Annotated in this window: 56 protein-coding genes and 2 pseudogenes; 29 read left to right on the forward strand and 29 right to left on the reverse strand. The window is 43.8% G+C overall.

Annotated features, from left to right (window positions below; translation table 11 throughout):
- Window positions 1–51: 51 nt before the first annotated feature.
- Together AC3A14_RS08115 and AC3A14_RS08120 are read right to left on the reverse strand one after the other, a co-directional pair.
- Complete coding sequence (locus AC3A14_RS08115) at window positions 52–813, reverse strand: hypothetical protein (protein ID WP_318732435.1); 762 nt, start codon at window positions 811–813, stop codon at window positions 52–54.
- On the reverse strand, window positions 806–1951 hold the full coding sequence (locus AC3A14_RS08120) for an AAA family ATPase (RefSeq protein ID WP_318701901.1): 1146 nt from the start codon (window positions 1949–1951) through the stop codon (window positions 806–808). Before AC3A14_RS08120 ends, AC3A14_RS08115 begins: the two co-directional genes overlap by 8 nt.
- A 206-nt stretch (window positions 1952–2157) precedes the next feature.
- Here AC3A14_RS08120 and AC3A14_RS08125 point away from each other — a divergent pair, with 206 nt between their 5' ends.
- From AC3A14_RS08125 to AC3A14_RS08135, 3 genes are all read left to right on the forward strand, one after another.
- The gene (locus AC3A14_RS08125) at window positions 2158–2373 is read left to right on the forward strand and encodes a hypothetical protein (RefSeq protein WP_318732434.1); all 216 of its coding nucleotides are present in this window, start codon (window positions 2158–2160) and stop codon (window positions 2371–2373) included.
- Window positions 2351–2632: a type II toxin-antitoxin system RelE/ParE family toxin gene (locus tag AC3A14_RS08130; RefSeq protein WP_413038619.1), complete on the forward strand. Its 282-nt coding sequence runs from the start codon at window positions 2351–2353 to the stop codon at window positions 2630–2632. Before AC3A14_RS08125 ends, AC3A14_RS08130 begins: the two co-directional genes overlap by 23 nt.
- Before the next feature lie 405 nt (window positions 2633–3037).
- Entirely contained in the window at window positions 3038–4126 is a 1089-nt protein-coding gene (locus AC3A14_RS08135) for a COG3415 family protein (RefSeq protein WP_318701898.1), read from the forward strand.
- 36 nt (window positions 4127–4162) lie between these two features.
- Here AC3A14_RS08135 and murJ read toward each other — a convergent pair whose 3' ends face one another.
- The 5 genes from murJ to AC3A14_RS08160 form a co-directional block, all read right to left on the reverse strand.
- Window positions 4163–5776, reverse strand: a complete 1614-nt coding sequence (gene murJ / locus AC3A14_RS08140; protein ID WP_318732433.1) for a murein biosynthesis integral membrane protein MurJ — start codon at window positions 5774–5776, stop codon at window positions 4163–4165.
- A gap of 135 nt (window positions 5777–5911) precedes the next feature.
- On the reverse strand, window positions 5912–6859 hold the full coding sequence (locus tag AC3A14_RS08145) for an RpnC/YadD family protein (RefSeq protein WP_318732432.1): 948 nt from the start codon (window positions 6857–6859) through the stop codon (window positions 5912–5914).
- A 346-nt stretch (window positions 6860–7205) separates the two neighbouring features.
- Complete coding sequence (locus AC3A14_RS08150) at window positions 7206–11666, reverse strand: pentapeptide repeat-containing protein (RefSeq protein ID WP_318732431.1); 4461 nt, start codon at window positions 11664–11666, stop codon at window positions 7206–7208.
- 170 nt (window positions 11667–11836) lie between these two features.
- On the reverse strand, window positions 11837–12385 hold the full coding sequence (locus tag AC3A14_RS08155; RefSeq protein ID WP_318732430.1) for an FKBP-type peptidyl-prolyl cis-trans isomerase: 549 nt from the start codon (window positions 12383–12385) through the stop codon (window positions 11837–11839).
- 40 nt (window positions 12386–12425) lie between these two features.
- Window positions 12426–12749, reverse strand: a complete 324-nt coding sequence (locus tag AC3A14_RS08160) for a phasin family protein (protein WP_318701893.1) — start codon at window positions 12747–12749, stop codon at window positions 12426–12428.
- Window positions 12750–12938: 189 nt separating this feature from the next.
- Here AC3A14_RS08160 and AC3A14_RS08165 point away from each other — a divergent pair, with 189 nt between their 5' ends.
- Window positions 12939–13445: a GNAT family N-acetyltransferase gene (locus tag AC3A14_RS08165; protein WP_318701892.1), complete on the forward strand. Its 507-nt coding sequence runs from the start codon at window positions 12939–12941 to the stop codon at window positions 13443–13445.
- Here AC3A14_RS08165 and AC3A14_RS08170 read toward each other — a convergent pair.
- Window positions 13329–14891, reverse strand: a complete 1563-nt coding sequence (locus AC3A14_RS08170; RefSeq protein ID WP_318732428.1) for a TM0106 family RecB-like putative nuclease — start codon at window positions 14889–14891, stop codon at window positions 13329–13331. The two genes, AC3A14_RS08165 and AC3A14_RS08170, sit on opposite strands and share 117 nt — an antisense overlap.
- A gap of 153 nt (window positions 14892–15044) precedes the next feature.
- Between AC3A14_RS08170 and AC3A14_RS08175 the strand changes: the two genes are divergently transcribed.
- The 4 genes from AC3A14_RS08175 to AC3A14_RS08190 all read left to right on the forward strand — a co-directional run bounded on the left by AC3A14_RS08175 (window position 15045) and on the right by AC3A14_RS08190 (window position 21812).
- Entirely contained in the window at window positions 15045–17894 is a 2850-nt protein-coding gene (locus tag AC3A14_RS08175; RefSeq protein WP_318732426.1) for an ATP-binding protein, read from the forward strand.
- A gap of 16 nt (window positions 17895–17910) precedes the next feature.
- Complete coding sequence (locus AC3A14_RS08180) at window positions 17911–19560, forward strand: class I SAM-dependent methyltransferase (protein WP_318732425.1); 1650 nt, start codon at window positions 17911–17913, stop codon at window positions 19558–19560.
- Window positions 19561–19581: 21 nt separating this feature from the next.
- Window positions 19582–20751, forward strand: a complete 1170-nt coding sequence (locus AC3A14_RS08185) for an aminotransferase class V-fold PLP-dependent enzyme (protein WP_318732424.1) — start codon at window positions 19582–19584, stop codon at window positions 20749–20751.
- Window positions 20752–20828: 77 nt separating this feature from the next.
- Window positions 20829–21812 carry a glycosyltransferase family 2 protein gene (locus tag AC3A14_RS08190; RefSeq protein ID WP_318732423.1) on the forward strand — a complete coding sequence of 328 codons (984 nt, stop codon included), beginning with the start codon at window positions 20829–20831 and terminating at the stop codon, window positions 21810–21812.
- A gap of 84 nt (window positions 21813–21896) precedes the next feature.
- Here the strand turns inward: AC3A14_RS08190 and AC3A14_RS08195 are convergent, their stop codons facing one another.
- The gene (locus tag AC3A14_RS08195; protein WP_318732422.1) at window positions 21897–22880 is read right to left on the reverse strand and encodes a glycosyltransferase; all 984 of its coding nucleotides are present in this window, start codon (window positions 22878–22880) and stop codon (window positions 21897–21899) included.
- Between the two features lie 16 nt (window positions 22881–22896).
- Complete coding sequence (locus AC3A14_RS08200; RefSeq protein ID WP_318732421.1) at window positions 22897–23895, reverse strand: glycosyltransferase; 999 nt, start codon at window positions 23893–23895, stop codon at window positions 22897–22899.
- A gap of 72 nt (window positions 23896–23967) precedes the next feature.
- Here AC3A14_RS08200 and AC3A14_RS08205 point away from each other — a divergent pair, with 72 nt between their 5' ends.
- Entirely contained in the window at window positions 23968–26022 is a 2055-nt protein-coding gene (locus AC3A14_RS08205; RefSeq protein ID WP_318732420.1) for a DUF2264 domain-containing protein, read from the forward strand.
- Here the strand turns inward: AC3A14_RS08205 and AC3A14_RS08210 are convergent.
- Entirely contained in the window at window positions 26019–26927 is a 909-nt protein-coding gene (locus AC3A14_RS08210; protein WP_318732419.1) for a sulfotransferase family protein, read from the reverse strand. The two genes, AC3A14_RS08205 and AC3A14_RS08210, sit on opposite strands and share 4 nt — an antisense overlap.
- 52 nt (window positions 26928–26979) lie before the next feature.
- Entirely contained in the window at window positions 26980–27177 is a 198-nt protein-coding gene (locus AC3A14_RS08215; protein WP_318732418.1) for a hypothetical protein, read from the reverse strand.
- Window positions 27178–27503: 326 nt separating this feature from the next.
- On the opposite strand from AC3A14_RS08215, the gene AC3A14_RS08220 reads away from it, so the two are divergent.
- The 8 genes from AC3A14_RS08220 (at window position 27504) to AC3A14_RS08255 (ending at window position 32407) form a co-directional block, all read left to right on the forward strand.
- Entirely contained in the window at window positions 27504–27713 is a 210-nt protein-coding gene (locus AC3A14_RS08220; RefSeq protein ID WP_318700941.1) for a DUF3285 domain-containing protein, read from the forward strand.
- A gap of 25 nt (window positions 27714–27738) precedes the next feature.
- On the forward strand, window positions 27739–28245 hold the full coding sequence (gene ybeY / locus AC3A14_RS08225; protein WP_318700942.1) for an rRNA maturation RNase YbeY: 507 nt from the start codon (window positions 27739–27741) through the stop codon (window positions 28243–28245).
- A 129-nt stretch (window positions 28246–28374) separates the two neighbouring features.
- On the forward strand, window positions 28375–28818 hold the full coding sequence (locus tag AC3A14_RS08230) for a diacylglycerol kinase family protein (protein WP_318700943.1): 444 nt from the start codon (window positions 28375–28377) through the stop codon (window positions 28816–28818).
- An 8-nt stretch (window positions 28819–28826) separates the two neighbouring features.
- The gene (locus AC3A14_RS08235; protein WP_318732417.1) at window positions 28827–29420 is read left to right on the forward strand and encodes an anthranilate synthase component II; all 594 of its coding nucleotides are present in this window, start codon (window positions 28827–28829) and stop codon (window positions 29418–29420) included.
- Window positions 29421–29473: 53 nt separating this feature from the next.
- Window positions 29474–30238, forward strand: coding sequence for an MBL fold metallo-hydrolase (locus AC3A14_RS08240; protein ID WP_318732416.1), 765 nt, complete (start codon window positions 29474–29476; stop codon window positions 30236–30238).
- Between the two features lie 106 nt (window positions 30239–30344).
- Window positions 30345–30782, forward strand: a complete 438-nt coding sequence (locus tag AC3A14_RS08245) for a PIN domain-containing protein (RefSeq protein ID WP_318732415.1) — start codon at window positions 30345–30347, stop codon at window positions 30780–30782.
- Window positions 30779–30994: a hypothetical protein gene (locus AC3A14_RS08250; RefSeq protein WP_318732414.1), complete on the forward strand. Its 216-nt coding sequence runs from the start codon at window positions 30779–30781 to the stop codon at window positions 30992–30994. Before AC3A14_RS08245 ends, AC3A14_RS08250 begins: the two co-directional genes overlap by 4 nt.
- Window positions 30995–31093: 99 nt before the next feature.
- On the forward strand, window positions 31094–32407 hold the full coding sequence (locus AC3A14_RS08255) for an aminopeptidase P N-terminal domain-containing protein (protein WP_413039220.1): 1314 nt from the start codon (window positions 31094–31096) through the stop codon (window positions 32405–32407).
- Window positions 32408–32602: 195 nt separating this feature from the next.
- On the opposite strand, the gene AC3A14_RS08260 is transcribed toward AC3A14_RS08255, so the two are convergent.
- The 8 genes and pseudogenes from AC3A14_RS08260 to AC3A14_RS08295 all read right to left on the reverse strand — a co-directional run bounded on the left by AC3A14_RS08260 (window position 32603) and on the right by AC3A14_RS08295 (window position 37146).
- A complete protein-coding gene (locus tag AC3A14_RS08260) occupies window positions 32603–33154 on the reverse strand; it encodes a hypothetical protein (protein WP_318732412.1) in 552 nt (183 codons plus the stop codon).
- A gap of 105 nt (window positions 33155–33259) precedes the next feature.
- Window positions 33260–33607 carry a HepT-like ribonuclease domain-containing protein gene (locus AC3A14_RS08265; RefSeq protein ID WP_318732411.1) on the reverse strand — a complete coding sequence of 116 codons (348 nt, stop codon included), beginning with the start codon at window positions 33605–33607 and terminating at the stop codon, window positions 33260–33262.
- Entirely contained in the window at window positions 33604–33897 is a 294-nt protein-coding gene (locus tag AC3A14_RS08270) for a nucleotidyltransferase family protein (RefSeq protein ID WP_318732410.1), read from the reverse strand. Before AC3A14_RS08270 ends, AC3A14_RS08265 begins: the two co-directional genes overlap by 4 nt.
- A gap of 13 nt (window positions 33898–33910) precedes the next feature.
- Complete coding sequence (locus tag AC3A14_RS08275; RefSeq protein ID WP_318732409.1) at window positions 33911–34264, reverse strand: HepT-like ribonuclease domain-containing protein; 354 nt, start codon at window positions 34262–34264, stop codon at window positions 33911–33913.
- Window positions 34261–34554: a nucleotidyltransferase family protein gene (locus AC3A14_RS08280; protein ID WP_318700954.1), complete on the reverse strand. Its 294-nt coding sequence runs from the start codon at window positions 34552–34554 to the stop codon at window positions 34261–34263. The genes AC3A14_RS08275 and AC3A14_RS08280 overlap by 4 nt, the downstream gene beginning before the upstream one ends.
- Window positions 34555–34750: 196 nt before the next feature.
- Window positions 34751–36460 carry an urease subunit alpha gene (gene ureC / locus AC3A14_RS08285; protein ID WP_318732408.1) on the reverse strand — a complete coding sequence of 570 codons (1710 nt, stop codon included), beginning with the start codon at window positions 36458–36460 and terminating at the stop codon, window positions 34751–34753.
- 36 nt (window positions 36461–36496) lie between these two features.
- Window positions 36497–36901: pseudogene (locus AC3A14_RS08290) on the reverse strand (type II toxin-antitoxin system death-on-curing family toxin).
- Entirely contained in the window at window positions 36886–37146 is a 261-nt protein-coding gene (locus AC3A14_RS08295) for a hypothetical protein (RefSeq protein WP_318732406.1), read from the reverse strand. Before AC3A14_RS08295 ends, AC3A14_RS08290 begins: the two are co-directional and overlap by 16 nt.
- A gap of 80 nt (window positions 37147–37226) precedes the next feature.
- Between AC3A14_RS08295 and AC3A14_RS08300 the strand changes: the two genes are divergently transcribed.
- Together AC3A14_RS08300 and AC3A14_RS08305 are read left to right on the forward strand one after the other, a co-directional pair.
- Window positions 37227–37472, forward strand: coding sequence for a type II toxin-antitoxin system RelN family antitoxin (locus AC3A14_RS08300; RefSeq protein ID WP_318732405.1), 246 nt, complete (start codon window positions 37227–37229; stop codon window positions 37470–37472).
- A complete protein-coding gene (locus tag AC3A14_RS08305) occupies window positions 37462–37824 on the forward strand; it encodes a type II toxin-antitoxin system RelE/ParE family toxin (RefSeq protein ID WP_318732404.1) in 363 nt (120 codons plus the stop codon). The genes AC3A14_RS08300 and AC3A14_RS08305 overlap by 11 nt, the downstream gene beginning before the upstream one ends.
- Before the next feature lie 37 nt (window positions 37825–37861).
- Here AC3A14_RS08305 and AC3A14_RS08310 read toward each other — a convergent pair whose 3' ends face one another.
- Both AC3A14_RS08310 and AC3A14_RS08315 read right to left on the reverse strand, forming a co-directional pair.
- Window positions 37862–38401: a serine hydrolase gene (locus AC3A14_RS08310; RefSeq protein ID WP_318732436.1), complete on the reverse strand. Its 540-nt coding sequence runs from the start codon at window positions 38399–38401 to the stop codon at window positions 37862–37864.
- Window positions 38402–38632: 231 nt separating this feature from the next.
- A complete protein-coding gene (locus tag AC3A14_RS08315) occupies window positions 38633–38935 on the reverse strand; it encodes an ARC6/PARC6 family protein (RefSeq protein ID WP_318732403.1) in 303 nt (100 codons plus the stop codon).
- Between the two features lie 877 nt (window positions 38936–39812).
- On the opposite strand from AC3A14_RS08315, the gene AC3A14_RS08320 reads away from it, so the two are divergent.
- A complete protein-coding gene (locus tag AC3A14_RS08320) occupies window positions 39813–40244 on the forward strand; it encodes a hypothetical protein (RefSeq protein WP_318734261.1) in 432 nt (143 codons plus the stop codon).
- A 500-nt stretch (window positions 40245–40744) separates the two neighbouring features.
- On the opposite strand, the gene AC3A14_RS08325 is transcribed toward AC3A14_RS08320, so the two are convergent.
- Window positions 40745–41665, reverse strand: coding sequence for a histone deacetylase family protein (locus AC3A14_RS08325; RefSeq protein WP_318734257.1), 921 nt, complete (start codon window positions 41663–41665; stop codon window positions 40745–40747).
- Window positions 41666–41816: 151 nt separating this feature from the next.
- Between AC3A14_RS08325 and AC3A14_RS08330 the strand changes: the two genes are divergently transcribed.
- The 5 genes from AC3A14_RS08330 to AC3A14_RS08350 all read left to right on the forward strand — a co-directional run bounded on the left by AC3A14_RS08330 (window position 41817) and on the right by AC3A14_RS08350 (window position 45847).
- Window positions 41817–42680 carry a hypothetical protein gene (locus AC3A14_RS08330; RefSeq protein ID WP_318734253.1) on the forward strand — a complete coding sequence of 288 codons (864 nt, stop codon included), beginning with the start codon at window positions 41817–41819 and terminating at the stop codon, window positions 42678–42680.
- Between the two features lie 52 nt (window positions 42681–42732).
- Window positions 42733–43725: a pentapeptide repeat-containing protein gene (locus tag AC3A14_RS08335; protein ID WP_318734251.1), complete on the forward strand. Its 993-nt coding sequence runs from the start codon at window positions 42733–42735 to the stop codon at window positions 43723–43725.
- Between the two features lie 109 nt (window positions 43726–43834).
- The gene (locus AC3A14_RS08340; RefSeq protein ID WP_318734248.1) at window positions 43835–45154 is read left to right on the forward strand and encodes an anthranilate synthase component I family protein; all 1320 of its coding nucleotides are present in this window, start codon (window positions 43835–43837) and stop codon (window positions 45152–45154) included.
- A gap of 51 nt (window positions 45155–45205) precedes the next feature.
- Complete coding sequence (locus AC3A14_RS08345; protein WP_271936672.1) at window positions 45206–45508, forward strand: DUF433 domain-containing protein; 303 nt, start codon at window positions 45206–45208, stop codon at window positions 45506–45508.
- A 3-nt stretch (window positions 45509–45511) separates the two neighbouring features.
- Window positions 45512–45847, forward strand: coding sequence for a DUF5615 family PIN-like protein (locus AC3A14_RS08350; protein WP_271936673.1), 336 nt, complete (start codon window positions 45512–45514; stop codon window positions 45845–45847).
- 178 nt (window positions 45848–46025) lie between these two features.
- Here AC3A14_RS08350 and ilvD read toward each other — a convergent pair whose 3' ends face one another.
- Entirely contained in the window at window positions 46026–47705 is a 1680-nt protein-coding gene (ilvD, locus tag AC3A14_RS08355) for a dihydroxy-acid dehydratase (protein WP_318734245.1), read from the reverse strand.
- A 332-nt stretch (window positions 47706–48037) separates the two neighbouring features.
- On the opposite strand from ilvD, the gene AC3A14_RS08360 reads away from it, so the two are divergent.
- On the forward strand, window positions 48038–48877 hold the full coding sequence (locus tag AC3A14_RS08360) for a pentapeptide repeat-containing protein (protein ID WP_271936676.1): 840 nt from the start codon (window positions 48038–48040) through the stop codon (window positions 48875–48877).
- Between the two features lie 9 nt (window positions 48878–48886).
- Here AC3A14_RS08360 and AC3A14_RS08365 read toward each other — a convergent pair whose 3' ends face one another.
- The 4 genes from AC3A14_RS08365 to AC3A14_RS08380 form a co-directional block, all read right to left on the reverse strand.
- Window positions 48887–50410: a CHAT domain-containing protein gene (locus tag AC3A14_RS08365; RefSeq protein ID WP_318734242.1), complete on the reverse strand. Its 1524-nt coding sequence runs from the start codon at window positions 50408–50410 to the stop codon at window positions 48887–48889.
- 44 nt (window positions 50411–50454) lie between these two features.
- A complete protein-coding gene (locus AC3A14_RS08370) occupies window positions 50455–51747 on the reverse strand; it encodes a hypothetical protein (protein ID WP_318734240.1) in 1293 nt (430 codons plus the stop codon).
- A gap of 150 nt (window positions 51748–51897) precedes the next feature.
- The gene (locus AC3A14_RS08375) at window positions 51898–52146 is read right to left on the reverse strand and encodes a ferredoxin-thioredoxin reductase variable chain (RefSeq protein ID WP_318734237.1); all 249 of its coding nucleotides are present in this window, start codon (window positions 52144–52146) and stop codon (window positions 51898–51900) included.
- Between the two features lie 146 nt (window positions 52147–52292).
- On the reverse strand, window positions 52293–54116 hold the full coding sequence (locus AC3A14_RS08380; RefSeq protein WP_318734235.1) for a PP2C family protein-serine/threonine phosphatase: 1824 nt from the start codon (window positions 54114–54116) through the stop codon (window positions 52293–52295).
- A gap of 125 nt (window positions 54117–54241) precedes the next feature.
- On the opposite strand from AC3A14_RS08380, the gene AC3A14_RS08385 reads away from it, so the two are divergent.
- On the forward strand, window positions 54242–54679 hold the full coding sequence (locus AC3A14_RS08385) for an NfeD family protein (protein WP_318701009.1): 438 nt from the start codon (window positions 54242–54244) through the stop codon (window positions 54677–54679).
- A 33-nt stretch (window positions 54680–54712) separates the two neighbouring features.
- On the forward strand, window positions 54713–55750 hold the full coding sequence (locus AC3A14_RS08390; RefSeq protein WP_318701010.1) for an SPFH domain-containing protein: 1038 nt from the start codon (window positions 54713–54715) through the stop codon (window positions 55748–55750).
- Here the strand turns inward: AC3A14_RS08390 and AC3A14_RS08395 are convergent.
- Window positions 55739–56137: a Fur family transcriptional regulator gene (locus tag AC3A14_RS08395; protein WP_318701012.1), complete on the reverse strand. Its 399-nt coding sequence runs from the start codon at window positions 56135–56137 to the stop codon at window positions 55739–55741. The genes AC3A14_RS08390 and AC3A14_RS08395 overlap by 12 nt on opposite strands.
- 433 nt (window positions 56138–56570) lie before the next feature.
- Between AC3A14_RS08395 and AC3A14_RS08400 the strand changes: the two are divergent.
- A pseudogene (locus tag AC3A14_RS08400) lies at window positions 56571–56800 on the forward strand (IS630 family transposase); the annotation flags it as partial.

A 56800-nucleotide genomic window follows, 5' to 3' on the forward strand; every position in this document is an offset into this window, starting at 1 on the left:
ACCTAAATTGTGAGGTTTAGGAATCCCCGTGTCTTTAGACCGGGGAGGATGTCAACCCTCAAGAACAATGGGAATCAGCCCTGTTTCAATTTCACGAAGATAGGGTGTTAATCCTGTCTGCTCACCCCTTTCTCGCAGCACCTCTAGATCGGTTGCTTCCCAACATTGCTGTTCCCGTGAATAGTCATTCCCCGTGAGCTTTTCCAGAACAGACTTAGCATTTCTGAGTTCTTGGGGTTCAGGTGAACGCAATTTATGCGCTTCCAGACAAGGATCGAAACTCAGCTTTTGCGCCATATCCTCTAACACTTGTCTTTCTTGTTCATCGCCTGGTATAAATCCATTCAGCACCCAAGCTTCCCGATTGCGATCGGGTGTGCCAATAATAATCTCTAATTTGGGTTTCTTGCTAATCTCCTCTGAACGCACATCCTCAAGATGTTGTCTTCTCTCCGGTTGATGATCTAAATCGCGAATAAATAGAACGGCTTGAATATCTCGTTGTCGTTGCAGGAAACGCACTAAGTTCAAAACCTTCCTAGCTGCTGCACCATCGGTTTTCAACGTTCTTCCTTTCCCTCCTAGAAATCTGGGTGGCTTATAACCTAAATCTTGTTTAAAAAAATCGATAATAACTTTGAGATTTTTCCAGCAAGAAAACTCCGTATTCTCTTTTAATCCCCTCCATTGAAAATAGTAGGGAAGCTGATCTCTATCCAACCATTCAATCGTTTCTAAGATAACTCGCTCTGCTAATTTCGTCCCTATCTCTGCATCGGCTCTCGCTTCAACAATGACAATAAATTCAACCATGCATTTCTCCAGCCACTACCCAGTCTTCTCCTTCAGCATCCCAAAACTCTCCAGTGGTTAAAGTCTGCTGTGCCCATTCTACATTTGGATGTTCATCCAACCGTTTACAAGAAGAAAAACCAGAATTAATCTGACTTAACACATGCACTTGAGAAGGCTTTAATTCATCGACAATGTAAGGAGAGTGAGTCGAGAAAATGATTTGCAAGTTAGGATTCTCTTTAAGAATTGTCTGCAATACTTTCACAAAGTCTCGTTGTGCCTTCGGATGCAAACCCTGATCGATATCATCCAGTAACACTAAGTTGGCTTGTTTCGGATACATGAGAACGGTGAGTAACCCCAAAGCCAACAAAGTTCCTTCACTAATGGCATGAGCGGGAATACGCTCCCCCGTATTCATATCTAAAACAACTTCTTTGCCTGCTCTATCTTGACTTTCATTATAGGAAATTGATTTGCCGTCAATGTTTATGACTCGCTGACGATTGACTATGACATTTTTACGTCTTAGTCCAACCTTTTGTACTCCTGGAACGACTTGTTTTAAGAGTTTTTGCAACCGTTCAAATTGATCCGGTGTTTCATCACGTAGATAATCTAAAATTAGAGCAAAATTGGAGCCATCAAATGCCATTTTTGGAGTAATATCATCACTATAGGCAGGTTTAGCTAAATTAGCAGCAACTAGCTTCAAATAAACCGGATAGTTGAAAACTTGTGGTATCGGAGAATCGGCTTCACTTAATGAGCTTGACCATTTCTCAATTTTGCCCTCTTGCCCTTCATCTATCTTCCATAACGCCATCGGTAACCAACGATTTTCAGGATTTTCCACCTTTTTCCATTGATAGGAAACTGTCCAGTCTTGTCGTCGATCTTGATCTCCCCAAAAACCACTAGCTGTAACTGACATTTGAGTTGCGCCAATAGTCGTTATAAACTGAGGAGATTGTTCATATTCAAAAATTTGTGCAAAGGAGGAAGTTCCCAGCCGAACAAGATACTGTAAGGCTTGTAAGATCGAAGTTTTACCTGAACTATTTTGACCTACCAGTGCATGAAGTCGAGAATGATCGAACTTCAATTCGGTGGAGCGATGGCTTTTAAAATTACAGAGCTTAACCGTTTCTAGCATTTAATGATGATGATTCTCCTTTGTCTTTAGTTAAATTTCTGATTTTACTCAAAATTCTACCAAATCTATCGATTTAACGCCATGTTCTTTATTATCTTAACTTTTGTGACTTGATGATTGACTTGATGATTGACTTGAAGATGAGGTAGATTAATGCTTAGAGCGCCACTACGAATATTTGCGTTAAATCCATTAAATTACAAGAATTGATTGATTCAATCGAACAATTTTCCATTGAAGATCAAGATTATTTATTTGACTTAATCCGCAAGCGGAGAATTGAACAGCGACACTTAGAAATTGCGGCTCATGCTGAAACGCTGAAGCAAGAATTTCAGCAAGGAACCGCTAAACGAGGAACGGTGGACGATCTGATTGCTGATTTACTTGAGGATGATGATGGAGATCGTCTGGAGCAGTAGCTTTAAGAGAGTGTTTAAGAAATTGGCCAAGAAACAACCTCAATTACAAGCAAAGGCGATTGAGGTATTAAAAATTATCGCTACCGATCCCTTTACTCCTTCCTTAAAATCTCATAAGTTAACGGTCAGCTTAAACGGATTATCGTCATGTTCCGTGGCTTATGATTGCCGGATTATTTTTGCTATTTCTGATGAAGAAGATGGAGATGAAGAAGTTATTTTCCTGATTGATATTGGCAGTCATGACGAAGTTTATTAGTTAAGTAAAACTGACTCTGATTTGAGGAAATTTGATTAACCGATGAGCATAGACATTCACCTCAATAGTTCCGAAGCCACCCGGACGAGGAACTGCGGCATCAGAATTTCCGTACATTTAGACGATTGCATCCACAGTCATATCTTGTAGCGGCTTTCCGGCTGGAAAGCTCTTACACCATGTCTGTCTCTTATTTGGCATCACTATAAACCCTGTATCCCTTGCTCTGTAATGTTTTGAGAGCTTCTTACTGGGCAATAGGAACAACCTGTACCCAATGTTTTTTCAGGAATGCAGCTACTTTACAGCAATAGCGACACTTAATCTGCCACTCTCAAAAAAATATTGACGAATAATCTGGAATATTATAGACTGAAGATCAAATCCACTTAGGAAGATGAAAGTATGGAAGAACATATGAGTAGAGAGGATATATATTCTCTGATCTATGACCAATTGTCCAATGAGGAAAAGCTTCGGCTAGAGGTGGTTCAGTCTTTGTCTGAGCCTTGCGATGATCGCAAGACATACAAGCAAAAGCTGGAGGAAGCTGCTCAGAAGCTCAGTAAATCCAAGCGAACTGTGCAGCGATTGATGAAGGACTGGAAAGAAAATGGAGTTTCAGCCCTCTTTCCCACCACTAGAGCTGATAAAACTAAGCATCGAATTTCTCAAGAGTGGCAAGCATTTATTCAGGATACTTACATGGAGGAACTGATCAAAGGAAGATGGATAAGTATAAAAGAGATTGCCTTAAAAGTACAAGAAAGGGCTACAAAGCTAGGAGAAGTCGATCCTCCTAGCGAACGAACCATTCGACGAGTACTTAAAAATAAGTACGATGTACCAGAACATATTTACAGTGAGGAAGGGAAAAGAGAGATGTACAGGGTTAGTATTCCAATTAAAGGATATGTAAGAATGCATTTCCTTACAGATTCTGCTGAAGAAAGTATAGCTCAAGCGCTTAAGACCTGGGATTACCCCAATATCCACAATTGTCAGATAGATGGATCTATTTCATCAATAAAAATAGATCCCAGCATTGATGATTTAGATACTCCAAGAGAACCTATAGTAAGAAAATTAGTACCTAAACAAAGCTTGGTAAGACAAATGGAAAAATGCCATCAAGTTAGAGAAGAGAACGTGGAAGATTATCTCAAATACGAAGAGGACTTAGTTTGGCTTCAAGATATTAATGAGTTTCCCTGGGTACGTTGCTGGGAGGCTGAACCAATGCCATGGCGAGCAGGATTATCTCGTGACATCTCCTGTGTTAAAAGAGACGATATGATTATTGTAGGTTATTCAGAGGTAAAGGTTGGCGCTCCTTTTTTGGACTGGGAAGGGGAAGAATATTACTACAGGCGAGTCTTTCTTATTAATAAAGATGACTACAAAAATTATTCTCCTGGTCGTTATCCTACAGAGGCTAAACTCACTAAAAGCTTAAAGCCAGGATTCCGAGGAATTCATCCGAAGAATAGATAACGGTACATATCCCTCGTCTGTCACTCTACCCAAATATTACCGTCCTAATTTTTGTCTGATCCGAGCGATAAATGCTTCGGTTTCCGGTAATTTTAGGGGGAGGCAGAGGAGGGCGAAAATGCCTAAACCGATGGAGCCGGAAATGGAGAGTTGCAGGAGATGGAAGAGGAAACTGGGGGTTGTCCAGAGTTGTTCTAAGGTGTCGTTGATGAACCACGCGATCGCAGAGGCGATCGCACTCACCACCGTCAAACTCAGTATCGGAATCATCCATCCTTGCCAGCGTAAACCCTGAATTTTCCGATCTAGCAAAATAATCATCGTCACCATGGAAAAAAGGTTAACGCCAACTGTGGCTAAGACTAAACCGGGTGCGCCAAAGGACTGAATTAATACATAATCTAAAACCCCATTCAACACGATACTGATCGTGCTAATCCGAAATGGAGTTTGACCATCTCCGAGGGCATAAAAGACACGCACCAACACATCTCGACCTAAGTAAACAAACATGCCGATGCCATAGGCAACCAGTAAACTAGAGACAAACTGAGAAGCTTGCGGGTTAAAGGCTCCGCGCTCGTAAACCACCCGCACGATCGCATCACTGAGGGCAATCATTAACCCCCCCAACGGTAACATCGTCAGCGCTGTAAGTATCATCCCTTGGCGGATGCGCTGTTTCAGTTCCGGCCAATTTTCCGGTTCCGTAAGCCGGGAAAATACGGGTAGCAAGGGAACCAAGAGCATATTCGAGAGAATACCCAGAGGCGTTTGCACCAATAATCCCGCATATCCCAACGCTGAGGCGGTTTGCGGGATGAAGGAGGCAAAAAACAGGTCAGTGTAAACGTTAATTTGCATCATGCCAGAAGACAGGGTTGCCGGGCCGAGAACCCGCAACACTTGACCGACTCCCGGTTGGCGAAACTCAAACCTGAGCCGCAGGGTTCCCAACCCCGATCGCCATTGCACTACCAGTTGCGCGAACCATTGGATCGCCGCACCTCCGAGAGTTCCCCAAGCCAGGAATTGACCGCCGATGCGAGCATATTCAGGATTGATGATATCAGAGCCTAATTGCAGGAATAGAGCGCCTAAACTGGCTAAAATGGTCAAACTGGAAAACAGGGGACTAATGGAGGGGAGAAAATACCGATCGCCCGCATTCAATGTGCCAAACCCAATGCCAATCCAACCGGCAAGGAGAGCCAGGGGAGCCATGATTCGCAGTTGTTCCACGGCGATCGCATGAATCTCCAGTCCTTCAGGCGTTTGCAACAGTCCCGGAGCCACCAAATGGATCAGGGGATCGGCTGCCACCATCAGAAATAGGGTCACGGGCAGTAAAATTAGGCTAATTAATGTAGTAATCGTTTCCACCAACGGCGCAGCCTCTTCCGGTTTGCGCTTGGCTAAAGCACTGACAATGGCACTATGAAACGGGCCATTAATCCCCCCTAGGAGGATGAGCAGAAAACCGGGAATCACATAGGCATAAGTATAAGCATCTACTGCCGGTCCCACGCCAAAAGCCGCCGCGATCGCCTGTTGGCGGACTAAACCGGCGACTTTACTGACTAAGGTGGCGATCGCCACTAACCCCGCAATTCCCGCTAAAGAGCGAGATGATTTAGAAGAATTGGACACAATCTAATAATTAACAATTAACAATTGAGGTAATGGGTAATAGGGAATAGGGAATAGGGAATAGGGAACAGGCGATCTCCCCATCTCCCATTCCCCTATCCCCCATCTCCCCATCTCCCCATTCCCCCATCTCCCCTATTCCCCTTCACCTTGCTGACTAAACCGTGCCAACAACTGCTCGCGGGAATTTTGCATACTCACCGAAACCGCCTCTTCTGGAGATAATTCCAGCAAGCGATCTACAATTGCAGTTAACTCCTCATCTAAAGAACCAAACCGATTCCTGAGCAACGTTTCCATCATTAAACGTTGAGTTTGCCGCAACTGCTCCAGTCCCTGTTGAATTCCTTGCTCAATTCCTTGCTCAATTCCGAGTTGAATCGTGTCTTCGCGCCATTTTATGTAAGCTGGTGATAATTCCATAATTAACTCCCGATCTTCTGGATTTAAGTCTATTCTAGTTTCTACATTAATCTGCCAAATCCCAATCAGTTCCAAAATATTGCGCTGGTGAGGATGATCTGGGGGCAATTCAACCACCTCTTGAATGGCTCTTTTCTGAGTTCCCCCTTTTCCCAACAGTCTCAACCATAGCGTTTCTGGGGTTTCTGGCAGTTGGTTGATGGCAATTATCCCCGTTTTGGTTAGCTCAGGTAGTAAATAGACTCCAGAACACCACTGTTCTAAGTTAGAGCGAGCGCCGCAGAATTCGATGACTCGTTCAGAAAGGGTTGGCGTTAGTATCCAGAGTTTCGGTAATTCACTGTCCTGAAGAGTTTGCTTTTGGCGTTTGGCTTGTCGTTGCAGTTCTCCATGCACATAGAACAATTTGAGAATACAGTTCCGAATTTCTGGGTTAGTTGGACAATTGCGATAAGGTTCTAATAAACAAGTTGTAGAAGCGAGTTGAGAGAGTAAACCCAATGCTGGAGGGTTATTTGGTGGTTCAGATGCTGGCTCAAAAATCAGGTCAATCCAGAGAGTTTCCCCCGGAATTTCCCGACTAATATTGACTTCTCCCAGGGGTTCTAGGAGTTCTTTGAGGTATTGTTTAGCAAATTGATCGTGGGGTTGGCGCGTCATATCCAGTCCGATTCAAAGATTGTAATTGCCAACCTTCGTAGGTTGGGCAGGAGGAGTGGGTTATTGATTCACCTGCAATAACTCATTACCCAATGGTAATATCAAATCCGAATAATCAGTTACACTATGTCATTGCGAATGGAGCGAAGCGGAATGAAGCAATCTCGCCAATCTGGTCAATCTCGGAAGTCTCGGCAATTGCTTACCTTCGGTCGCAATGACAACTGTTTAACCCGACTTGATATAATAAGTTAAAGCAATATTCATTTTGTCAAGCCCTAAATATAGGGTAAAGAAAAGTTGGAAACGGTTTTTTCCTATTCCCTATTCCCTATTACCTCGTCCCTTAATTAGAATTCATGCGATTCCAGAGCGCCATAAATCGATCGTCAGTTTGAGTCTTTTTATCAATTTTGGTTCGAGTTAAATTAATGTTATTTCCACAAACCCCTAACTTAGCCCCCCGCAAGTCCGCATCCATCAGATTTGGAGAACCTAAACTTCCAGAATTCATCTGCATTTTGCGTAAATCTGCCCCCGTCAGATCGGCAGTGCTAAACCGACTCATATACAATCGAGCCGATGTGAAATTCGCATTTCGCATCATGCTATTGTGAAAGTTAACATTCTGGATTAATGCCTTAGAAAAATTGGCATTGGTAAAGTTTGCTTCCGAAATTTTGGTGATATTTTGCAATGAAGCATCCTGGAAATTAGTACGGGTAACATTGGCGCGATCGAGATTGGTTCGGCTTAAAAATGCTCCGGTTAAATCCGCATCCGTCAAGTCTGACTGACTGAGATTAGTATCACTTAAATTTGCTTGAATCAATTTTGCCCTCCGCAAGTCAAAACCGGATAAATTGATATTGTTTAATTGCAGTCTGCTCAAATCTTGTCCGGCTAAATCGGTTTTTGGATTCAAACCCGCTAATTTCAACTGTTCTAATAAATCGGGCGATCGCGCTTCTCGGACAGTTTGGATGATTTGTTCAATGGAAGCAGAGGTGCGATCGCCAAAATTGGCATCTCGCGTTTTCGCAGAACTCAAATTTGCCCCTTCCAACTGCGCCCCCAATAACTGCGCCTGGGTTAAATTCGCCTGGGTTAAATTGGTATTTCGTAAATCCGCACCATTCAAGTTCGCTTGCGTCAAATTTGCTTGTACGAAATGCGCCCGATTCAAGTTTGCATTCTCTAAATTAGCACCTTCCAAATTGGCATGATGTAACATCGCCCCCGCCAAATTAGTCGATTGTAAATTAACACTGTGCCAATCCACCCCCACCAAATATGCACCTGCCAAATCTTGTCCTTGTAAGTCAACCCGACGGTTTTGATTGACAATTTCCCAAATCACCTGCCATTTTTCGTCCCACTGAGTCGAATCATCAATCTGGCACTCTTTAAAATTGGCTCCCTGTAAATTAGCCTCTCGTAAATCAACGCCGCTGAGATTGACACCTTGCAAAATCATTCGATATAAATTTAATCCCTGGAAGTTGGCATTCTGCAAATTGGCATCACGCAATTCCACCTCAACAAACTGCGCCACTTTTGACAAATCTGCACCCTGTAAATTCGCCTCTTGAAGCTGCACATTTTCTAAGTTTGCACCTGTCCAATTGATATTGTGTAGATTGGCATTACTCAAATAACAACCCAATAAATTTGCCCCTTCCAAATCGGCATTTTCTAAATCTGCGTATTCTAAATTCGTTCCATCATCACTCCAATCAAAAGTGACGTGACAGAGTGTCGCATCCCGCAGACAGGCTCGATGTAAATAGGCACCGTGAAACGTAGCATGACTGAGGTTTGCACCAGCTAAATTGGCTTCAGAAAAGCTGGCATCGTCAAATTCCGCATGACTCAGATTTGCACCGATAAAACTGGCACGGTTAAAGTTAGCATAGTTGCCTTGAAGCTGTTTTAAATTTGCGCCGTTTAGATTGACATTCTCTAGATTGGCTTCTTCTAAATTTGCCCCTTCCAGGTTCGTATTCTCTAAGTTTGCATTTTCCAGATTTGCGGCTGTCAGGTTGGCATAACTGAAATTGCACTCTCGCAAATCCATCCCAGCAAAATTGGCATTTTCCAAATTAGCATTTTGGTAATTCTTTCGATCCGAAGATGGGTTGGCAAGCTCCCACAGTTCTCGGACGCGATCGCTCACATTTAACGCTCCAGAAATCGCTGTTCCAATCAAATTTGCTTCTTCCAGGTTCGCGCCTTCTAAGTTGACATTGTCTAAATTCGCATGACTTAAATCGGCTTGTTCTAAATTCGCATTAGTGAAATTGACACCCGTTAAATTTGCACCGCTTAACTGACATCTTTCCAAGTATGCTTCGCTCAGATCGGCATCTGTCAATTCTGCTGCAAAATCTTCTTGATTGAGAAGTTGCCAAACCAACCACCATTTTGGATCGAGTTGGGTATTTTGATTGATTTCTGTTCTGGTTAAATTGGCTTGATTGAGATTGGAATCTCGTAGATCGGCATCATTCAGATTTCCTCCCGCTAAGTTGGCATCTGTGAGGTTTGCGTGGCTGAGATTTGCACCGGATAAATTCAACAAATTGAGATGTTGGAGATTAGCATGGCTGAGGTTTGCTTGCCGAAATGACAGAATCCGATCGCCCCTCATTTCCTCTAAATTGGCGTGGCTCAAATCTGCGCGATCGAAGTTGGTTTTAGATAGAGCCGTCCCTTTTAAGTTTGCCCCAACCAAGCTCGCTCCGGCAAAATTACAGTTGCTCAAATTGGCATTTTCTAAGTTAACTCCATCCCAGTTAACTCCTTGGAAATCCCGATCGCTCAAATCCATTCCTTGCAGATCTTGTCCTGAATACCCTTCGTTTTGCAATTCCCACAGAATCCGTCCTGTGCGATCGAATTGGGTTTGGTTATCGATCTCCACATTTTCGAGATTCGTTCCGCACAGATTCGCACCCCGAAGATCTACACCGCACAGACTTGAATGACCAAAATCCGAATGTGCTAAATCGGCATTTTGGAAATTAACACGGTTACAAATTGCCTCTCGAAAATTCCCTTTTGGGAGTTTGGCGCGATCGCAATTCGCACCCGACAGGTTGGCTTGGCTAAAGTTCGCATCTGGCAAATTGACGGCTTGGAAATTAGCATCTTGTAAGCTGATTTGATTCAAATTCACTTGAGTACAGGAGATGAGCGAAAAATTGGCGCGATCGCACGTCGTCCCCTCTAAAATTGCTCCCGAAATGACTGCCATTTCCAAATTAGCATCCTGTAAATTAGCCCCTGTGAGATTACTGCGATTCAGGTTAGCTTTGCTTAAATTAGCCCCCGATAAATCGGCGTGGCTCAAATTTGCCTCTCGAAAATTGGCTTGGCTGAGATTCTGATTTTGTAAATTTTGGCAACTGAGATTACCTTTACAAAGAGAGACTTTAATCCATGTTGCTCCCTGCAAGTTCAGGTTATGTAAATCTGCCTCGAACATCTTGGCATCGGTTAAGTTTGCCCCTGAAAAATTAATCGAATCAAATTTTGTCCCGGTGAAGTCTACTGATTCTAGATCGGCTTGACTAAAATCAATCCGAGTTAAAGTTGAGCTGTTAAAACTGCCATTTTTAAGATTAGCACCCTTGAAGTTAATATCGGTTAATTCGAGGGCAATCAATTTTAATCCCGGCAAATCTTGTCCCTGGATTTCCAAGTTTTGAGTGTCTTGATTCGCTAACTGCCAAAACAATTTCCCTTGCGGATTGAGTTGGGTATTTTCATCAATAATACTCAGTCGCAGATCGGCTCCCGTCAGGTTCGCGCCGAGAAAATTAGCGCCGCGCAAATCAGCACGGTTCAGGCTGACATTTTCGAGGTTTGCATCGCTGAAATTGCAATTTCTGAGATCGGTTTTTCCGAGTACGGCATGGCTGAAATTGTAGCCTCGAAAGTCGCGATCGCGAAGATCTCCCTTTTGGAACCACAATCCCTGCAAATTTCCGTCCGCATGGATGGGGTTAAAGAGTTTCCACAGCGCTAAATATCGCGCATCTAAACGGGTGCGATTGTCGATCGCAACCCCTTCCAAACAAGAATTGTCCAAACGAGTACGGCTCAAATTTGCACCCCGAAAGTCTGCTCCTTTCAAATTAGAACTTTCCAAGAATGCTTCGGACAGATCGGCATCTCGAAAGTTGGCCCCCGAAAAGTCACAGCGATCGCAATTGATCCGGTTTAATTTGGCTTGGTTAAAGTTAGACGATTTAAAATTTGCTTGTCTGCTAAAAACTTGAGTCAAATTGGCCGCCTGAAAGTTAGCTCCACTCAAATTTGAATCACTGAGGCGACATTGGGATAAATTTGCACTCGAAAAATTAATGCTTTGTAAATCGGATTCGTCTAAATTCGCGAAGGACAAATCAGTGTTGGAACAGTCCCGATTTTCATTCCTCAAATTCACCAATTCCCAAACCAATTTCCACTTTGGATCGAGGCGGGTATTTTCATTAATTTGACTGTCTTGGAGGTGTGTCCACTTGAGATCGGAACCGGTCAAATCGACATCTTCTAGGTTTGCTCCTCGCAAAACGGCAGAAGCCAAAGAAACACCTTGTAAATTCTTTCCTTTTAGGTTGCGATCGCTCAAAATCGCACTCGATAAATTTGCCCCCGGTTGCAGTTGGTCTTCGGTGACAGGTGGGCGACTGCTGCTAAACCTGCGATTCCGCTTCGGTTGAGTGTTCTGATTCTGTGGTTCCTGACTACTCCGGCGACGGCGGCGACGGCGTGGATTTTCAGTATTTTTCCGTTCCGACATGGCAGCTTTCTTCCCTTGGAATCTCCTCTTTTTATTTTAATCGATTTAGATTAGCAGCCAGTTGGGTGAGTAAGCCCAAGGAAGGTGGGGGAATGGGTGGATAGGGCAAGAGAAAAGGAAGCTGTTTCCTCAACTCACCTTGCCCTGAATAGAGTCCATAGGGACGGGAGTTATTTAACGTCCAAGAGTTCCACATCAAAAACTAAGGTCGCATTGGGGGGGATGACACCACCTGCCCCTCTTTCGCCATAGCCTAAATTTGGGGGAATGGTGAGTGTTCTGCGTCCGCCGACTTTCATGGACATTACGCCCTCATCCCAGCCTTTGATCACTTGGCCAACGCCAATGGTAAAGGTAAAGGGGCGATTACGATCGCGGGAACTATCGAATTTTTTCCCATTTTCTTCTAAGGTTCCCGTATAGTGAACCGTCACTTTATTGCCTTTTTCTGGGCTTTTTCCTTCTCCCACCACCAGATCAACATACTTGAGACCCGATGGGGTCATCGTTGCTTCTGCTGGGGCTAAATTTTCACTGCTATTTTCGGCACTAGCCATCAGTTGAGTTGCTCCTTGATTGGTCACTTGAGTGATTTCCGCAGGGGAAGCCTCTGATACCTTAGCAGCATTAGCCTCACTGGGCGAACCAAATAATTGTGCGGCGACCAAAATCACGGCACAGGTCACCATCACCCCAAAGGTAATCCAAATTTCTTTCACGTAACTTTTCCTCAATGCGATCGTCGATTCAATAGCGTCATTAACGCCACAGTTTATTTTCCAAGTCTCGCACTTGTCGCTCCAATCGGTCTAGCCTTCCACGCAACTCATCCATCTCGGACTGACGAGGAACTCCCCAATCCATCAATAAATTCCGCAGTTGGCGTTGCAAGTGTTCATCGAAGCTGCCTTGCTCGGTTTTGAGCTGATCTACCAAGTCATCCATCATGTCTTTGGCCTGATCTGGGTCGATCGTGCCGTTTTTCACCCATTCTTCACTGGCTTCTTTGAGCTTTTCAGCGACAATGGAGGTTGTTCCGACTCCAAGCATGAGCAATTGATTAATCAAATTATTGTTATCCATAGGGTTGGGTTGTTGGATTGAATGGTTTGACACGGGGGTCAGTTCCTAGATGTTGTCTGGATCTGACCCATGGGATTTAATTCTGTATTGATCTTAACCTTGAACTTCCCTCCATCGGTTATACTGCTCATTCCACTTGTCTTCAATCGTAGTAAACCTTTAAGGATTTCATATCAATTCTTGTTTGGCATGACCATCAGATATTCTCGTGAAGCCGATCTAACGAAAATAGTTGAAATTTATAATGCTTCTGTTCCTTGTCGTTTGGCTACGGCAGATCTGCGACCGATTTCCGTTGAAAGTCGTCTGCCTTGGTATCAAGACCATTCTCCTCACTCTCGACCCCTTTGGGTTAAGGAAATCAATGACCAGATCGTGGGGTGGCTGAGTTTGAATGATTTCTTAAATGGTCGTCCTGCCTATCAAGCTACAGCAGAAGTGAGTATTTATATCGATCCGGGGTTTCACCGTAAAGGGATTGGCCGGGAGTTGTTGACTCAGGCGATCGCCTCTGGACCGGGTTTGGGAGTAACGAGCTTAGTGGCCTTAATTTTCTCCCACAATGAACCCAGTATATCCCTATTCGAGAAACAGGGATTTAACTGTTGGGGTCATTTGCCCGAAATCGCCAATATGGACGGACTGAAGCGGGATTTGTTGATTTGGGGCCGGCATTTGTTGGAGGAAGGATACTAACCATTCTTTGACATGGTAGGTTGCTCGGCAGTCGTCTTCGTTATAGCAAATAATCCGGTCTAAGAAGCGGCGATCGCCACTTTTGAGCCATTGGTCATACCAATAGACGGTTTGCGCTCCGCTCGCATTCTCATCTCGCCATTCAAATGCCATCCATCGGGCAATGGTTTTGAGAGCATAACTTTCAATGGGTAGGGTGACAAAGCGGGTTACCCGTTCGTGGATATCCACAAACCGACGGATCAGGGGTTTTAATTCCGATGCGGGTGTACCAAAGCGTTGCCCTAAGGTGTTGACGGCTTTGATTTCATATTCGCAAAAATGGAAAATGGGCATCGGGTGATAGCGATTGACCAACTCCAGAAACGCTTGCCACATTTGTTCTTGGTCATCTGGCGATCGCGCTAAAAAGGGATAAAATCGGGAGCGTTGCGCCGTGCGATCGATAACCAACACCCCCAACAGATATTCTAGATTTAAGTCGGGTTCTGTTTCAATATCAAAATAGAGTTCAACGGGAGTAATGGGAAAATCTTCTGGAGTCCAGGGATGGAGAGCGATCGCCCGTTGTTCTAAACTCGATTGAGCTTGGCGAATAATTTGTACACTTACCTGCTGTCCAAATTCTGGTGCTAAATCGGGCAACTGTTCAGGGGTTAAGGATTCTAGAGACGTTAACCCCAATTCCTGGAGGCGTTCATAGCGTTTAGGCGTAATTCCCGGAATCAAAGAGAGATGGTTTTGTTGTTGAGCCACTTGATGACAACCAGTTAACCATTGACAGAGGCTGCATTTTTGCCGACTGATAAACACTTCCGGTTCATCCGACTCTAGGAGCATCGTCAGCATTTCGGTCAACAGACTTTGGAAGTCTGGCCAAAGACGCACTAAATCTACTGTATAGGGCGATCGCTCCCTTAACACCAATTCTCCTTTATCTGGCCATTCTCCTTGGATCTGACTTAAAATCCAAGCATGGAATACCGAGACCATTTGATATTCTCGCTTGGGACGTTTGCCCCATTTTATATCCACCGGAGTATATTTCCAGGGGCCAAATTTCGACTCTCCAGGGGTTTTTACCCATAAGGTCGGATGACTCAGACAAGAGAATTTTGCCCAATGCTGAGGCAGAAAGTGGGGCAGATCCAGAAACTCTAAATCCATTTCCCCAAGCCAAAGAACCCCATGATAGATAGTCTCTACCCCTTCTTGCATGAGGGCTAGAGTCGCTAAAGCACCTTCTTGCCAATTGCCGTGGGTATACTTTGGTTTATCATAGGAATGATGGGCAAGGATCGTTTTTTGGTAGGCGGAACTATCCTGTCTTAATTTCAACAGATAGTCACTCGGAGGGTCTCGTTGGCGATCGTCTCCGTACATATCCAGAAACGCTCGACGATGACAGCGTTGGTAATCTAGTAATAATTGGGCAGTCAGCAGCATGATGATTAGACTAACAAAAACCTGTCATATTGTGGGAAGGGGTGAAGATACGACTCAGTTGGATCGAGTTCTCCCATGGTAGAGTTCCTTTCTATTGTCCCTCGATCTTGAAAGATTGCCCTAGGTTAACCCTGAAATCTCTTGAATCCCAACATGGATGATTCTTCACGCTCGGAAATTTCTCGCCCTTCGATTCGGCGTTTAGCCATTCTCTCCTTAGCATCTTTGGGGATTGTGGCTCTATTGTCGATGTCCAGTCAAATCTTGATTCAGCGCACCCTCAAGCAACGGATTCGCTCTAGCCGGTTTTTGGAGTTAATGGAGAATTATCGTCGCTTAACGACAACGGTTACAGAAGAAGCAGTTGCTGTTACTCAGGAGTCTAGAGTTTCAGATCGAGTCCCTGAAGTGGAGGATTTAGTTCGGGTTCGTCAACAATGGAAAAGTCTTTACGAGAAACTCAGACAAGAACAGTTAGAGCTTGGGTTATCCATTAAGAGTTTACAGGCAAGCTGGGAAGGGATAGAGGAGTGTTATGGGAAGATGTGGAGCTTGACAGAAGGTCTGTTGAGTGTAGAAGCCACCTCTAATGTGTCTGAGGAACAGTTATGGCAGCAAGGGGAAAGTTGCGATCGCCAGATTCAGGCACTCTTCACCCAAGAATACGATCGCACTCCTATTTATTTACATACGGCTGGCCAAGTTCAACTCGCCCTATTTGGATTAACCTTAGTTGTTCTTTTCCTAGAAGGAGCCTTAATTTTTTATCCCGGACTTCACCAAATCCGAGATTATATTAAAGCACTCAAATTAGTCGAACAGGAAAAAACCCAGATTACCCATGAACTCAAGGCCAAAAATAAGGCCCTCGATATAGCATTGCAAGAAGCCCAATCCGCCACCCGGCTTAAATCTGACTTTTTAGCCGTTATGAGTCATGAAATCCGTACTCCGATGAATGGTGTATTAGGCATGAGCGGCTTGTTATTTGATACGGAACTTGATGAAGAACAATTAGAATATGTAGAAACTATCCGCAGTAGCGGTCAATCTTTATTGACGATTATTAATGATATTTTAGATTTCTCTAAAATTGAAGCGGGTAAACTCGAATTAGAAACTCAACCCTTTGACCTCTATGAATGTGTGGAAGAGTCCTTAGATTTATTAAGTGCCCATGCCTCTGAAAAAGGTCTGAATTTAGCCTATGAAATCGATGCCCAAACCCCCCATGGCTTGATTGGGGATATTACCCGGTTGCGGCAAATCCTGGTGAATTTAATTGGTAATGGAATTAAATTCACCAAAGAAGGGGAAGTTTCGGTAACGATCAAATCAACGCTTCTTGGAGGTTCTCTGAGTCCCCTTCCTCATCCGGAACAGGCCGTCTCTTATGAAGTTCAATTTACAGTTCAAGATACAGGCATTGGCATTCCCAAGCATTTGCAAAATAAGCTCTTTCAGTCTTTTTCCCAGGTGGATACCTCCACCACTCGTCGCTATGGAGGAACGGGTTTAGGATTATCGATTTGCAAGCGATTAAGTGAATTAATGGGCGGTAAAATGTGGGTGGAGAGTGAAGAGGGAGAAGGTGCAGCGTTTCATTTTACCATTGTCGCTGAAGGGGCGCGATCGCCGATTCCAATTCATTTACGCAATAGCCAGCCCCAGTTACGAGAAAAAAGGATTTTCATTGTCGATCGATCGGCTACGAATCGCAAAATTCTCAAAGATCACGCCCAAAGATGGGGGATGAATAGTTTAGAGTTGAGTACACCAGAAGAGGTTACCAACTGGATGAAACGCTCTATCCCCTTTGATGTGGGAATTATTGGAGCGCTACCTGGGGATGAATCCTTAGAGGATTTAGTCGATCGGATTCGCCAATACTGCGATCGCGACTCTCTACCTTTAATTTTACTCGCCTTTAGCGGCACGGTAAACAAGTCCTGCCAAGAAAAATTTGATTCCACCCTCTCTAAACCCATTAAACTCTCCCAACTCTACCGAATTTTAATGGGTCTTTGTGCTGGACGGACAGTGGAAACCCATTCACCAACAACAGAATGGATTCCCAATCCGCCGGATAGCCATCAGGCAGAGGATTCAGAAAATACTCATCAACCCCAATTGTCACCGTCTCCTGTGAGTGAATCGGAACTTTTAAGTATAGGTTCCCCACCTGCAAATCAAGAAAATCATCGTGAAGATTCCTCGATTTATTCTCTGCGTATTCTCCTGGCTGAAGATAATAGTGTCAATCAAAAAGTTGCGATTAAAATGTTAGACCGTTTGGGCTATCGAGTTGATGTGGTCAGTAATGGCTTAGAAGTGATTGAGGCATTGCAAAGACGAGTTTATCATATCATTTTAATGGATGTGCAAATGCCAGAAATGGATGGCTTAGAAGCCACTCGATATATCTGTCAAACTTGGCAGAGTTCTCAGCGCCCTCATATTATCGCGATGACTGCCGGAGCCGCCGATGGAAATCAGTGGCAATGTCTAGAAGCAGGGATGGATGATTATGTGAGTAAACCGGTGAAAGTAGAAGCACTGCAAGCTGCTCTAGAAAGGGCCAAAACTAAATTAAAAGAACTGCATACTGTATCGGCTCCAGTGAAGTTGAATTTATCAATTAACCCTGGAAGAGAAGAAAGTTTAGATTGGCAGATTTTTAATCGCCTACGGGATGAGTTAGAAAGTGATGACGATCCAGAATTTTTCACCGATTTAATCGATCAGTTCTTGGGAGATGTGCCAAAAATATTGGAAGAAATGAAGAGGTCTGCCGAAACCCAAGACACAGAAATATTAACCATTAAAGCTCATACGCTCAAGGGTAGCTCTCGAACATTTGGTGCGAATGCTTTGGCTAATTTATGTCGAGATTTAGAAGCAGAAGCTAAAACCGCGAGTTTGGTACAAATCGGTCAGAGAATTGCCCAAATTGAATTAGAATTTAATCAAGTTAAATCTGTGTTAGAACAACAGAAACAATAAGTCGAGTGTTGGATCAATGAACGATCAAACGATTGATGCATTTACCTATACTTTAGTTCGGGAATACTTGGCCGATGGATTACCGGGACGTTCGTCTCTGAATACTCGGATTCATCCCCAAGATGAGATGCTACTTTTTTTACTGGATGCACAGAGTTATCAAGGAAAAGAAGAGCAGGCAGTTTTAGCCTATTTTAAATCGGCACAGGAGATTGTGGATCGGGTAGATCGGGCGATCGCATGGCATCAGAAGAGTTGGACGAATATAGACCGTTTTTTAGAGTTTGCCTGTGGGTATGGGCGATTAACTCGATTCTGGGTGGAAAAACTTGCTCCTGATAAAGTTTGGGCTTCAGATATTTATACGAATGCAGTTGATTTTGTTAGCCAAGAATTAGGCGTTCACGGGATTGATTCTGTGGTCGATCCAAAGAGTTATCACTGTGACGAAAAATTTAATTGTATTTTGGTTTATTCTTTGTTTAGCCATTTGCCAGAAAATCGGTTTGGACAATGGTTAAGTCGCTTATATGATTTACTCCTACCCGGTGGGTTATTGCTCTTTAGTGTTCACGATCGAGCCGTCCAACCTCCAGGCTATACAATGCCAGAATCCGGGATTTTATTTGTGGAGCAAAGCGAGAGTCAATCTCTAGATCGGGCAGAATATGGTTCAAGTTGGGTAACGGAGGATTTTGTTAAAAGGGCGATCGCCACTTCTATGGGGAATGAAGTTTCTTATACTCGCTTTCCGAGAGCATTTACACTCCAGGATTTATATGTGGTGGTTAAAACCCCCAATTGCGATTTTTCTGATTTAAAAATTGACTTTACTCCTAAAGGCGCTCTAGAAGACTATTTTATGGATGATAGGGGGCGATTTTTTCTGCGGGGATGGAGTGCGATCGTACAACCGGATCATGGAGTAGCAGAAATTCAAGTCTGGTGTAAAGGGAAACAGGTTAACCGATTACTACAAAGATGTATTCCTTCCGCTCCTTCCCAGAAAGCAGCGCAAGTTTTGGGAATCGATCCCCAATGGACGGAAAAATCAGGCTGGTCGTGTGTGTTTAGTCTACCGGAAGAGGTGGATTTAGAAACAGCAGTGATTATGATTAAGGCGGTGAGCGATCGCCAGACAGAACGAATTATTGTCTTAAACTGGATGAAAACCTTATTACCAGAGGGAATCCCTACCCAATGTGTGGCCGAAACCTCTTGGAAACAGGTGATTCAATCTCAATCGAATTGGTGGCGCGCTAAAATCTTAGATAATATTTGGTCTAATAATATTCAAGCCAATCTCGACCGTGCCACCCTTAAACCGGCTCCCAATTCCAAAGGTGTGATTTTAGAATTGGAAGGATGGGTTGTTGTCTTGGATTCTGATATCACCATTGAAGAGATCCAAATTTTCCTCAATGGCACACTCAAACAGCGATGTTTACCCACTTGTGTGCGTCCCGATGTCGCCCAATATTGGGGAAAAACCAATTATATTTATAGTGGGTGGATTGCCGAATGTTATCAACAAGAAGAAATTCAACTAGAGCGCGATCGCCTCAGCAATGCAGAGCATTATCGGCTGCAAATTAAAATCATCGATTCTGAAGGAGAAATCCATACCGTTTGCGATCGGCTCCTGGCTACCCTATTATCAAAGTAGGCGCAGAAAATCAATTCATCTATGAATCTCACTCAACACCGGCAACAACTTACTGCTCTGAAGAATAAAATGTATTTTAATTATGGAGGTCAAGGGCCTCTCCCGGAATTAGCACTGCAAGCTATTTTCAATTCTTATCGCCACATTCAAAATCTAGGCCCCTTTTCCCAGAGTGCCAAGGATTGGGTGACTGAGGAATTGCAGCAAACACGGGAAGTTATTGCTGCTGAACTTAAGGTTTCTCCCAGCACGATTAGCCTCACCGAAAATGTGTCTGCGGGATGTAATATTGCCCTATGGGGAATTCCCTGGCAAGCTGGAGATGGACTCTTATTAACCGACTGCGAACATCCCAGTATTATTGCTACAGTACAGGAAATTAGTCGTCGGTTTGGCGTTCAGCTTTCTACTTGTCCGATTTTAGAAACTTTAAACGAAGGCAACCCGGTAGAGGCGATCGCCAGTCGAGTCCAACCCAACACTAAATTGGTGATTATCAGCCATATCCTCTGGAATACGGGTCAAGTTCTACGGCAAAAAGAAATTGTGGAGCAAGTGCGATCGCAAAACCCCAACACTCAAATCCTAGTCGATGCTGCCCAATCGGTCGGCTCTTTACCCCTCACCTTAACCGACGATGGCATTGACTTTTATGCTTTTACCGGTCATAAATGGTGGTGCGGTCCGGAAGGGTTAGGTGGCTTATACGTGCGTCCCGAAGCCTTAGAAACCTTGCATCCCACCTATATTGGTTGGCGTGGCATTCTGACGACCATGACCGGACAACCCAAAGGATGGAAACCCGATGGCCAGCGCTATGAAGTCGCCACCTCTGCCTATCCTTTACTTGCAGGACTGCGAGAAGCCATTTCCTTTCATCAATCTTGGGGAACGATTGAACAGCGATACGATCGCATCTGTAAACTCAGTGCTATACTTTGGGACAAGTTGGGAGACATCCCCCAAGTTCATCGACTGCAAGCAACTAAACCACAATCGGGTTTAGTTTCATTCCAACTCGAAAGCGGCAAACACGAGCAACTTGTCAATGCTTTAGAAGCGCAAAACCTTATGGTGAGAACCATCCGCCATCCCAACTGTATTCGTGCTTGTGTTCACTATTTTACCGAAGTTCGGGAAATCGAGCGACTGGTGGAGGCGATCGTCCACCGTTGTACATCCATCAGCTAAATTCACGCTTTCGACACCATAGCCCATCATGTTTCTGAGTCTTCTCAAATGCCATTTCAATCAAGATTTTAAGTGCCATGACACAGACTCCAAAAATTTCGGTTGTAATTCCAGTTTACAATGGCGAAGAAACCATCAAAGAGACCATTCAATCTATTCTCAATCAAACATTTGAAGATTTTGAAATTGTTGTAATTAATGATGGTTCTAATGATTCAACTTTGGAGATTATATCAACTTTTAAAGATCGGAGATTAAATGTTTTTTCCTCCGAAAATTCCGGACTGTCAGCGGCCAGAAACCGAGGAATTACTAATGCTAAGGGAGAATATATTTCTTTTATTGATGCCGATGATATGTGGACGGAGCATAAACTTGAAGAACAGTTAAAAGCCTTGCAAAGCAATTCTTGGGCTAGTGTGGCCTATAGCTGGACGAACTTCGTTAATGAAAATGGGAAGTTTTTGCGTTCTGGCTGTCGCATTAATGCTAATGGTGACGTATTTCTTCAGCTTCTTAGAATCAACTTTATCCAGAGTGGGTCTAACCTGTTAGTTAAAACTAAAGCACTGGCGAGAGTCGGAAATTTTGATGAGTCCCTTGATGCAGTAGAAGATTGGGATATGTGGTTACGGTTGGCTGAGAGTTATCAGTTTGTCTGCGTACCTTTACCTCAAATTTTATATCGAGTCTCTTCATCTTCCACTTCAATGTCTTCTCAGGTTTTGAAGATGGAACAATGTATCTTGCAAGTGATTGAAAAAACTTGTAATAATACTTCTAGACATTTAAGCAAGGATCTTAAATCGCAAGTTTTCGCAGAGCAATATAGATATCTAACAACCAAAGCATTAGATGGATATCCAGAGCCCAGAAAAGGCCAGGCAGCAGTGACTTTTTTTATCCAGGCTATCCGTTACGATCCCTCCTGGTTGCACAAGAGAAAAAAATTAATTTCAATTATTATATTTAAAATGATTATTTTTTCTGTTTTACCGACGAATTTTTCTCGCCCAATCATTAAAAGTTTGAAGAATAGATTTGGTCAGAAAACTCCATAGCTTTTAAGTGATGACCATTCTGATTAGCTAGTCAAAGTTATGCAGGTTTAATCTAGAGTAAATAAAAACAGTTTACTGCCAGATTTATGGCTCACTCCTGCAAGTTCCCATTAAAGTATAAACATTATTTAGTCGGTTGATTTTTGTGATTAGTTTTTGGGCCGATTGGTGAGGTAGAATAACTGAAATGGCAATCTTCAGGAAAACTTTCAATAAAACTCGCTTTCTTAAAAGAGAGTAATCATAATAAATTGCGAATAAAATAAACCTAGTAGCGATAAAACCTCTCGAGCGATCGGGTATTCCAAAAAGTGACTTATAGGTAAGATACTTGTAAGTATTAGCCAGAGTATCTCGTTTAAGATACTGTAGAGATTCTGGTGCTTGCTCAAATGCTCGCTCGATCACTTTCAAGGAAGAGGATTCCATTTTGGCAACATTAGAAGAACTTGAAGTAGCAGAGATGCGATATAAAATTTGTGGTTTAGCTACTGTGACAAAGTGATAGCGAGATGCTATTCTGAGCCATAAATCCCAATCTTCAGCAGGAGGTAAAGATTCATCAAAATTCCCTATCTCCAATAACGTTTCTCGACGAATTAAAGGATTAGAGCCATTTTCTAAAAAATCAGTTAGTAAAAGCCGTGGATAAGCATCACCATTTACTGTAATAGAGGCTCCCCGGTATAGAAATTTGCTAGATTCATCAATATAATTAGTCCAGCTATAAGCTAATACAGCTTCAGGATTTTGTTCTAAAGCTTGGAGCTGTTTCTCCAGTTTATCATGAGTCCACAAATCATCAGCATCTAAAAATGCAATATACTGTCCAGAAGCATGAGATAATCCACGATTACGACTAGCTCCTTGACCCCCATTAGGATAAGAAAATACATTTAATCGAAAATCCTGAATACTATTAATTACCTCTAAGGTTGTATCCTGGGAGCCATCATTAATAATAATTACTTCAAAGTCTTGAAACGTTTGATTGAGGACAGATTTAATAGTTTCTCTAATTGTTTTTTCGCCATTGTACACAGGAATTATAACTGAAATAAGGGGCATATTTAAATATTCTCCACTATGAGACGATCTTACTTGGGTCGTTGATAATATATTGAAGCAAACTATTGATGTTACAAAATCTCCCTATTTTGTCGAGTAAAGCCAAGGCTTTTTGGGGCGGAAGTAGACCTACAATAGCCATTCTTAATCCGATTTTCCAGAATAGTTTTTTCTGCATAAAACTGGGTTGATATCTGGCAAAGATAAAAGTAAATCTTAAGGCATTAAAGGCTTTCTTTCTATCCGGATAACCCGATAGGGCTTTATAAATTAGATAATTATACAAATTGCCCAGAGTATAGGGCTTTAAATATTGCAAAATATCTGGAGCTTGATTGAAAGCTTTAGTAATCACTTGCAAGCATCCTGATTCAAGTTTCACGACGTTCGAGGAGAGAGAATGACTTGAAACTCGATACGAAATCTGTGGACGCTCGACTGTAATGAAATGATATTGAGCCGCTAACCGTAAATATAAATCCCAATCCTGTCCAGCCGGTAGAGATTCGTCAAATGCTCCAACTTTATTTAAGGCTTCCCGTCGAATTAGAGGGTTAGAACCATTCTCTAAAATATCAACTAATAAAAGGTGGGGATATACATCACCATTGGCTGTGCAGTAACCTCCTCGAGAAAGAAATTTACTCGATTCATCAATGAGATTGCACCAACTATGAGCAACGGCAGCTTGAGGATTTTCTTGTAAGGCATTGAGTTGAGCTTCTAGTTTGTCTGGAGTCCACAAATCATCTGCATCTAGGAAGGCAATATATTCCCCAGAAGACTGTGCAAAACCACGATTCCGACTAGGGTTCGATCCAGCATTAGGATGGGAGAAAACTTTTAGTCTCGGATCTTGTATCCTCGATAACACTTCGAGAGTTCCATCTGTTGAGCCATCATTAATGACAATTAACTCAAAATCGGCAAAAGTTTGTTTGAGAACAGATTCAACAGTCTCAGCAATGGTCTTTTCACTATTGTAAGCTGGAATAATGACAGAAATAAGTGGCATATCTAGTCAATCAGTTAGAACCACACCCAATATTATATACTGAGTTCAGCCTTTCTACAAGTACCTCGAACTATGAAAAATTTCCAGTGGACAACTCCATGCGACTATCAAACGGCTTCCGTAACTGGATTAACTAGAGAACACTGGGAAGAAGTGATGGTAAGTTTACTTGAAGGAATTCTTGCTTATGCGTCTCCGGGAAAAGCAAGGATTAAACTTCCAGGAGTCAATAGCACTAATGGTTTAGTAGCTGATGAATTGGAAGGTTTTTCTCGGTCTTTGATTATGGCTGCGCCGTTGCTCAAAAGTCATCCGACTTTGAAACTTACTGTGGGCAATCAAACTCTGGATGTTGTCGATTTTTATCATAAAGGAATTTTGGCAGGCACAAATCCTCAACATCCTGAATATTGGGGACAGATAGGTGACTTTTCTCAGAATATTGTGGAATGCGGATCTCTGGCATGGTCTCTGTATCTTTCACAAGCTCAGATCTGGGATAAGTATTCGGATAGAGAAAAACAACAGGTGGCTGATTATTTGTTGCAATGCAATCGGGTTAAGGGCCATGCTAATAATTGGCTTTTATTTAAGGTTATTATTAATACCGTTTTAGAAAGGTTAGGGATGTCTTTTTCTAAAAAAGAGATCTTTAAAAATCTAGAGATTTGTAAAAAGATGTACCTTGGAGAGGGTTGGTATCGAGATGGAAAGACGAAGCAAATTGATTATTACAATGCCTGGGGATTCCATTACTATTTTTTGATGTGGGTTATTTTAGATGGCGATCGCCATCCAGAGATTGCCCAACTCCATCTCCAAAGGATGCGAGAGTATATGCATAGCTTCCGCTACTTCTTCTCTGGGGAAGGGAATGTGCCGTGTTTTGGGCGCTCTGTCACCTATCGATTTGCCTATCTTGCTCCCATTGCGTTGGGGTTATATTTGGATGGTTTAGAGCAAGATTTGGGGGAACTCAAGAGTATTTGTAATCGTTTGCTGCAATTCTTTTTGAACGGGGAAGTCTTGACAGAGGACAATCTTCTCACTCCTGGATATCTCCGTCACTCTCCTAGGCTGCTAGAATTTTACTCCTGTGCAGCTTCTCCCTACTGGTTAGGAAAAGCCTTTAACCTTCTCTTACTGCCAGAATCTCACCCTTTTTGGCAGGCTGAGGAGAAACCTTTAGCTATTGATAGAGACAGCTTTTCTATTTCCATTGAGTCAGCCGGTTATTTGCTTGTAGGCGATCGCGCATCAGGTCATGTTCAGCTCCTGAACCATAAATCTCATCATAGTTATCCCGAGCTGAGTAGCAAATATACCAATTTTGCCTATTCTTCTCTCTTCGGTTATGATATCGGCCCCATTAGAAAAAAATACGATAGTGACAGTTCTCTGTGTGACAATGCTCTAACCTTTTCTGATGGCGGTAGATATGTGCAGCGATCGCAGATTCAACCCCTCTATTGCAAACCCAACTTTATTGCGTCTAAATATCCATTGCGAATGGTCAAACGCGAGGCCACTAACTGGTTACCTCGAATCTATACTAACCTCGGTTGGGCATGGACTTACACTCTAGTTAAAGATGACTTTATGATTAATGTCCATTACATTAAAACTCGGAAATCCTTGAAATTCAAAGAAGGAGGATATCCATTAGGGTTTGATGAAGGTGTACCAGAGATTATCTCAACAGAAGGTGCAGAAGTCGCCTATAAAGACGGTAAAATCAGTTTTATTCGCAACTTGTATGGCTACGATCGCCAATTTCCAGCCCACGCTTTAATCTCTAAGGAGATTGAGAATAATATTAGATATAAATCAAGTGTGGTTCCCGCTTTAGGCTTTGAAAATCAAAACCAAAAGTCTTTTTATTTGGCCAATATGGTTTATGGAAAAATCGGCCATGAGAGCATCGATCAATTGATGCAACTCGTCCATACTTTTCAAATTGCTGACGACTTGATCAACTTCCACTTTTATGATGGCGAACAAGTCGTGATGCAATTCGGTAAAATCAAGCGCCTTAATCTTACCCTTAATGGAAAGACGATCGAGGGTAAAATCATTATGGCTAGAGTTTCGGGGGATGGAAAAACTTGTCAAATCGTTCAACACTAGACTAGCCAATGGGACAGATCGCGCCCAATCAAATCTTGTAGCTTTAAGATATCTGCTTCAAAGATGGGAATTAATTCTTGTCGCAGTTTTGGAGACAGTGGCTTCAGCCTCGCCAGATTTTTCCGGTAGGCTTTTGCCGCCATCGGCTGACGAATTTTTGCTGGAATCAAAGGTCGAATGAGGCTCTTGACAATATTCTGATTGCTAATAAAACTATGTAAAATCCTATTTTTGGGCACTTCTGATTTATTGTAGCGAACCGAAAAATCAGGTATGAAAGTATCATCCACTTCTAGAAAATGAAAAATATCTTTAATCATGTTTTGAGCATCTTTTTGCAGATCTTCATAAAGATAAACTTTAATTTGCTTGGGATCGAATTGCTCGAAATATCGTTGCAGTTGCAAACCATAGAAACCAAAATCTTGATAACGCCACACAGGAGACCAATGTTTTTTTCTACGCTGTTCTTCTTCCTTAAAAGCTTGATGGAAATCTTTAAGTGGCTCTCGTCCGTCTCGACGTAAGTGGGAATAAAAAGAATACGCTCGATCCACAGGATGGCGTAAAATAGCGATTAACTTTACCTCTGGAATATAGTGTTTAATCCGGGCTGCTGCTTCGGGAATATAAAGATAAAAAGTCGAGGCTTCTCCAATTGATTTTTCATCTTTGATATTCTTAAAAAGAGCTTGATACTCTTTTAAGTAGGGGACTGTTTTGACATTGGTTGTAGCTTCGGCATCTCCAGGGCCGCAGAAATCCGGTTGCCATCCTTCATAAGCAAAAAAATTGGGTTCTTTATTTTTGCTCATATAAATTTCAGGGTGTTCATAGAGATATCTGTAAACAGAGCTAGTCCCTGATTTAGCCGCACCGATAAGTAGAAAATTGGGCATAGTCATTGCTATTTCTCCATGACTTGATTAGGACGGTCGTTCGGATTTTAGCAGATTATCAATTTTGTAGGTTAATGAGGTTTTTTTGAGAGGCGATCGCGCACGGTTGTAAAACAGGTAAACAAATTCTCTGAGCAGACCTACGTTTTCCGGGTGTTATACCAGTATTCTTTACTACGGGTCGAATGGTACAACCAGTGAGCAATAATCGCAAACAGAACAGGATTAGAGCCAGGATAAATTGTTGGGACTTCATGGTACTTGCTTCCTCCAGACCATAGACTCTGCTGTCCTCTCCAGGTTATTCTATTGGATATAAAGAATCAGTAAGGATTACTGCAATTTACAACAAGATTCTGTAAAGCTTTGCTCAAAGCCCGACAAGGTCAGTCTGTAGATTTACAGAGAACCGAAATGACAACCCAAAACATTGAAATAAAAGTGTAACAGAAATGTTACACTTGCAAAAAGCAATTATAGCGATTCTCTGTTCTGGAGGAGTGCAGCTTGAAGGCTTAGACTCTAAGTAATTCAAGCTATTGTCTATTGCCTATTGCTAGAGTGCCTTTTGCCTAATGAATTATGACTGAATCTGAAACCTCTCCTATCCCTTCTGAACAGCCTGAAATGCCTGAAACGCCCCAAACGGCTTCACAAGAACCGCAAGCGAGTTACGTGAAACTAGCGATGAGGAACATGGTGCGTAAAGGGAGAAAATCCTTAATCCACTTTACCCTTACCGTTATTGGTCTTTTGGGGGTACTGGTGGGACTTTCCTACCTCACTCGATAACCTCACCTGATAGGAGATATTCACAATGGATGTTGAAGTCAATATTGAGATTAGCAAGTCTATTGCTCAACCTCCGGTAGCATCAGAACTATTGCATCAATGGTTTTGTGCTTGGTTAAAGAGTATCGATCTGCCTCCAGCTTCTGCCTATGAATTGAGCTTACGTTTAACAGATAACCAAGAGATTCAGAGCTTCAATGCCCAATATCGCCAACAAGACAGACCGACAGATGTTTTAGCCTTTGCTGCTCTAGAGACAGAAACCCCTCTTCTTCCAGGGACTGAAAACCCCTTATATTTAGGAGATCTAATTATCTCAGTGGAGATTGCTAGGGATCAAGCTAAAGAACAGGGTCATTCAGAAACTGTGGAACTGGCTTGGTTGAGTGCCCATGGTTTACTGCATTTGTTGGGTTGGGATCATCCCGATGAAGAGAGCTTACAGGCGATGTGGATCAAACAAGAATCTCTACTGGTGCAAGTGGGTTTAGAGTTGGGGACCTTGGAGGGGATGTCAGATCTTATGATATGAGTTACCCTCATGGTGAATTCAATTTCTGCTTATGGTCTGGGTTGCTCTACAGACAATGGAAGACGACGAACGCTCATATAAGCTCGTATAAATAGATCCCCACCTTTGCTCTCAATTATGGTGAACCTTATGTCTAGTAAACTTTCGATTTCAACTGTTGAATCAACCCATTCCTCAAGGGTTACTCATCGTAACTGCTCTTGGCAGGTAGCAGAGAATTTGCCTACCAGTTTTAAGTATGCTTGGGCTGGAGTAACTTATGCGTTTAGAACACAACGGAATTTTCGCATCCATGTGATTGCGGGAAGTTTGGTGATGATCGTTGGATCTCTGTTGCAGGTTAATGCGGTGGAAGCGGCGATTTTGGCGGTGATGATTTCTTTGGTTTTGGTGCTAGAGTTGCTGAATACGGCTTTAGAAGCTGTGGTGGATTTAACGGTAGAACAGAACTATCATGAATTGGCCAAAATTGCTAAAGATTGCGCGGCTGGAGCGGTGTTGATCTCGGCGATCGCCTCTATTATAGTAGGAATCATTCTGCTGTTGCCTAAGCTGGTTATCCTGTTCTCCTAACGGCTCCCATGATCATTGTTATTGATAACTACGATAGTTTTACTTACAATTTAGTTCAGTATTTGGCAGAATTAGGACAAGAGTTCCCCCAAGCCAAAGACATTCAGGTGTATCGAAACGATCGCATCTCCTGGCAAGAAATTCAAGAGCTTAAACCGGATGGAATCGTGATCTCTCCTGGACCGGGACGACCGGAAGAGTCCGGAGTCTCCCTAGAGGCGATCGCGAAGTTAGGGCCAAACTTGCCCATTCTGGGGGTTTGTCTGGGCCACCAAGGTATTGGTCAAGTGTTTGGTGGTAAAATTGTCTCTGCCTCTGTCCTGATGCATGGTAAAACTTCACCCATTCACCATAGCGGTGTGGGCATTTTTGCCGGTCTGGATAATCCTTTAAATGCGACTCGCTATCATAGTTTGGCCATTGACCGCAGCAGTTGTCCAGAAGAGTTGGAAATTACAGCTTGGGTTGAAGATGGGACAATTATGGGGGTTCGCCATCGCCAATATCCCCACATCCAAGGCGTTCAATTCCATCCCGAAAGTATTCTCACTAGCAAAGGCAAAGACCTCTTGCGGAACTTTCTGCGATCGCTCCCTTCTTGAGAAGCGAACCCCAACCCTGGATAATAAAGACTGAATCACCCAATAATTGAGCAATGAAACGGCGCAACTTTATCAGCACTACAGGGGCAATGGCGATCGCCACTATCGTCACGTCTGCCTATTCTGCAACAGCCCAAACCCCCAGTGGACTCACCATACAGAGCTTTGGTCATACCTGCTTCTTGTTTACTGGAGGCGGCCATCAAATTTTAGTCAACCCCTTTCGTCCCCTGGGTTGCACCGCCCAATACCCTGCCCCCAACGTGGAAGCCGATCTGGTATTAATCAGTTCTCAACTATTGGATGAAGGCTATGTAGAAGACCTTCCTGGCCAACCCAGACTTCTGTTTGAACCTGGAGATTATCAACTCAATGGTGGCTTGCAGGTGCGGGGAATGGTAGCCGAGCGGCTGGAGAAACGGCCAGGAAGCCGCTTTCCGAGTAATGTGTCTTGGGTTTGGAAACAAGCCGGAATAAAACTTTTGCACTTAGGGGGGATGGCTTCCCCCATTACGGTAGAACAGAAAATCCTCATCGGTAGACCGGATGTCGTCTTCATTCCCGTTGGAGGTGGACCCAAAGCCTATAGCCCCGAAGAGGCAAAAGCTGCTCTAGAAATACTAAAGGCTAAAATTGTCATTCCTACCCATTACCAGACCCAACAGGCCGATCCTCAAGTCTGTGATTTGGCTAGGGTTGATGAGTTTCTGGCCCTGATGAATGGTACTACTGTGCAAAGAATAGCTGGCGATCTCCTGACCCTTCAAGCCAATAGCCTGCCCAATGAAGGTTCACAAATTAAAGTGCTGTCACTCTAAGATTTTTGAATCAGTTTTCATAACAGAGATTGCTTTGATCGCCGGATGGGACTTGATATTATCCGCTCTATCTATAGCAAACCTTTAAGGATTTTATATAATAACCATGAAAGTTTACTTAGATAGTAGCGTTTTAAACCGCCCATTTGATGACCAAACCCAAGCCAGAATTATCTTAGAAACCCAAGCATTACGAACTATTTTACAACTCATCGAAAACAAGCAATTAATCCTTATAAGCTCATCAATTCTGGATTATGAAAACAACAAAAACAACAATATTATTAGGCAGGACTGGGTTAACCAATGCCTAGAACTTGCCATAGAAAACCAAATTATTCAACCCAACATTATTGAGAGAGGTGAAATTATAGAACAAACAGGAGTCAAACCTATTGATGCTCTTCATCTAGCATCAGTAGAACAAGCCTGTTGTGACGTTTTCCTTACCTGTGACGATCGACTGCTACGACGTTATCAAGGGCCAATCAAAGCCGTAAACCCAGTAAATTTTATCCTAGAACTAACGGAGTCCCCCGAATGAAAATCAGTCTACCTAACGAACAAGCGATTATCCAAGATGCGATCCAGATTCTTCATAAAGCGATGAAACCATCCCAGATGGTTGTTCTGATTGCTCGTTGGTGGTCAGATGGTGGCAATTATTTAGACCAGAAAAAAGGCTGGTTTGCTAACGAAAACATCGATAGCCTAGCTGAGAAAATCAAAGCCTTTGAGCAGTCCAAAACCAACTAGCCCATATCTGCCGAAAACATAGTATTAATATTTGATGTAATTATCAAAGGAGGTTCAATTAGCGTGGTTTCATCCCTCTCCAAGGCCGTTTCGGTACAACTGAAAGACGAATATCGCCAACGCCGGGAAAGATTAATGGCGAAAATGGCAAAAAGTACGGCGATTTTTCGTAGCGCTTCCTTAGCAGTTATGCACCATGATGTGGAGCATCCCTTTCGCCAGGATAGCGATTTTTTCTATCTGACAGGGTTTAATGAACCCGAAGCGGTGGCAGTGTTAGCACCTCACCATGAAGAACACCGGTTTATTTTGTTTGTGCAACCGAAGGAGTGGGAGAAGGAAGTTTGGAGTGGTTATCGGGTAGGGGTGGAAGATGCTAAGGCTATCTATGGTGCGGATGAGGCCTATCCTATTGCCGAGTTAGGGGAAAAATTACCTCAGTATTTGTCGAAGGCAGATCGCCTATATTATCACTTTGGTATCGATGAACCGTTTAATCAGACGATTTTGAAGCAGTGGCAGTCTCTGCTCAGACAATATGCAAAAAAAGGCTTTGGCCCTACGGCTCTGGAAGACCCGATGACTCTGTTACATCCGCTACGCTTGGTGAAGAGTGAGACGGAATTAGAGCTGATGCGTAAGGCGATCGCTATTTCTGTCGAAGCTCATCATTTAGCTTGGGATATGGCGAAACCCGGAATTTATGAGTACGAAATTCAAGCAGAAATGGAGTACCTTTTCCGTCGTCGGGGAGGGGTTGGCCCGGCTTATCCTTCGATTGTTGCTTCTGGTGCGAATGCCTGTGTTCTCCACTACATTGAGAACTCCCGCGCCTTAGAAGCGGGAGATTTATTACTCATTGATGCGGGGTGTTCCTATGGCTATTACAACGGTGATATTACTCGTACTTATCCGGTTGGTGGAAAGTATGGAATGGAACAACGGGTGATTTATGAGATTGTCCTCGAAGCCCAACGGCAGGCGATCGCCCAAATCAAACCCGGTAATCCCTTTAATGCTGTTCATGATACCGCTCTTCAAGTCCTCGTCGAAGGCATGATCGAATTAGGGTTCTTAGTCGGAGAACCAGACGAATTAATCAAAGAAGAGAAATATAAACCCTATTACATGCATCGCACCAGTCATTGGCTCGGTCTGGATGTTCATGATGTGGGAGCCTATAAACAAAATGAAGAAGAGTCTCAAGTACTACAACCAGGTCAAGTGTTAACTGTAGAACCGGGCATGTACATTGCTCCTTTGGTCAAACCCCCAGAGGAACAACCCGAAGTCCCTCCCCAATGGCGAGGCATTGGCATTCGGATTGAAGATGATGTTTTAGTTACCGAAAATGGTTATGAAGTACTGACAGCTGGCATTCCCAAAATGCCCGAAGAATTAGAAGGAAAATAGAGAGATAGGATAACCGGTTGTGATTATTGGTAAACACCGTCAATCAATTTCAATCCTTTTATCCTTTCGGATACAGCATTTTTCGCTTTTATTATGTACAGTGCATTTCCACTCCTACATTGTTCCGGGAGAACATTGCCTGTTGCCTGTTGCCCAACATGAAGCATCATCATAGCCAATTAACCGGACTTGATATTATTCCCACTCTGGGGTTAATTCTCGAAAGTTAAACGTTTGAGCGCTAGGATGACAAGAAACACATTGACTCAGCTCAATTCTCTCTTGAAACTCAACTTGTGGATGAAGGGCCTTAAAATAGCGAGAATTCCGTAGGCGATAGGGAGTTGATTCATCCTTAAGTAAGGGACGAGAAAAGACTTGAATATATTTCCAAACCAATAACCGACCGGGGTTGAGGATAGGGTCAATTGATATGCCATAATGCTGTTGATCTTGAATCAGTTGTCGCCAGGTTTCAGTCGGCATCACCGCAGGAGGAAGGGCGAGGTGACAACTGCCACAATTTTCTCGATAAAGTTCTTCTCCCAATTGATGTTGTTCGGGGACAAGATCGACTGATTTACGGGAAGACTGGGAAAAGGCGGGTTGATTGAGGGTGGATAATCCCCATCCTAATGTTACCGACCAAAGGAAAATGAGGGTAACGAGGATTAGGGGCGATCGCCGCTTTAGACTAGGGAATAGGGAATAGGGAATAGGGAATAGTTGGCGATACTTATATTTCATAAAGGTTGTGCCTCCGCTAAAATCCGATCCTTAATCAAAGCACTAATGCCATCTTCAGTAAGTACATCAACCCGTCGCCCTAACAAATCCTGTAAAGACATTCTTCTATTCTCCCTTCTCTGAAAAATCTTTAAGGATCAATTCTACATCCTTTGTCAAAATCAATAATTCTTCTTCAACGATGCGCCAAACGATATTCAAGTCAACCCGAAAATATTCATGTACAGTCAAGTTGCGAAAACCAATAATTTTCTGCCATTCAACACTGGGATATCGATCTCTCACATCTTGAGAGATCGATCGGGCTGCCTTACCTAAAATTTGCAAGTGGTATAAAATCCATGTTTGTATCAACTCATCTTCAAAGAAAGCATTCTTACCTCTGGCAGCATATCGCTCAATATTGGCAATACTTTCCTGCATATCCATTATACGTTCTAAGTTGCTTCTCATAGCTGAATACACTCTTGCAATACATGGTCTCGAATCCTAGGTTTTAAGCTACTTTCTGTGACCACATCTACCTTATGCTTTAACAAATCCTGTAAATCATGAATTAAACCTACAGGAAACCAAGATGAAATCCGCTCTAGGTCATAATCAATCAAAAAATAAATATCACTATTTTCTGTTTCCTCACCTCGCGCTACCGAACTAAACACGCGCACATTAAATGCGCCATATTTTTCTGCGATTTCTAATATTTGTTCTCGTTTTTCTTGTAATAAATTCTTTAGAGACATATCAATTCAAGAGTCAATCTTCTTCTTCAAAATCTTTTAACATTAGTTCCACTTGCCCCTTTAAAGCAGGCAAATTATTTTCAATAGCATCCCAAACCCGTTGTAAATTAATCCCACCCAAATAATCATGAACTAAAACATTCCTAAAACCAGCCAAAGCCCGCCAATCGACATTAGGTACTTGAGCTTTTAACTCATCACCAAGCCTCTGCGTAGATTCCGCCATAATCTGTAACCGACGCAATACGGCATCTTGCACCAAAGTATTAGTCAAAAAATCATTCTGTCCTTGAGTGGTGTATGTCTCGACTGCTTCGATACATTCCAAAATATGAGTCAAATAAATTATATCCCTATCACCACTCATAAAGGTTGTGCCTCCGCTAAAATCCGATCCTTAATCAAAGCACTAATGCCATCTTCAGTAAGTACATCAACCCGCCGCCCTAACAAATCCTGTAAATCCATCAACAATCCTCCCGGAAACCAAGCTGTAGTCCTGGTTGGGTCATAATCAATCAAAAAATCAATATCACTGCCTTCTGTCTCTTCTCCTCGTACTACCGAGCCAAACACCCGGACATTAAACGCGCCATGCTTGTCTGCAAGTTCTAATATCTGTTCTCGTTTTTCTTGTAATAAATCCTTTAGAGACATATCAATTCAAGAGTCAATTTTCTTCTTCCTAAAATATGAGTCATATCAAGTCCGTTGAATCAATTATAGTGGAAGGTAAGGTGGGCTGGAGTTTTTCCGAGGGGTATTTTTTGCAAGGTCGAGAAAATAAGAATGGTTTCATAATGCTTTATCAATTACCGATTACCGATTACCAATTACCAGGGCGTAGCGCTACTTAAAACAGGAAATACCGTTGGGCCATGGGTAAGACGGTGGCAGGTTCGCAGGTAAGCAACTCGCCGTCTGCACGAACTTCGTAGGTTTGGGGGTCAACTTCAATTTCAGGTAGGGCATCATTGAGTTTGAGATCCTGTTTGGTCAGTTGACGGGTATTGGCAACGGCTATGGTGGGTTTTTGCAAACCGAGTTGGCTGGCAATATCGCGCTCTAAGGCAGCTTTCGAGACAAAGGTTAATGAGGTTGCCGAGAGCGCAGACCCAAAGCTGGCAAACATGGGACGCATGTGTACGGGTTGGGGGGTGGGGATACTGGCGTTCGCATCTCCCATTTGAGCATAGGCGATCTCGCCCCCCTTAATGACAATTTCCGGTTTCACGCCGAAAAATGCCGCCTTCCACAGACATAAATCAGCTAATTTGCCGGCTTCCACTGACCCTACTTGCTCGGCAATACCATGGGTAATGGCGGGATTAATCGTATATTTGGCAACGTAGCGCTTGGCACGGGTATTATCATTACGGCTGCTATCTTCCGGTAAAGGGCCGCGCTGTACCTTCATTTTATGACCGGTTTGCCAGGTGCGGATAATGACCTCGCCGACTCGGCCCATGGCTTGGGAGTCGGAGGCGATCATGCTAAATGCGCCCAGATCGTGCAGAATATCCTCGGCAGCGATCGTTTCCCGACGGATACGGGACTCGGCAAAGGCTACATCTTCGGGAATGGAGCGGTCAAGGTGATGGCAAACCATGAGCATGTCGAGATGCTCTTCTAGGGTATTGAGAGTATAGGGTCGGGTGGGGTTGGTGGAGGAGGGGAGAACATTGGCGAGACCACAAACTCTGATAATATCGGGTGCATGTCCTCCCCCTGCACCTTCGGTGTGGTAGGTATGGATGGCACGATTTTTAAAGGCTTCGATGGTGGTTTCAACAAATCCTGCTTCATTCAGGGTATCGGTATGAATGGCGACTTGCACATCATACTGATCGGCAACGGATAAGCAGGTATCAATGGTCGCCGGAGTAGTGCCCCAATCTTCATGAAGTTTCAAACCCATGGCTCCTGCTTGTACCTGTTCTCGTAGTGCTTCAGGTTGGGAGCTATTGCCTTTACCTAAAAAGCCCAAGTTCATGGGGAACGCTTCAGCCGCTTGTAACATGCGGTACATATTCCAGGGGCCGGGGGTGCAGGTGGTGGCATTGGTTCCCGTTGCGGGGCCAGTTCCTCCGCCAATCATAGTGGTGATGCCGGAGGCGATCGCCGTTTCGATTTGCTGGGGACAGATAAAATGAATGTGGGAATCAATGCCTCCAGCCGTGAGAATCATCCCTTCTCCAGCCACTGCCTCCGTACCGGGGCCAATAATAATATCCACATTATTCTGAATATTGGGATTCCCGGCTTTCCCAATCTTGGCGATCTTGCCGTCTTTGATACCAATATCGGCTTTGACAATTCCCCACCAGTCTAAAATGAGGGCATTGGTAATCACCATATCTACCGCGCCATCAGCATTAGAAATGGGAGACTGGCCCATACCATCCCGGATGACTTTGCCGCCACCAAATTTTACCTCATCGCCGTAAGTGGTGTAATCCTGTTCCACTTCAATAATTAACTCTGTATCTGCCAAGCGCAGGCGATCGCCTACTGTGGGCCCGTAGGTTTGTGCATACGCACGGCGATCCATCCGATAACCCATAATCGTTTCCAGACTAGCTTACCCATACAGAGCCTATCATACTGTAGATATTGAATTTTTCTCTAACCATTGCGCTAAAGACTCTTGATTTTCTTCATATGTAGCTAAGTGTTCCATCATCTGTACCACTTCGCGATCTCGAACTTCCAGGAAATACCCATTTAATCCTAGAAAAGCATACATTACCATAAATGAAGTGCGTTTATTTCCATCAATAAACGGGTAATTTTTGGCTAACCCATAGCCATAAGCTGCTGCAAGTTCAAATAAACTTGCTTCAGTATAAGTAAATAAGTGTTGGGATCAAGCCAAACTTGCTGCTAGTAAATTTTTATCTCGAACTCCTAAACTTCCTCCATGCTGATTAATTTGATCCTCATGAATTGCTCGCACAACTTCCTCTGAAATCCATAGCGGTTTAGTCACTAAGCGAACTCCCATAATGCATTTTTATATTTTTGACTACCTTGCTGATAAATTTGCATAGCTTGTTCAAAGTCTGCCTCACCAGAGGGTCTGGCTTCATCCGGTTTAGGATATTTTGCTTGTGAACTGAGAGAGCGCAAAACCGCTAAAGCTTCCGATAATTGTTCATCCGGCAATTGGTTGACTAAGGTAATAATATCTTGGCGTATGGATTGAGTCATATCACTAGATTTGAGCAGGAATACTGTAGATACAATCATTATACTAACTCTTGCCCATTACTAGCACGAAGCTATATGATTTTGCTAAACTATATTGAACAGCAAATTGAGGTCAAGCCATGCAAGCGTTTGAAATGATGGCAAAAGTCGATCAAAATGGTCAACTTTTATTAGATGAACCCTTAGAGATCCGATCGGACAGTCGAGTTAAAGTCATTCTTCTGGTGTCCGATGAGGATGAAGTCGATCCCGATGATACTCCTATAGAAGAAATTAAGGCGAGTTTGAGACGGGCCTTACAAGAAGCCAAAGAAGGTAAAAGAATTCCTCTAGAAAAGATGTGGGAGGAAATTGATGCCGAATAATTCAGACCGGATGAATATTGATTTAACTCCTGAATATCGGAAGAATCTAAAAAAATTAGCTAAGAAATACCGAAATATTCGTTCAGATATTCAGTCAGCGATCGCAGAATTACAAAATGGCAATGTATTAGGCGATCGCCTGGCGGGTTTTGGCTCCCATCTTTATGTTTACAAGGTTAGGGTTAAAAATAGTGATATTCAAAAAGGCAAAAGCGCTGGATATCGGATTATCTATTTACTGGAGTCAGAAAGGAGTATTTTATTGTTAACGATCTATAGCAAGTCAGAACAAGAAGACATTACAGTGGAGCAACTTCAATCTATTTTAGATTATTTTTATGGTTCTGAATAAATCTGAGTTTAGACATAGACTGAGCGCATACCAGAAACTACAAACCAGGTTTGTCTGTATTGGCCTTTCTTTCTACCATACGATTAAACAAGAAAAGCGATATTTCTGGAAAGATTTCCCAATCTTCTGCATAGGCTGGATCATTGGCAAAAATGACTACAATGTATTTAGTTTTGCCATCTTTTGTACTAATAAATGCTACATCTTGGCGTGAACGAGAAGTCCAGCCAACCTTGGAAGCAAAATGAACCTCGGCAATCGGTAAAAATTCCCCTAAAAATCCTTCTATAGAATTGTATTGTTCTTGCATCCAAATTTCTGGGCGTAAATCTCTTGTGAGTAGCTGCTGCATTTTTTGACTATATTGTGGTGAAACGGCTTGTCCTGTAAAAATTTCATACATTAATCGAGCAGCTTGGTCTGTGGTCATTTTGTTGCGAATTGGATGATCTAAGTTTCCTCTCATTTGCAGTTCGCGACCTTGAGGGATATCTAGACTCAGATAAGGTATAGGAAAATTTTTCTGACTAATATTAATATCTTGATAACCAGCTTGTTCAAAAAAAGATTCAGAGATTCTCGTTTATTTAACCAAAGTCTATAACCTTATTAATATTAAAATTCACCTTGGATAACTCGATAAATAAATCTCTATTTATTATGTATGGAAGTGCTAGACCATTGCTGACAATTAAAAAAGCAACTGATGTCACAGTTACTGCAAATTTTATGTTAGATAATTGAATCATGACAAATATATAGACAAATTTATGTCTATTAACAATCCTTGAATACGCTATCTAAATTTTCAATTAACTTTCTGGTAATCTTCTATTTTCCATGTATTGTTAACCCGCTTCAAAGAATATCGAACTCGACGAGTAGAACGTCCACTTTGACTCCTATCTGGTTTACCATTGACATATAACCTAAGTTCTTCTGTTACAATCACTTCAATCGTTGCCCGATCGCCAGAGAAGCTCTCAATCAAAAGCTGCTTAGAGGCCAATACGGCAGCACGGACTGGGGACAGAGCCATGGCTTTTACTGGAAGCTCAACGATATCCCCATCTACGATAAAAGCCTCTGGTCTAGTGAGGACAAGAAGCATCTCCTTCGTGAGATGCCACAGGCATCTCACCCCTATCTAGGGAGATATCTAAGCAAGAAGCAACTGAGGGAAACTAGACATTTTACGGAAAAGGCAATCAGAAGCATTTATCCAGGGCGATTTGCCCAGGACAGCAAGGGATACTGGTGGCGTAGGGTTGACCCCGAAAGATGCTTGCGCAATAACCGGGGGCAAGTGATGGCAACCTACTGCGGGGTGTTTGATTCGTCAGACACCACCGACTACCCCCTTTGGCAAAGCCCATTTGACTGATGTGAAGGCTGATGTGAAGGCTAATGTGAAAGCTGAAACCCAGTCAGGACAAGGGAGTGAAAGCACTTTCCGAAACCTCCCCCTTTGATAGAATCAAAGGGGAACCCAATTGATGAGAGCGAGATATTGCTCAACCGATGTGCCTACAGAAATGAGGGTGGAACCTTTAATGGGGAGTCCTTAGCTGAGGCTATCAACGAAGTAGAGTTGGGGATAGAGGAGGAAATGGAATCCCCAAATTCCGTCCCAAGAGCTTGGAGTGACCATCCAGGGGGACTAAAGTACAGTGGAGCTTGCATAGTCAAGGCTTTACGAAGAAAAGAAGAGAAATCCAGCGAAACAACCTAACACCCCACTTGAGTAAAAAGAACGGACTAGGTTGTGCGCCTAGCCCGTCAAAAAAAATAATACAGCGCGAAGCGCTGTATTGTTCTCGAAAGGCTGAGGGGCAGCCACTCCTTGGGCTGTTTTTTTTGTATCACGACTATCACCACTACAGACGGTTTCTCTCTAAGAACGGACTCCTAGAGGCATCCCATGCCAAGCATAAAGAGTCACTCTCGGCGTTTCTTGATGCTTATCTTTATTAAGAGGGGAGGACTGCATGAGATATAAAAGCACAGCCTGTTACGTGACCGAAGCCGGGGAGATTATTGCGACTGATTCTCCTTTGCTGTTTGACGGCTGGATTCACTTTCACAGCCGGTTTGAAGCCCAAATCTACCTCCTGCTTAAGCAAGAGTTCCCTGCTGAAAAGGGCTGGCAAATTCGCCGCCAGTTCCCCGTTCGATTGTTTCGTTCAAATACTAAAGACTCTTGTTCTCTCATTTTCAATCCTGATAAAGCTGAATTTGTAACCTGGATTGAGGATGAAACGTACCTAGTTTTAATCACTAACTCTCGCCCCACGGAGCTAGCCAGTAGGTATGAAGACCATGACCTTTACGCCCTAGCCTTTAACAAGAAGGAGTACAAAGTAAAAAACTTTGAGACAAATGCTTGGGACAAGCGGTCGCCCACAGAGGTCGAGAAATAGATTATCGACCTCTACCAGAAGAACAAGGATGTCCAGCCCTCCAACCTTTGCGGCGTGTTGGGCATAGTAGAGATTAGCCGCAACGCCATTCGCAAGGCGCAGGTAACGAAAAACCCTGATAGTGTCATTTCTGTCGCTGAGGTTAACATTACTGAAGTCAAAGACCCAGCGTAACTTTTTAGTTTGGGTCTCATCCTGTTATGGTATACATCTTTAATAGCGTCGGGCTTGCTACTAGCTTTAGGATTACATTCAGGCATCGGGACATTGGCATCTTTGATTCCCAACAATTCAATCAAGTTAGGGTAATTCGGGTGAATCATAGGACGGGCAATTCGTTAAACCAATCACATGACCATTACCCCTTGAGGCACATCACACCAATTACAACCATTCTTGAGTTGCTACAAGATACAATCTAATATCTTCCTCTTGCTCTATAGTGGAGGTCAATCCGCCATCTGACATCTTCTAGTATCGGTAGTACAAGGGTTGTGAGATCAAACGTTAAGGCAAGCAGCGATCGTTGCCATTACTGACTCGGACAAATTCGATAAGTGATAACCTCCTTCCAAGCCAAACAGGATTTTCGAGGTAAGTTGTAAACAAGCTGCGGTAAATGTACCATAATCATCCGGAACTAAATTCATCCCTGCTAATGGATCATCTCTTGTGGCATCATAACCAGCACTGACAATTAACAAATCTGGGTTAAACTGCTGTAAAAATGGGATTGCTTGGCTTTCAAAGGCTGGCAAATACTCTGCCATTCCCGATCCGGAGGGTAAAGGAATATTTAAAACATTGTTATACTCTCCGCGCTCTGTTGCTCTACCCGTTCCAGGATAAAAGGGAAACTGATGGAGAGAACAATAGGCAATTTGGGGATGAGTTTGGACGATCGCCTGAGTACCATTGCCATGATGGACATCCCAGTCTAGAATAGCGACTCGCTCCACTCCCGGTTGAGCTAAAGCATAGTGAGCGGCGATCGCCGCATTAGAGAATAAACAAAACCCCATTCCCCGCTGTGCTTCCGCATGATGTCCTGGAGGACGCGCCAATACAAACGCTGGAGTTCCTGTTGCCAAAACCTTCTCTACACCATCGATCCAGCCATTGACTGCCAAGAGCGCTATGTCATAGCTCTGGGCAGAAACCGGGGTATCGCCATCGAGTAACCCACCGCCTCCTTCGGCAATTTCTCGTACTCGTTGGATATGTTCAGCCGTATGCACTTGTTCTATCCAGGGTAAGACTGGACGCACTTCTACTGGAGTCGGTGCTTGCCAATCGAGAGATGCAGCCCATAGACTAGATTGGAGAAGATTGGCGATCGCCTGAAGACGCTCCGCTCTCTCCGGATGCCGTCCCGTATCATGGAGCAGAAATTCCTCAGCATAAATAATCGGAAATACCATATAAGCGCCCCATCTCTCATCCGCTTAATTTGCCCTCTATTTTATAGCCCTATGGTATTAAAATAAAAGCCAACCCCTTTCTGGGGAATCACGGGATTTGCTCTACCCGCAATCACTTTCCCAAGCCCAAAGAACACGACCTCTGCTAATCATGCTTTCCATACCCTCCGCTCTACCACAAATCACCAACGAAATTGAACGTCATCCCGAAGCGCTTCGGATGAAGAAAATGTTAGTGTGTGCCTGGCAAGATATCTGGGAAAACGATGCCAAACGCTTACGAGCCATAGCTTTACCCGATCTACTCGAATCAGTCATTAAGAAATATACCACCTTAGAAGATCTCAGAGAAGCGCTCGAGCGGATTGCCAATACCCTCAACAAACGACAAGAATATCAGGCGATCGCCCACAGCATCCTCCTTATTTTAAGCAAAGTCTATCCTGATACTGAGGAAGCCACCCAAGTGTATGCTGCCCCCCCAACCCATATTACCCTGGCCTCTAATCAACCCCTACCCAGTTCTATCTCTGTGGTTGCCCCCCCTGTCAACACTCAAATTCGCACCGGTTATGACCCTTTCAATCTGCGGTTAGAACTGATGCGATACACCAATCCTCTTAGGGCTAAAATTGTCTTATTTTCAGCCTTACGTCAAAAATCCCGTTTAGAAGAACAGGATTGGGTGAATCTGAAAGCCGAAAACCTAGATGGCCTGCTTTACGGCATATATGAACGGTGTGAAACCTTAGCCAAATTAGAAGAGTGTCTTTGCACTACAGCTAATAATGCCGAAGATGAACCGAGTGAATGCAATCAAGCAGCCGGAGCGATTATCCAATGTATGGGGCGGTTTTATCAAGATTGGGAACCCGGAATGGAAGATGCAGTATATCAGGCAAAAGCTTCCCATAATTCTAGTGAATTGACCGGTATAATTGTCCAAAATTCCTCAGACTCTAACTCTATTAGTCAAGAACCCGAATCGACTCGTCGTGTATCGAATTCCCAGTAGCAAGATTGTTTTGTATTGGACAACTATCTATCAAAAGTGATGAAGAGGGAATATGAACGCTCAAGAACTGATTCAACGCTATGAAGCTGGAGAACAAAAATTTGCCGGTGCAAAGCTCAATCGAGTCAATTTGAGAGGAGCAGATTTGATTGGCATTGACTTGTATCAAGCCGATTTGCAAGGGGCCAATTTAAGGTTTGCTTATCTTAACCGAGCTAACTTGAATCGGGCCAATTTAATGGGGACTCAATTGGGAGGTGCGAATTTAACCCAAGCGAGTATGACTTCAGCGAAGTTACATGATGCGGATTTACACGGGACAACCCTGCATAAGGCAGATCTGCGGATGACAGATTTGACCTTGGCAAATTTAGTCGATGCTAATTTAGTGGAAGTCGATTTACGAGGGGCCGATTTAAGTGGCGCTAATTTAACGGGGGCTTGTTTGAGGGGAGCGAATTTACGGGAAGAGCGCCGCGCCTATATGTCTTTTTTACGGGGAACGACCTTGCATCGGGCGGATTTACGAGGAGTCAATTTGTCGGGGGCGGATTTGTCTAAAGTCGATCTTAGTGAAGCGAATTTAAGTGAAGCAACGTTGCGAGAGGCGGATTTAACGGGGGCGAATTTGCAAGGAGCGAATTTGCAGGGCGCTTTTTTGACAGAAGCTATGCTGAGTCAGTCCAATTTACGCTATGCCAATTTAACCGATGCGAAGATGGAACGGGTGAATTTGATTGATGCGGATTTAATGCGGGTGAATTTGCAGGGCGCTCTGTTAGCCGATGCAAAGATGAATCGAGTCAATCTGGATGAGTCGGATTTAACCATGGCGCGTTTGAATCGGGCGGATTTGAGTCGGGTAACGTTCCGCAATGCGATTTTGAAGAAAGCAGAATTTATTGATGCCTATTTGGGACGAGCGGATTTGAGTGGGGCAAGTTTAGCTGGGGCCAATTTGTTTAATGCGGAGTTGAGTAGTGCCAATTTGATGGGGGCAACGTTGCAAGGAGCAACATTGCCTGATGGTTCAATTAAGCGTTAACCACCAGAACCGGTTGAATTGAATTGACCAGAGTTGGCGATAGATGGGACAATCGAAAAGGCTTATCGCGGCACTGTTCCCTCTTACCCCTTGCTGTCTTTTACTAAACATGGGCAGAACCTGGATTTACAATGAAGTGTTACTCCCTGGTCAGAGGGAACCATTAGGTGTATTACAGACGTTAATTGAGTCTAGGCTCTTTTCTGAATACGGTGTGTATCAGAGTGAGCAAGAGATCCGTTTTGCGGGTAATCGGGCGATCGCCGTTTCTGTAGATCTCCAGCAAGTCACACTTCAAGGGCTGATTGGAGATCGCTATTTTCCGGTTGACGATCCGTTTAAGCAGGTAGAAAAGGCATTAGGGTCGATTCCTCTAGAACAATGGACAGCCTACGGTTATATTAGTTTTGATTTAGTCCGATATTATTATCCTTATCATAAGGCGATCGCGGGACCCCTGCTGTATTTTTTTGTGCCTGCGACAGAAGTGATTATTCGGCCCCATCAGATTCTGTTGCGTACTTTGGACTCTCCAGAACTCCTCTGTAGTCTATTGCGGGAGTCAGGAGCTTTAAGACCTCAGCATTGGACAACACCTGAATGGGTATTTACAGATCGAGATCATTATCAAACTCAGGTAGAGGCTTTGCAAGGAGCAATTCATCAGGGAGAGTTACATAAGGCAATTCTCTCTCGCTCTGTGAAACTGAAGGGCAATTTAGATATTTTAGGAACCTATATCCTGGGAAATCAACAGAATCAGGCGCTTCGTTCCTATGGTTTGCAACTTCCTGGCGTAAGGACGGTGGGGTTTAGTCCAGAAATTTTAATGCAATTATCCCACAATCCCTTAAAAGGACAAAACTTAATGACCAATCCCGTCGCAGGAACTCGTCCGAGGGGAGAGACTCCAGAAGCGGACGAACGGCTCAAACGCGAGTTATTTGCGGATGCGAAAGAGGTGAAAGAACATGCCCTTTCGATTTGGTTAGTCCAGGATGAAATGCAGAAGATCTGTACGCCAGGAACGGTGCAAGTGGTTGATTTTATGCAGGTGAAGCAATACCGATGGGTACAGCATTTATCCTCCCAAGTTCAAGGTCAATTGTGTGCCAATCAATCCCTCTGGGATGCCCTGAAGGTATTGTTTCCGGGGGTGACAGTTTCAGGAATTGATAAGGAGGTGGCGATCGCCTGGATCGATCGCTTAGAGACAGAACCACGGGGCATTTATGCAGGAGCGATCGGCTGGATTAACTCTCAAGAAGAGGCGGATTTAGCCATTCCCATTCGGTCAGCCTATCAATATGGAGAATGGATTTATCTCAATGCGGGCGCAGGGATTATGGCCGAATCCGTTGCCCACAATGAGTATATTGAATCGGTGAATAAAATGAATACCATGTTAACCAATTTAGTTTTGGAATAATCAAGGCTTCAAGGTTAAAATAGATGCCAATTAGATACGATCGAACCTCCTATGACTGCTGTTATTTCCGAACATATTGAAATCACCCCTGGAATATGTGGGGGTAGACCTCGTATTCTGGGCCGTCGGATTCGAGTTCAAGATATTGTCATTTGGCATGAATATATGGGAATGTCTCCAGATGAAATTACTTCACGCTATCCAACGCTTACTTTGTCTGATATTTACGCTGCCTTGGCTTATTATCATGACCATTTCTCAGAAATTAAGCAACATATTCGTGAGGATGAAGAGTTGGTTAAGCAGATGCAAGCCGAGATTCCTTCCAAGATGCCCAATCCCCGCTTGATATAAGATATGGAAGAATCAATTAAGTTTCATTTGGATGAAAACGTAGATGGCGCGATCGCTGAGGGATTGAGACGACGTGGACTTGATGTAACCGTAACGGCTCAAGTTGGGCTTTTGGGCGCTTCTGATGAAGAGCAAGTTGCTTTTGCTTTAGTACAGTCTCGTGTCGTCTTTACTCATGATGCCGATTTTCTTCGGCTTCATCGTCGAGGTGTAGAACATGCTGGAATTGTTTATTGTCAGCAAGGAAAACGCTCAATAGGAGAAATGATCTTGTCTCTTGTACAAATCTCACAATTCCAAACTCTAGAATCTATGTATAGGCATATTGAGTTTATTTAAGGCGATCGCCCCATTCTCCCATCTCCCTATTTTTAGCCGCGTTACCCACCTTGCAGGGTCAATTAAATCTAGCGATTCGGAAGTCAAAGTACATGGCTCTGGAGCGCTTGCCTTAATGCAATTGTAGCACGTAGGGTGGGTATTTACCCACCCTACCGTGAAATCAGAACCGATAGAGTTACAAATCGTCGGTAACTGCACCTCTGCTACTCGAGGCCACTAACTTGGCATACTTGGCTAACACACCTCTGGTATAAGCCGGTTCCTTGGGTTTCCATTGGGCGCGACGTTGGGCTAACTCTTCATCCGAAACCTGGAGTTCTAAACGGCGCTCTGGTGCGTCAATAATGATAGTATCGCCTTCTTGAACTAAGGCGATCGCGCCACCGACGGCTGCTTCGGGAGCCACATGACCGACGACCATGCCATAGGTTCCACCAGAAAAGCGACCATCCGTAATTAAACCCACAGAATCGCCCAATCCTGCACCGATAATCGCTGAGGTGGGAGCTAACATTTCCCGCATTCCGGGGCCACCTTTGGGGCCTTCATAGCGCACCACAATCACATCAGAAGGCTTAATTTTACCGGCGAGGATGGCAGCTAAACAGTCTTCCTCAGATTCAAACACCCGTGCTGGCCCCGTGATTTTGGGGTTTTTTACGCCAGAAATCTTGGCCACGCCGCCCTCAGTGGCTAAATTGCCCCGCAAAACGACTAAATGACCAGTGGTATACATAGGGTTATTCCAGGGACGGATTACATCTTGGTCTTCCCTGGGGGTTGAAGGGACATCGGCAAGAATTTCGGCGATAGTTTGACCGCTGACGGTGAGGCAATCCCCATGAAGTACGCCATTGTCGAGTAGAATCTTCATCACTTGAGGAATACCACCGGCTTGATGGAGATTGACGGTAACGTACCGACCCGAGGGTTTTAAGTCGCAGATCACGGGGACTTTGGCGCGGATCGTTTCAAAGTCATCCAGAGTTAACTCTACACCGGCTGCATGGGCGATCGCCAATAAATGCAAGACCGCATTCGTCGATCCTCCCACAGCCATGACCACGGCGATCGCATTCTCAAACGCCTTCCGGGTTAAAATTTGGCGAGGTAAGATGCGCTTACGAATGGCATCCACCAACACCTTAGCCGACTCCGCCGTACTATCGGCTTTTTCCTCATCTTCAGCCGCCATCGTCGAAGAATAGGGTAAACTCATGCCCATGGCTTCAAAGGCCGAGGACATCGTATTCGCCGTAAACATTCCCCCACACGATCCCGAGCCTGGGCAAGCATTGTCCTCAATACCCTTTAATTCCGTATCATCAATCTTACCCGCACTATGTTGCCCCACCGCCTCAAAGGCACTCACTACTGTTAGATCGCAGTCCTTATACCGACCGGGCTTAATCGTTCCTCCATAGACAAACACGGCTGGAATATTCATCCGAGCGATCGCAATCATCGCCCCAGGCATATTCTTATCGCAACCCCCAATCGCCAGAACCCCATCCATACTCTGACCATTACAGGCTGTTTCGATCGCATCAGCAATCACATCCCGAGAGACCAAGGAATACTTCATTCCCTCCGTCCCCATCGCAATCCCATCACTGACCGTAATCGTACCAAACAATTGGGGCATGGCCCCCGCGTCCTTGAGAGCGCTTTCCCCGCGCACAGCCAAATCATTCAAACCCACATTACAGGGCGTAATCGTACTATAGCCATTGGCAATACCGACAATCGGTTTCGTGAAATCCTCATCACTAAACCCCACTGCTCGCAACATCGCTCGGTTAGGCGCTCTTTGCACACCTTGAGTAACCACTTGACTTCTAAAATTATCAGCCATCCTGATATCCTTTGCTTACAACGAAATAGATTTACAGCATTTGGCAATCTTTTAAGGTATGCTTTAATCCCTCCCAACGCCCCTTAAAAAAGAAGGGCAGTAAAAGGCTTCCCTTTTCAAGAGGGAGATTTGGGAAGATTGAGATATACCGCATACCCAAAGAAACTGCTGTATACTCTTCCTTCCTATTGTCTCAAAAGAGATGACCCTTTGAATATACCTTATGAGTTAAACCGGTTCTTTGGTTAGAGCCAGTATGATACTCTAAAATTTTCCATAGGCTTCTTTTAACTTTTTCCCTTTCTCCAACAACTTAAGCCTAACGCTAACCCATGGATCTAGACGAACTCAAGCAATTATACACCGAAGGACAACGAGATTTTCGCCAAGTGGATCTGAGTCGCCAGCTTTTAGTTGGTATTGCTCTTAACGAAGCCAATCTACGAGAGTCGCAATTAACACAAGTCAATTTGAGTAAAGCCAAACTCAAGGGGGTTAATCTCAGAGAATCAGACTTACGAGGCGCAAATTTGAGCGGGATTGATTTACAAGAGGCTAATTTGATTAGTGCCAATCTTCAAGGGGCTAATTTAATGGGAGCAAATTTGAGTGGGGCAGGGATGCGAGGGGCTGATCTACATGAAGCCGATTTAACAGGAGCCAATTTAACCCAAGCCAATCTTAGTGAATCGATTTTGACAGAAATTCGTCTTTATGATGCTAATTTAAGTAAGGCCACCTTGACTCGATCCAAGTTAGATGAAGCCATTTTAACTAAGGCCAATTTAGAAGGGACAAATCTCACTTATACCTTACTGACTAAAGCTCATTTGGAAGAAGTTAATCTCACCAATGCGATGCTCAGTGGGGCGAATTTAGAGGAAGCGAATCTAACCAAGGCGGATTTGAGTTTTGCTAATGTTAGTGGGGCGAACTTAAGGTTGGCAATTTTATATCAAGCCAATCTTCGTCAGGCAAACTTAAGTTGGGCAACGTTGCGACAAGCAGATATGCGAGTGGCGAATTTGTTTCGGACTAACTTAAATTGGGCAAATTTGGGAGAAGCTAACCTAGCTCAAGCCATGATGATTGATGCTAAACTCAATCAAGCGAATTTGCGTAATACGGATATGACCAGTGCAATCATGCCCGATGGTTCCACCCATGAGTAGCGATCGCGATTAATTCCAGTTGCCGATCAAGGTATACGCTGACCAATAGTAGGGATGGTTAAAGGTTTGGGAGCTAGAAAATTGATCTTGTATATCAATCGTTAAATCTGAAGATAGATGAAGACGACTCTCACGGATATTAATCGAACCATTAATCATATTTAATTGGGTTTGTCTTAAGGCAGTAATTTTGACAGTTGAATCCTGAAGTTGATGATAAAATTCTGCCATTAATGCCAGTGAACCTTCATCGGAAGTATACCATAAACTGCCAAGAGACGTTTTAACTCCCGCTTGTAAAGCTAATCCAGAAAACCCTAATTCTGCCTCTTCACTTCCTAGGGCTGTGCGACAAGCACTGAGGGTTAAAAGTTCGACTCGAGGATTTTGATTCCATTGAGAATCTTGAGATAATTCACGTAGTTGATCTAAGCCCACATTGCGATCCCATAATTGAATGAAAGAGTTACTGATATCTCCGGGTCTAAATTCGGCATGAGTGGCAATATGCATCATCCGAGTATTTGGAGTTTTGCTATATTCCTGTAAATTTTCGACGGTGGCTTGTCGGTCTAAAAAAGTTTGACTTTGCCAAATTTTTTGCAGCCAAGAAAGTTCCAAAGGAACCGCAGGCAAGGGGGGTAATTCCTGATTTCGTCCTCCATCCGATACACCAAATCCTAATAACGTAGCTGATTGAACGGAACGATAGGCTGGATCGATGAGACTAAAGCTGGGAATTAAACCAATCTGATAGTCTTCGATCAGAAAATGTTGGTTATGGTAGAGTGCAGCAATGGGAAGAGAGCGAATTTTTTTGTCTAAACAAAAGATTAAAGTATCTATTTTTTGATCGGATAAGGAGACTTCTAGCGGTTGAATCAACCCTTGGTAGAGTTGACTGGCATAGGGTTCATAGCTGGTGGTTCTGACTTTTCGAGGATTGGTGATTTCTTGGCGGAATTGATTGATGGTTTCTTCTAGAGAGGAGCGGGGAATTTCTTGTATTTTGATTTGGGCAAATGGAGATAATTCTGCATTTTGTTTGTTTAATAACTGGGGAGAGGAACAAGCATCATTTTTAGGAAAAATGGCGAGTATATTCAATTCGTTTTGTAGGGAAACAATATAAATGATGGCCGATCGCTGTTGGGTGCTTTGGGCTAACCGATCGAGGACTTGTGCAATTTCACACAGGGTTGCAGTTCGGCCATAGAGTTTGAGATCGAAATATTTTGCATATTCGACGGCTTGAAATTCTTCAAACAGTTGAAGGGCTTGTTCAAAGTCGGATTGAAGAAACTGGCTTTCAAAAGCTTCTCGAGCGATTTCTACATCGTTGAATGAGGTATTATCATTACTGCCAGAAGAGTTATCGGATTCTGAAGGAGGAAAGGATAAAAGTTCTTGAAGATTAGGGCCAGTAACATCGGATTGATTGCCGGTTTGGGAGTAGGCGGTTTGTAGGGATGGATGGGTGAGAAGGATAAGAAAAATGCAGATTAACCCGACCCAAAAATGATGAATTTTCATAGCTTCTAGGGCTTTATGCAGGTAAAAGTGATGATTTTTAAGATTTAAAACGAGAAAACATAGCCAATTCCTAAGATGAAACGGCCGCCATCGCCAGCACTGCCGGTAATATCGGTCACAGCGGGGGTGATGACGAGGGGAAGTGTGGAGATGGGAGTGATGGATGCGCCAAGGGTTAGGTCTTGACCAGTCCATTCAACGATCGCATTTGCCGAAGGTGCAATCCTGGCGGCAACCCCCCCAAATACAGCTATCTCATCGTGTTGTTCCATAATATTGTCTTCTGAACGAAATTGCCCTCCACCCACTCCAGCAGAGACATACACACGACTAAAGGGAGCAGAGACATTTTCGCGCAGATCGAACCGTTTGCTAACCACTCCATAGACGCTCGAACCGCCATCTGTATCGCCCCATTGAATAGCATTATGGACTCCAACAGCGATCGCCCAATTTTGGGGGAGTTGGCGATGGAGTTTCAGGCTCACAGCTCCATCTTGGGCGGTATCTCCCACTAAATCAACAATACTCACCCCTACATCCACTCCGACTCCAGTTTGGGGATTGCCTAATCCAATCCCAATACCTAATCCCGCATCTGCCTCATCCGTATAGCGGGTACGGGATTGTACGCCTAACGCCACTCCCACTGTTGCCCACTGTTGACCATAGGCTGAGGGAATCATGACTGTAGTGGTTGGAGAAGCAGCAACTGGGGTTTGAGTCGGACGGGAGAGGGGAAGAGCTGAAGGTTGGAAGGGTTCCGGGTTTGCTGGAGTGGTATCGGGACTGAGGGAACCAGACGTAGGAGGGCTTTCCGATGCTTGAGCGATAGGGAGCGGAGCAGCGATCGCCCTTAGATACTCTTTATGATAGTCTTTATTCCCCCCTGCTTGTCCATCCCCGACCCGTTGATGGGGATTCTTTGCCGAGATTAAAGGGGTTGCCGAAATCGTGCGATGTTCAACTTGAGACGAATCTACACGACGATCGATCTCGGTCCGATCTGTAATCGTTGGGGGGAGTGAGCCAACCCACAATTGTTCATAATTGGCAATTAGTTCGGACTCAGGAGGTAATTGAATTGACCAGCGATCTGGGGGACTGGGTAACGTCAATACGGGGGATGGTTCGGTAAGTTCAGGCAGGGAATTTTCTGGAATAGGAGGAGGGCTATAATCCTCCTCAGAATTCAGGCTTACAGAAATAGGAGGAGGGAGAGAACGATGATTTTGAGAATTTTGGTAGATTACGAAACTTTCCTTAATCAGAATGCCACTCACGACACTCAACACCAAACCTCGGAGCAGAGATGATTTAACGATTACATCTGCCATAGACTTGCTACATTTACGCTAGGGTGCGATCGCAGGATACCCATTACTGTAACACTTGAGTCGGGAGTGGGGAGAATGGGGGAAGCAGGGACACGGGGATACGGGGACGCATAGATAAACCCTTACCTATTCCCCATTCCCGATTCCCCATTAAATGACTTCTAATTCATCTTCTTTCAAATGGGCTTTAAACCGCTTACCAATGTTTGGAAATTGAACAACGACAGGGAAATTCGCACTGATGCTCACTTCTTCTCCTTTCCAATTGTATGTAGAAGCTAAATTAATCACCTCCCCTTCCTCACCCTTGAGATCGAACGGTTCATTGCGATGTTGGGGATGATGATAAATAACTAAAGGTGTTTTGACCCGAACGCGATCGCCAACTTTTACACTCATATACTTTTGCTCCACAATAATATAAGCTCAACTTGCTTTTCAGTTAACGTTTTTGTTAATTGAGTACAATCTTTGATTCTCTCATAAAAGTGGAACTCAGTGTACGCAAGGACTCGATAGGCAACCTAGAGAAGAGGAAAACGAAATTAGTCCTTCTGTCTAGGTTGCGGAGCATTCAACCCAGGAATCTCAATTAACCCAGAATACCAGAGTCCAAACCCGGCTCCCAGGAGTAATAGTAAGAGCAATCCCCAAACGATTGCCCCAACTCGCTTGGATGGGTGTTTTTCCGGTTGAGGAGCCGCTAGTGCTGGCTCTGCTTCAGGTTCTGGAATCACTTGCTGAAAAACAAACTCTGGAGATTCGGGTAAAGATAACTCGGCATTAATCGTTCCTGTCGATAAGGATTTTGGCTCAGTTCCTGACTGGAGAACGGACGGTTCTCTCTCTTCTTGTGGAGAAACCTGACAATACATTAAGACCACCGATACATTATCGGGATTCTGGTCCGATCTTCCTAACTCTAACCAGCGATTAACGGCCTCTTCTAACGTAATCTGACCCGCAAAAATGGGGTGAATCTCTTGTTGCCAATATTGTTCTATAGTATGGCGATCGCTTAATCCATCGGAGCATAAGAGTAAAAGCCCATCTTCTTCGATAATTAACCGTTGCACATGGGGTACTAATTCATGGTTATCCGCATGTTGCACTCCCAAGGCCTGAATCAGTTGCATGGCATTATCCTGAGCGGCGGCTTGACGGTGGCAACACTCGCCTTTCGTCACTTGCCAATGGGCAAAATCATCATCCTGGGTTAATAATTGACAATAATCGGGCGTAATCCAATAGGCGCGGCTATCGCCGACATGGGCTAAATAGAGTTCGTGGGCGTTGGGAAAATCTAAACCAAAGGCTGTTTTTACGGTTTGGGCAATTTGCAGAGCCATCACTAGGGTAGTGGCCATTCTTTCCCGGCCAGAGCGCCCCTTCATATCATTTTGGGTCGCAATCAGATTATTAACAATGCGAATCACAGAGGTCATATGGTCAATCCAGATGGTTGGCTCGACCACTTCCGTTTGTTCTGCCAATTCTAAGAGTAATCCTTGTACTTGTAATTTGACGCTGCGCACGGCCAACTCGCTGGCGACTTCGCCCCCTTCATGACCATCGAGTCCGTCACAAACGATCGCCAATTCCCGAATCCGATCGAATTCTGGGGTAAGATTGCCATTTTGGGAAACCGCAATTGGATAACAGCTATCTTCATTATGCGATCGCACCGTGCCTGCGTCTGTCCCCCCAGAAGTCGTAATTTTTAAGGGTAATTCTGCCGCTAATTCTAATAACATCTGATTCAAGGAAGCTGAGATCGTGTCCCAACGTTTACCTTCCTCGATCTCCTGACATAGGGTACTCAGTCGTTCCTGGATATCGGAACTACAGCCCTCTATCCAGGTTTGCCAACAGCGAGAGAGGACGGCTACATTCGGGGGTGACGAAGTAAAAATCAATTCTCGTAGGTGAATTCGCCAGCCTTGCACTCGGATATTGTCTGCCGTTAGTAGACTTGCCCCAGCTTGAAAGGCGTTTAAGGGGTTCCAGAGTTGACTTAATTGCCATAACCAATAGACTTGACGCACAGGGGGAGTTTGGGGCCAAGTTTCGGTAATGGAGGGGTAGAGGGTTCCGTCTGGAGTGATAGGGATGCGATCGAGCAGTAGGATGAGGGGATGACCGGGGATTTCCACACTGCCGTAGAGTTGGGGTAGATGGAGAAGATAGGAAGCCAGATGTAAATAGGCTAATACTTTTGGATCGGAGAGATCGGGGATCGGGGGCAAGCTTTGAGGTTGAGTATCCTGCCAAATTTGGGGCCCAACCACCTGATATCGGTTAGCGACAATTTCCCCCACAGGAATTGACGATCCCTTGACTGCCCAGAGATAGCACTTGGATGTGTTCATACAAACCCTCCAACCCTAAAGATTAGGTTAATTATTCGACGCGATCGCTCTTTGCATAGATTAGGCTATTTTTAGGGATTCATCGATCCTCTTTTCTGACTCAACCCTGTGTTCGTAAAATCAGCATGGCTCTCAATCCTGTATTTATTTGGCTGATTGCTGGCTTTATCCTCTGCGCGATGGAACTGGTAACCCCCACTGCTTTTATCGAATTAATGATGGGACTTGGAGCTTTGGCGGTGGCTGGGGTTGCCTTCTTGTTTCCTCAATTAACGTTAGGGATACAAATTGGCCTTTGGATGGTGTTCTCTTTGGGGTTAGTCTTGGGATCTCGCAAACTCTTACCCAAGCGGACTGCCTATAGTATTCAAGATTCCAAAGAAGCACAAACCTTAACTCAAATTTTACCCGGTCAACCGGGACGAGTGTTATACGAAGGGAATTCTTGGCGGGCTATGTGCGATGACCCCCAAGGGGCGATCGCTCCTGATGAAATGGTTTACGTTCTCCGTCGAGAAGGAAATACTTTAATTGTAATTCCCCAAAAAATGCTCAATTCTTAAATCATTTGCATGTGATAATATGGAGGTTTTCTCATGGGTGAACTATTTGGATTACTCGTCGCTCTTTTTGTCGGTGGTAGTGCTTTGTCTTGCGTCAAAGTGGTTAAGCAAAGCGAACAGATGCTTGTGGAAAGTTGGGGTAAATATAATGGTAAGAAACTCGAACCGGGTTTAAATTATTTGATCCCTATAATGGAGTCTATTTCCTTCAAAGAAACCACTCGCGAAAAAGTTCTTGATGTACCCGCCCAACAATGTATTACCCGCGATAATGTATCGATTAGCGTCGATGCAGTCGTCTATTGGCGGATCATGGATTTAGAAAAAGCCTATTATAAGGTAGAAAATTTGCACGCGGCAATGACCAATCTCGTGCTAACTCAAATCCGCGCCGAAATGGGTAAATTAGAGTTAGACCAAACCTTTACCGCACGTTCGGAGGTTAATGAAGCTCTCTTGCGAGAATTGGATATTGCCACCGATCCTTGGGGGGTGAAAGTCACGCGGGTGGAATTGCGGGATATTGTGCCCTCTAAAGCCGTGCAAGATTCCATGGAACTACAAATGTCTGCCGAGCGCAAAAAACGGGCAGCCATTTTAACGTCGGAAGGGGAAAGAGATTCCGCCGTTAACAGTGCAAAAGGTCGGGCAGAAGCCCAAGTTTTAGATGCAGAAGCGCGGCAAAAAGCAGCGATTTTAGATGCAGAAGCGCAACAAAAAGCCACTGTTTTAAGGGCGCAAGCGGAACGGCAACAAGCGGTATTAAAAGCTCAAGGAACAGCCGAAGCCATGCAAATTGTGACGAAGATGCTGAAAACCGATCCAAGGGCAAAGGATGCACTGCAATTTTTAATTGCCCAAAACTACATGGAAATGGGTATGCAAATAGGCAGTAGCGAGAGCAGTAAGGTGATGTTTATGGACCCTCGGAGTATTCCGTCTGCCCTAGAAGGAATGCGCTCAATTGTCGGTGATGCAACGACTTCGTTAGACTCAGGAGCATTGAATACGATACCTTCTGAGTTAGACCAAGATTTACAAGCTTTGCGATCGCCCTCTTCAAAGCTCTGAAGTAGGTAACAATTGACATTGTTCACAGAGTCCAAAGAACTCCAGGGTATGATAAAAAATTTTGAACTCGTAGGATTGTTGTAGAGCGATTTCTAAGTCATGAACTGGACATTCAGGGAGCATAATTGATTGACCACATTTTAAACAGGTTAAATGGTGTCGATCCTGTTCAATAGAGGTATACACGGCTTCCCCATTAGTCAAGGTGCGAGATTGAATCGCACCTTTTTGTTTGAGTCCTTCTAGAGCGCGATAGATAGTGGCTAGTCCAGTCGTTTGACTGCGACTGCGCAGTTCAACGTAGATATCCTGAGCAGAGAGCGATCGCTGAATGTCTTTGAGAAGTGTAATAATTTTTTGTTGACTGCGAGTATACTTAGATGTCATGACCAACCCATGAGATAGGTTTTTCACCTCTCACTGATATAAGAAGCACGAGTAATTGTTTATGATAACGGGTTTGAGACTATTGTTCAATCGACGATCTGTATATGCTAATCTTAACCCAGATTATCAATTACGATAATTCTAGCATCAATTTATGTCTTATTCCTATCCTTTTTCTGACTAATGATAACTCGGAGAAAATAAAATGTTGAACTTACCGGACTATGAAGAAAGTTCTATAATTTACAGTGGACATCGTACCCTAGTCTATCAAGGGCTTGAACAAAGTAATAAGAGTTCAGTCATTATCAAAGTACTCCGCAATCCTAACCCTACATTTAACGAATTAGTTCGCTTTCGTAATCAATACAGCGCGTAGCGCTGTATTGAGGTACAATGTAAGGTGAAGAAATTTGAGGGATCTTAAGAGGAAATGAAAGCATATTCAGTAGATTTACGAGAAAAAATAGTCAAAGCTAATTTAATCGAAAAAAACTCAATTAGACAAGTATCTAGGAGGTTTTCGGTAAGCAAAAGCTTAGTGCAAAAATTAGTAAAACAACAAAAAAATGAGGGACATGTAGAGCCGAAACGTCCAGTAAAACCCCAGTTAAGTTATCTGAATAATGCTGAATCTCAACAACAAGTCAAAGAGTTGGTGGC

The sequence above is a fragment of the Roseofilum sp. genome (genome assembly GCF_982964205.1).

Excerpts from the sequence above, each read along its gene's own strand:
- AC3A14_RS08115 (WP_318732435.1), bottom strand. The coding sequence starts at position 813 with ATGGTTGAATTTATTGTCATTGTTGAAGCGAGAGCCGATGCAGAGATA.
- AC3A14_RS08120 (WP_318701901.1), bottom strand. The coding sequence starts at position 1,951 with ATGCTAGAAACGGTTAAGCTCTGTAATTTTAAAAGCCATCGCTCCACC.
- AC3A14_RS08130 (WP_413038619.1), top strand. The coding sequence starts at position 2,351 with ATGGAGATCGTCTGGAGCAGTAGCTTTAAGAGAGTGTTTAAGAAATTG.
- AC3A14_RS08135 (WP_318701898.1), top strand. The coding sequence starts at position 3,038 with ATGGAAGAACATATGAGTAGAGAGGATATATATTCTCTGATCTATGAC.
- AC3A14_RS08145 (WP_318732432.1), bottom strand. The coding sequence starts at position 6,859 with ATGACGCGCCAACCCCACGATCAATTTGCTAAACAATACCTCAAAGAA.
- AC3A14_RS08150 (WP_318732431.1), bottom strand. The coding sequence starts at position 11,666 with ATGTCGGAACGGAAAAATACTGAAAATCCACGCCGTCGCCGCCGTCGC.
- AC3A14_RS08160 (WP_318701893.1), bottom strand. The coding sequence starts at position 12,749 with ATGGATAACAATAATTTGATTAATCAATTGCTCATGCTTGGAGTCGGA.
- AC3A14_RS08165 (WP_318701892.1), top strand. The coding sequence starts at position 12,939 with ATGACCATCAGATATTCTCGTGAAGCCGATCTAACGAAAATAGTTGAA.
- AC3A14_RS08170 (WP_318732428.1), bottom strand. The coding sequence starts at position 14,891 with ATGCTGCTGACTGCCCAATTATTACTAGATTACCAACGCTGTCATCGT.
- AC3A14_RS08175 (WP_318732426.1), top strand. The coding sequence starts at position 15,045 with ATGGATGATTCTTCACGCTCGGAAATTTCTCGCCCTTCGATTCGGCGT.
- AC3A14_RS08180 (WP_318732425.1), top strand. The coding sequence starts at position 17,911 with ATGAACGATCAAACGATTGATGCATTTACCTATACTTTAGTTCGGGAA.
- AC3A14_RS08185 (WP_318732424.1), top strand. The coding sequence starts at position 19,582 with ATGAATCTCACTCAACACCGGCAACAACTTACTGCTCTGAAGAATAAA.
- AC3A14_RS08190 (WP_318732423.1), top strand. The coding sequence starts at position 20,829 with ATGACACAGACTCCAAAAATTTCGGTTGTAATTCCAGTTTACAATGGC.
- AC3A14_RS08195 (WP_318732422.1), bottom strand. The coding sequence starts at position 22,880 with ATGCCCCTTATTTCAGTTATAATTCCTGTGTACAATGGCGAAAAAACA.
- AC3A14_RS08200 (WP_318732421.1), bottom strand. The coding sequence starts at position 23,895 with ATGCCACTTATTTCTGTCATTATTCCAGCTTACAATAGTGAAAAGACC.
- AC3A14_RS08205 (WP_318732420.1), top strand. The coding sequence starts at position 23,968 with ATGAAAAATTTCCAGTGGACAACTCCATGCGACTATCAAACGGCTTCC.
- AC3A14_RS08210 (WP_318732419.1), bottom strand. The coding sequence starts at position 26,927 with ATGACTATGCCCAATTTTCTACTTATCGGTGCGGCTAAATCAGGGACT.
- AC3A14_RS08215 (WP_318732418.1), bottom strand. The coding sequence starts at position 27,177 with ATGAAGTCCCAACAATTTATCCTGGCTCTAATCCTGTTCTGTTTGCGA.
- AC3A14_RS08220 (WP_318700941.1), top strand. The coding sequence starts at position 27,504 with ATGACTGAATCTGAAACCTCTCCTATCCCTTCTGAACAGCCTGAAATG.
- ybeY (WP_318700942.1), top strand. The coding sequence starts at position 27,739 with ATGGATGTTGAAGTCAATATTGAGATTAGCAAGTCTATTGCTCAACCT.
- AC3A14_RS08230 (WP_318700943.1), top strand. The coding sequence starts at position 28,375 with ATGTCTAGTAAACTTTCGATTTCAACTGTTGAATCAACCCATTCCTCA.
- AC3A14_RS08235 (WP_318732417.1), top strand. The coding sequence starts at position 28,827 with ATGATCATTGTTATTGATAACTACGATAGTTTTACTTACAATTTAGTT.
- AC3A14_RS08240 (WP_318732416.1), top strand. The coding sequence starts at position 29,474 with ATGAAACGGCGCAACTTTATCAGCACTACAGGGGCAATGGCGATCGCC.
- AC3A14_RS08245 (WP_318732415.1), top strand. The coding sequence starts at position 30,345 with ATGAAAGTTTACTTAGATAGTAGCGTTTTAAACCGCCCATTTGATGAC.
- AC3A14_RS08250 (WP_318732414.1), top strand. The coding sequence starts at position 30,779 with ATGAAAATCAGTCTACCTAACGAACAAGCGATTATCCAAGATGCGATC.
- AC3A14_RS08260 (WP_318732412.1), bottom strand. The coding sequence starts at position 33,154 with ATGAAATATAAGTATCGCCAACTATTCCCTATTCCCTATTCCCTATTC.
- AC3A14_RS08265 (WP_318732411.1), bottom strand. The coding sequence starts at position 33,607 with ATGAGAAGCAACTTAGAACGTATAATGGATATGCAGGAAAGTATTGCC.
- AC3A14_RS08270 (WP_318732410.1), bottom strand. The coding sequence starts at position 33,897 with ATGTCTCTAAAGAATTTATTACAAGAAAAACGAGAACAAATATTAGAA.
- AC3A14_RS08275 (WP_318732409.1), bottom strand. The coding sequence starts at position 34,264 with ATGAGTGGTGATAGGGATATAATTTATTTGACTCATATTTTGGAATGT.
- AC3A14_RS08280 (WP_318700954.1), bottom strand. The coding sequence starts at position 34,554 with ATGTCTCTAAAGGATTTATTACAAGAAAAACGAGAACAGATATTAGAA.
- ureC (WP_318732408.1), bottom strand. The coding sequence starts at position 36,460 with ATGGGTTATCGGATGGATCGCCGTGCGTATGCACAAACCTACGGGCCC.
- AC3A14_RS08295 (WP_318732406.1), bottom strand. The coding sequence starts at position 37,146 with ATGATTGTATCTACAGTATTCCTGCTCAAATCTAGTGATATGACTCAA.
- AC3A14_RS08300 (WP_318732405.1), top strand. The coding sequence starts at position 37,227 with ATGCAAGCGTTTGAAATGATGGCAAAAGTCGATCAAAATGGTCAACTT.
- AC3A14_RS08305 (WP_318732404.1), top strand. The coding sequence starts at position 37,462 with ATGCCGAATAATTCAGACCGGATGAATATTGATTTAACTCCTGAATAT.
- AC3A14_RS08315 (WP_318732403.1), bottom strand. The coding sequence starts at position 38,935 with ATGCTTCTTGTCCTCACTAGACCAGAGGCTTTTATCGTAGATGGGGAT.
- AC3A14_RS08320 (WP_318734261.1), top strand. The coding sequence starts at position 39,813 with ATGAGATATAAAAGCACAGCCTGTTACGTGACCGAAGCCGGGGAGATT.
- AC3A14_RS08325 (WP_318734257.1), bottom strand. The coding sequence starts at position 41,665 with ATGGTATTTCCGATTATTTATGCTGAGGAATTTCTGCTCCATGATACG.
- AC3A14_RS08330 (WP_318734253.1), top strand. The coding sequence starts at position 41,817 with ATGCTTTCCATACCCTCCGCTCTACCACAAATCACCAACGAAATTGAA.
- AC3A14_RS08335 (WP_318734251.1), top strand. The coding sequence starts at position 42,733 with ATGAACGCTCAAGAACTGATTCAACGCTATGAAGCTGGAGAACAAAAA.
- AC3A14_RS08340 (WP_318734248.1), top strand. The coding sequence starts at position 43,835 with ATGGGCAGAACCTGGATTTACAATGAAGTGTTACTCCCTGGTCAGAGG.
- AC3A14_RS08345 (WP_271936672.1), top strand. The coding sequence starts at position 45,206 with ATGACTGCTGTTATTTCCGAACATATTGAAATCACCCCTGGAATATGT.
- AC3A14_RS08350 (WP_271936673.1), top strand. The coding sequence starts at position 45,512 with ATGGAAGAATCAATTAAGTTTCATTTGGATGAAAACGTAGATGGCGCG.
- ilvD (WP_318734245.1), bottom strand. The coding sequence starts at position 47,705 with ATGGCTGATAATTTTAGAAGTCAAGTGGTTACTCAAGGTGTGCAAAGA.
- AC3A14_RS08360 (WP_271936676.1), top strand. The coding sequence starts at position 48,038 with ATGGATCTAGACGAACTCAAGCAATTATACACCGAAGGACAACGAGAT.
- AC3A14_RS08365 (WP_318734242.1), bottom strand. The coding sequence starts at position 50,410 with ATGAAAATTCATCATTTTTGGGTCGGGTTAATCTGCATTTTTCTTATC.
- AC3A14_RS08370 (WP_318734240.1), bottom strand. The coding sequence starts at position 51,747 with ATGGCAGATGTAATCGTTAAATCATCTCTGCTCCGAGGTTTGGTGTTG.
- AC3A14_RS08375 (WP_318734237.1), bottom strand. The coding sequence starts at position 52,146 with ATGAGTGTAAAAGTTGGCGATCGCGTTCGGGTCAAAACACCTTTAGTT.
- AC3A14_RS08380 (WP_318734235.1), bottom strand. The coding sequence starts at position 54,116 with ATGAACACATCCAAGTGCTATCTCTGGGCAGTCAAGGGATCGTCAATT.
- AC3A14_RS08385 (WP_318701009.1), top strand. The coding sequence starts at position 54,242 with ATGGCTCTCAATCCTGTATTTATTTGGCTGATTGCTGGCTTTATCCTC.
- AC3A14_RS08390 (WP_318701010.1), top strand. The coding sequence starts at position 54,713 with ATGGGTGAACTATTTGGATTACTCGTCGCTCTTTTTGTCGGTGGTAGT.
- AC3A14_RS08395 (WP_318701012.1), bottom strand. The coding sequence starts at position 56,137 with ATGACATCTAAGTATACTCGCAGTCAACAAAAAATTATTACACTTCTC.